Here is a 56,972-nt window from a genome sequence, read left to right on the forward strand (position 1 = left end):
GACTTTTCGGTGGCCGACTTTTCGGCGACGGACTTTTCAGTGGCGGACTTTTCAGTGGCGGACTTTTCAGTGACTTGCGCCTTCTCCGACGCCGCGCGTTCGATCAGCGTGCGCTCGGACATGCCCTTGGCCTTCACACCGGCTTCAGGGAGGCTGCCGACGACGGTCGACTTCTCCGCCGGCTTGGCGGCGGTCTTGGCGTCTGCTTTGGGGTCGGCGGCGGCGGAGATTGCGGCGGTGGCGGACGGATCCGGCTTGGACACGATGTAATGGTTAACGATGTAGGCCCCGATGATGGTCGCCGCCACCGAGGGTAAGATGTCCATCACGAATTTCTTCAAGTAACTCAGCATGGCCCTGCCACTCCCCGCCCCGGATTTCATGCTGGAACTTTGAGGCACATTGAGGGATCAACTGCGACGGATCGGTGGCAAACGCCCGCTCCGCCGTCACCTTTGGTGTCACTTCGGTTTCAGCCGGACGCGGCGCCGCGCACGAAAACGCGTGCACCTCATCCGTTGTCGAAATCATACCTCAGCTCTTAACAGAAGATGAATTTCCACACTCACCCACAATGATTCGTCATTCCGATCTTGCAGTTCCGCCCTGCTCGGTCGCCGCGAGGCCTCACGGCTTGAGCTCGACCTCGAGGAACACGATCTCGCTCGTGGTCTCGTTGAGCACGTCGTGCTGGACGCCGGCCTTCCGGAAATAGGACTTGCCGGCACCAAGCTGCGCCTTCGAGCGCTCGCCGTTCGGCGCCACGATCGTCATTTCGCCCGCCGTGATCGGCACGATGACGTAGTCCATCTCATGGGTGTGGTGGCCGGTGGCGCTGCCCGGCGCCAGCCGCCATTCGGTCACGCGGACCTCCGCCGTATCCACCTGGACGTCCGATTTGGCGCTGAGCATCGACTTCCTCTCCAAAATTCTACGGCACGAACACCATGAACACGAACACCGCGAACACCACCATGTGCACGAGCCCGAACAGGATGTTGGTGCGGCCGGTGCCGAAGGTGAGCATGCTGACCATGAAGGTCAACAGCAGGATCAGCATATGCTGGTTGCTGAGGCCGAGCACGAGCTGCTTGTCGAGCGCATAGGCTGCGATCGCCACCGCGGGAACCGTCAGCCCGATGGTGGCGATCGACGAGCCGAGCGCCAGGTTGATGCTCTTCTGCAGATCGTTCTTGCGTGCCGCCGCGGCGGCCGCGACGCTCTCCGGCAGCAGGATCAGCAGCGCGACCACGACGCCCGCGAAGGCCGGCGGCGCCCCGATCTTGGCGGTGACGACGTCGACCACGATGGAGAACTTCTTGGCCAGCAGCACCACCGCCAGCAGCGCCAGCAGCAGAAGCGCGATGCTGACCGCCAGCTCGCGATTGGACAACACCTCGCCATGCTCGGCCGCTCCGTCGGCGCCGCTCACGAAGTAATCCCGGTGGCGGATCGCCTGGGTGTAGAGGAACACCGCATAGAGCAGCACGGTGACGATGCTCACCACGATGAGCTGGGCCGTCGAGTAGACCGGCCCGGGCGCGCTCAACGTGAAGTTCGGCATCGCCAGCGTGATGGTCGCGAGCACGAACAGGACGCTGAGATAGAGGTTCGCGCCGGTGATCTGGAAGTCCTGCTCGCGGTATCTGAGGCCGCCGATGAAGATGCACAGACCGACCAGGCCGTTGCAGACGATCATCACCACCGCAAACACCGTATCGCGCGCCAGCGTCGGCGCCGGCGTGTCGCCGAGCATGATGGTCGCGATCAGCGCCACCTCGATGATGGTGACCGCGAGCGTCAGCAGCAGCGTGCCGAACGGCTCGCCGATCCGCTCGGCGATCATTTCGGCGTGATGGACCGCCGCGAACACGGTGCCGAACAGGATCACCAGCAGGACGAGCGCGAACAGCCAGCCGCCGGGCGACGGCGCGAAGGCGTAGCCCGAGGCGGTGACCGCCGCAAACAGCGCCATTGCGAGGATCGGATACAGCCAGGCCGACCGCGGCATCGGTCCGTGTGCACTCATGAATCAGTCCCTCGCTTCGATGGATCCGATTATGCGCCAGACCAGCACCGCCGTCAGCCTCTTGGCGCGTCGATGAATTGCCGCGCCGTCTCCATGGCACCGAAATCGTCGAGATTGTCGTGCCCGCCGCCCGGGAAGCGAACCAGCTGCTTGGGCTCGTGCGCGAGGCTGAACAGCCGCTTGCCGAAAACAAGCGGGATCACCGGATCGCTGGTGCCGTGCATGATCAGGAGCGGCGCGGTGACGGCCGCGATGCGGCGGTCGGAGTGGAATGGATCGCGCATCAGGAGGCGGACCGGCGCATAGGGAAACAGCGCGGCGGCGACATCCACCGTCGAGGTATAAGGTGCCTCCAGGATCAGTTTGCCGACCGGATGCGTGGCGGCGATGGCGACCGCAACGCCGGTGCCGAGCGAGAAACCCCAGACCACGATCCGGTCGGCGCTATAGCGCGCGCTGGCGAAGGCATAGGCCGCCGCGGCATCCTGCAGCAGGCCCTGCTCGCTCGGAGATCCGCTCGAGCCGGCATAGCCGCGGTAGGACAGCGCGACCAGCCCGGTGCCGTCGGCCGTGATGCCCTTGAAGCGCGCGACGCGGCCGGCGAGGAAATCGCCGTTGCCGGGAAAGAACAGTACCACGGGCCGGCCCGGTTTCGCCGGGACGTGCCAGACGATGACCTTCTCGCCGTCGGCGGTGGCAAGGACCTGCTCTTCGGCATCTGGCAGCCCTGCGGCGGCAGGCGCGGTCCGCCCGACCGGCGGGACCGGAAACAGCATCTCGCGCTGCTTGACGTACAGCCAGGCCAGGCCGCCGAGATAGGCGACGGCCACGACGATCAGAAGCCATTTCAGGATCGTCAGGGCCAGATGCATGCGTCCTGCCGCGCTATTTTGTGCTGCGCCCCTTGAGCAGCTTCTCGACGTCAGGCCTGATGCCGTCGGGGACCGACCGGCATGCGCACGCTTTCGCATGCGCCACGTGCCATTTGATCCGCTGCTCGCGCGTGGCCCGGGGCGGCATGCGGTTGTCGCGATGCCACTCCCGGTTCAGGGCCATCCGCGCCTCGCCTTACATCGCCTTGACGATGTTCTCAGTGACCTTCTTGGCGTCGCCGAGCAGCATCATGGTGTTGTCGCGGTAGAACAGCGGATTGTCGATGCCGGCATAGCCGGACGCCAGCGAGCGCTTGATGAACATCACGGTGCCGGCCTTCCAGACCTGCAGCACCGGCATGCCGTAGATCGGCGAGGTCTTGTCTTCTTCCGCAGCCGGGTTGGTGACGTCGTTGGCGCCGATCACGAAGGCGATGTCGGCCTGGGCGAACTCCGAGTTGATGTCCTCGAGCTCGAACACCTCGTCATAGGGCACGTTGGCTTCGGCCAGCAACACGTTCATGTGGCCGGGCATGCGGCCCGCCACCGGGTGGATGGCGTATTTCACCTCGACGCCTTCCTTCTTCAGGATGTCGCCCATTTCGCGCAGCGCATGCTGGGCCTGCGCCACCGCCATGCCGTAGCCGGGCACGATGATGACCTTCTGCGCGTTCTTCATGATGAACGCGGCATCGTCGGCCGAGCCGAGCTTGGCCGGCTTCTGCTCGCCCGAGCCGCCGCCGGCGGCCGCGGTCTCGCCGCCGAAGCCGCCGAGGATCACCGAGATGAACGAACGGTTCATCGCGTGGCACATGATGTAGGACAGGATCGCGCCGGAGGAGCCGACCAGCGCGCCGGTGATGATCAGCGCCGAGTTGCCCAGCGTGAAACCGATGCCGGCCGCGGCCCAGCCGGAATAGGAGTTCAGCATCGAGATCACGACCGGCATGTCGGCGCCGCCGATCGGGATGATCATCAGCACGCCGAGCGCCAGCGCGATGATCGTGATCAGCCAGAAGTCGAGCGCGCTGCCCGACATCACCAGGCCGACGATGAACACGACCAGCAGCACGGCGAGCACGATGTTGATGGCGTGGCGGAACGGCAGGATGATCGGCGCGCCGCTCATCCGTGCCGACAGCTTCAGGAACGCGATCACCGAGCCGGTAAACGTCAGCGCGCCGATCGCGACGCCGAGCGACATTTCCACCAGGCTCTGCGGATGGATGTTGCCGGGCGTGCCGATGTCGAAGGCTTCCGGCGCATAGAACGCGCCGGCAGCGACCAGCACCGCGGCCATGCCGACCAGCGAGTGGAACGCGGCGACCAGCTCGGGCATCGAGGTCATCGGCACCCGGCGGGCGATCACCGCGCCGATGCCGCCGCCGATCGCGACCGCCAGGATCACCAGCAGCCAGGCCACGCCGTCGGCCGGCGGATGGGTCGCCAGCGTGGTGCCGACCGCGATCGCCATGCCGATCATGCCGAACATGTTGCCCTGGCGCGATGACGCCGGGCTCGACAGGCCGCGCAGCGCCAGGATGAACAGCACGCCGGCGACCAGATAGAATACTGCAGACAGATTGGCGCTCATCTCAGGTCCCCCAAATTCTCACATCACCCCGAGGTGGCGTTTACTTGGCTTTCTTCTTGTACATCGCCAGCATGCGCTGGGTGACGAGGAAGCCGCCGAAGATGTTCACGCAGGCGAAGATCAGCGCGACGAAGCCGAAGCCGCGCGCCCAGCCCGAGCCGCTCGACACCATGCCGACGCCGACCGCGAGCAGCGCGCCGACCACGATCACCGAAGAGATCGCGTTGGTGACGCTCATCAGCGGCGTATGCAGGGCCGGCGTCACCGACCACACCACGAAATAGCCGACGAACACGGCAAGGACGAAAATCGATAGCCGGAACACGAAGGGATCCACGGCCTGCGCGATATGCTCCATGGCTTGTTTCCTTATTTCGACTGGAAGTTGGGATGGATGACGGCGCCGTCCTTGGTCAGCGCGGTGGCCTTCACCAGTTCGTCGTCCCAATTGACCGCGAGCGCCTTGCTGGCCTTGTCGACCATGGTCTCGATGAACGAGAACAGGTTGCGTGCGTAAAGACTGGACGCCGAGGCGGCGACGCGGCCGGCGACGTTGGTGTAGCCGACGATCTTGATGCCGTCGGTCTCGACGACCTCGCCGGGTTTCGCACCCTCGACATTGCCGCCGCGCTCGACCGCGAGATCGACCAGCACGGAGCCGGGCTTCATCGATTTCACCATCTCGCCCGACACCAGCTTGGGCGCCGGACGGCCGGGAATCAGCGCCGTGGTGATCACGATGTCCTGCTTCTTGATGTGCTCGGCGGTGAGCGCGGCCTGCTTGGCCTGGTACTCCCTGGACATCTCCTTGGCGTAGCCGCCGGCGGTCTGCGCGTTCTTGAACTCCTCGTCCTCGACGGCGAGGAATTTGGCGCCGAGCGATTCGACCTGTTCCTTGGTGGCGGGCCGCACGTCGGTCGCGGTGACGATCGCGCCCAGCCGCCGCGCGGTCGCGATCGCCTGCAGGCCGGCGACGCCGACGCCCATCACGAACACCTTGGCGGCTGGAACGGTGCCGGCCGCGGTCATCATCATCGGGAAGGCGCGGCCGAACGCCTCCGCGCCTTCGATCACGGCACGGTAGCCGGCGAGGTTGGCCTGCGAGGACAGCACGTCCATCACCTGGGCGCGGGTGATGCGCGGCATCAATTCCATCGCGAAGGCGGAAACGCCGGCGTCGGCGATCGTCTTCAGCGCGGCCTCGTTGCCATACGGGTCCATGATCGCGATGACGAGCGCGCCGCGCTTGTAGTGGCCAAGTTCCGAGGCCTCGGGCCGCTTCACCTTGATGATGATGTCGGCGTCCTTGAGCGCGTCGGCGGAGACCGTGGCACCCGCCGCGGTGAATTCCGAATCAGGCAGGCCGGACTTGACGCCGGCGCCCGGCTCGACGGCGACCTCGGCGCCCAGCGCCTTGAACTTCTTGATCGTGTCGGGCGAGGCCGCAACGCGCGGCTCGGACGGATCGATTTCCTTGGCAACGGCAATCTTCATGGGCCCTCCGGCGGCGCTGGCAGCGCACGCGTCTTCAAACTAGCGTTATTTTCGCCAGGTTGGATACCCGGTTTGTGCAGCCGGGCTCGACAGGAATTCGCCACCCCGCCGCGAGACGGCGAGGCCTTGGCCGATCGGGGGATCAGACCAGGAAATAGGCCATCAGGATGAGGATGATGGCGACGGTGGCGGAGCCGAATTTGACGAGCTTGATGAACCCTTCATAGGTCTGCTCGTGCGCAATGTAATCGTTGCCGTCGGCGGTCGTGTAAACCACTTCGCTATGGTCTGCCATCGCTGTCCCCAGTCAGAAAGTCACGTTCGCGAGCCATTACCGCAAACACGGTGGCAGAGCAACGGAGGCTGCCGCAATTCGGCCGTGGAGAGGCCGATTGCCCGGGATCAAGGCAGTTTCCCGGCGATCCGGCCTCGCCGCCGGGGGTGCAAGGCAGGATTCATCTCCGGATCGAGGGTGCCGCAGAAGAATCGTTCCGCCGACCGCGGGATTCGCGAGCGGCGCCCCTTATTGCAAAACCTTCCGGTCTCAGCCCATCGCCTCCAGCTCGTCGATCATCCCTGATATGACCGACAGGCCGCCGTCCCAGAATTTGGGATCCTTGGCGTCGAGCCCGAACGGCCTCAAGAGCTCCGAATAGTGCTTGGTGCCGCCGGCGGCGAGCATGTCGAGATAGCGCTCGGCGAAACCATCCGAGGCGTGCTCGTAGACCGCATAGAGCGAGTTCACCAGGCAGTCGCCGAATGCGTAGGCATAGACGTAGAACGGCGAATGGATGAAGTGCGGGATGTACATCCAGAACGTCTCGTAGCCCGGCTTGATCTCGATCGCGGGCCCGAGGCTTTCGCCCTGCACGCTGAGCCAGATCTGGCCGAGCCGTTCGGCGGTGAGCTCGCCGTTCCTGCGCTCGGTATGCACCGCGCGCTCGAAGGTATAGAACGCGATCTGCCGCACCACGGTGTTGATCATGTCCTCGACCTTGCCGGCGAGCAGCGCCTGGCGCTGCTTGGCGCTCTTGGTCTGCGACAACAGCCGCCTGAAGGTCAGCATCTCGCCGAACACGCTCGCGGTCTCCGCCAAGGTCAGCGGCGTCGGCGCCATCAGCGCGCCGTTCCTGGCCGCCAGCACCTGGTGCACGCCGTGGCCGAGTTCATGGGCGAGCGTCATGACGTCGCGCGGCTTGCCCTGGTAGTTCATCAGCACGTAGGGGTGCGCCGACGGCGTGGTCGGATGCGAGAACGCGCCCGGCGCCTTGCCGGGCCGCACCGGCGCATCGATCCAGCGGTCGACGAAGAAGCGCTCGGCGATATCGGCCATCCGCGGCGAGAAGCCGCGATAGGCCGACAGCACCATGTTGCGCGCCTCGGGCCAGGCGATGGTGCCGGTCGCCGCGAACGGCAGCGGCGCGTTGCGGTCCCAGTGCGGCAGCTTCTTCTTTTTGAACCAGCCCGCCTTCAGCGCGTAGTAACGATGCGACAGCTTCGGATAGGCCGCGCGCACCGAGGCGACCAGCGCATCCACCACCTCGCGCTCGACGCGGTTGTTGAGATGGCGGGCGTCGGCGACGTCCTGGAATCCGCGCCAGCGGTCGGAGATCTCCTTGTCCTTGGCGAGCGTGTTGGTGACCAGCGCAAAGGTGCGCTCATTGTCCTTGAAGGTCTTGGCCAGCGCCTGCGCCGCCGCCTTGCGCTTGTCGCCCGCCTTGTCCTGCAACAGGTTCAGCGTCGGCTCGATCGCGAGCTCCTTGCCGGCGAGCTTGAAGCGCAGGCCGGAGATGGTCTGGTCGAACAGCCGATTCCAGGCCGCATAGCCGCTCTGCGCCTTCTCGTGAAACAGCTGCTCGACGCGATCCTCGAGCTGGTACGGCTTGTCCTTGCGCAGGTCCTCGATCCACGGCCGGTAATGACCGAGCGCGGGCTCGGCCATCGCGCGCTCGATCACATCATCGTCAACGCGATTGAGCTCGAGCGAGAAGAACAGCAGGTGGACCGAGGCCGCGGTCAGCCGCTCGGACACGTCGCCGTAGAATTTCGAGATCGCGGGATCGACGCTGTCGCCGGCATGAACGAGGCCGGCATAGGAGCCGAGCCGGCCGGCGAGGTCGTCGATCGCCTCGTAGCGCCTGATCGCCTCGGCCAGCCATTTGCCGCCGGCTTCGCCGGCGGTATTTTCGGCCAGCTTGCCCTTGTAGTCGGTCTCAAACGCGACGCAATCTGCATCCATCTTCGCCAAGTCGCGCGCGACATCCGGCGCGTCGATGCCGGCGTAGAGATCCGCCAGATTCCATTCGGGCAGCTTGCCCGTCTTGCCGGCCGCGTTGCTCGCCGGCTTTCCGGTGGCCGGTCTGCGTTGCACGGATTGCTTGCGGAGGGCGGGCTTGTTGACAGCGGATTTGGAGCGCGAGGTCATCTTGTTCAGAACCTTACTTCGGTCGGAAAGACTGCGGCGGCGGGGAAATCAAAGCGGAATTGCAACATTTAAGAGTGCGTTAATCGGCTTCGGCGACAGTGCCCCGATTCGAGACAAATAATCGTAGCGTGCGGGGAAAACCATGGCTGCCACCATTTTGATCGCCGATGACGACGCCGTACAGCGCCGATTGGTCGAAAACATGGTGCAGAAATGCGGCTATGAGCCCCTCGTCGTCGATTCCGGCGACGCCGCGGTGTCCGCATTGACCGCACCCGAAGCGCGAACGATCGATGCCGTCGTGCTCGACCTCGTGATGCCCGGCCTCGACGGTCTCGGTGTCCTCGCAAAGATCCGTGAAGCTGGTTTGACCGTCCCGGTCATCGTGCAGACCGCGCATGGCGGCATCGACAATGTGGTCTCGGCAATGCGCGCCGGCGCCCAGGATTTCGTGGTCAAGCCGGTCGGCTTCGAGCGGCTTCAGGTCTCGCTGCGCAACGCCCTCAACGCCTCGGCGCTGAAGGGCGAATTGCAGCGCATCCGGCACAGCCGCGAGGGCCGGCTGACTTTCTCCGACATCATCACCCGCAGCGAGGCCATGACCGGCGTGCTGCGCACCGCGCAGAAGGCGGCGGCCTCGACGATTCCCGTGCTGATCGAGGGTGAATCCGGCGTCGGCAAGGAATTGTTCGCGCGCGCCATCCACGGCAGCAGCGAGCGCAAGGCCAAGCCGTTCGTCGCGGTGAACTGCGGCGCAATCCCCGACAACCTTGTCGAATCGATCCTGTTCGGCCACGAGAAGGGCGCCTTCACCGGTGCCACCGAGCGCCACCAAGGCAAGTTCGTCGAAGCCCATGGCGGCACCCTGTTCCTCGACGAGGTCGGCGAACTGCCGCTCGCCACCCAGGTCAAGCTGCTGCGCGCGCTGCAGGAAGGCACCGTGGAAGCGGTCGGCGGACGCAAACCGGTCAAGGTCGATGTCCGCATCATCTCGGCGACCAACCGCAAGCTGCTCGATCTCGTGAAGGGCGGCCAGTTCCGCGAGGACCTGTTCTACCGCCTGCACGTGCTGCCGCTGACCATTCCGGCGCTGCGGCAGCGGCGCGAGGACATTCCGCACCTGCTGCGGCATTTCCTGGCGCGGTTCTGCGCCGAGGAGAACCGCAACATCACCGGCATCAGCGGCGAGGCGATGGCGCATCTTTCGCAGCTCGACTGGCCCGGCAACATCCGCCAGCTCGAGAACACGGTCTATCGCGCCGTGGTGATGAGCGACGGCGATCAGCTCGCGCTGGCCGATTTCCCGCAGGTCACCGCGCATCCGATTCCGGAAGCGAAGTCGCTGCAAAGCGAGCCGCTGGTGGTGTCGCCCTCCACCGCGCCGGCCATGAACTCCGGTAACGAAATACCCGCGACGTCTCTGCCGATGGCCGGTGGCCTCGCGATGCTCAATGCCTCCGGCGAGGTCCGCCCGCTGGAAGATCTGGAGAACGAGATCATCCGCTTCGCGATTTCGCACTACCGTGGCCAGATGTCGGAGGTCGCGCGCCGGCTGAAGATCGGCCGCTCGACGCTCTACCGCAAGCTCGACGAGGCCGCGGCGGGCGCTCGCACCAGCGAGGCCAGCTAGATCTTGTGGCCAAAAGGCCGCAACGCGGGAACCATTTGAACCGTGTCCTGGCGGTGACAGACAAAGGCCGTACTGCGTGGCAAAAACGCACAGGCTGAATGAAATCAGGTGTTTCGAAGTCAGTTTGTCGTGAGTTGCCCCGCATGGCGCTGGCTGCATGTGAGGGGCGTATGTATCGTCTGCGTTGGTTGCGTGCAGGCGTACGTCTAGATCAAGAAGGCCGGCGCTCTCGCGCAGACTGTGAAACCAAACACTGACTTGAACCGTTCCAGAACACGGTGACGGGTATTTCACCCAGGGGGTGCGACGATGCGTGACTGTTCGAACAACCGTCGGGGCTATGACCGCGTATTGATGACGATCGCGGCAACTTTCCTCGCGGTGTCCGCATCATCGGCCAACGCACAGGACACATCACGCAGCAGCGCTGCCGAACTCGCGATCGACGCCGCGATCCCGCGCCCCGAACCCGCCAACGTGCCGCCGCCCACCGCAAGCGATTTCAAGGCCGACACGACCGCCGCGCTGCCCGCGAAGCCGGCTGATGCCAAGCCGGCCGACGTGCAGGCGACCGAAGCCAAGCCGGTCGATGCCAAGACGACCGATGCCAAGACGACCGATGCCAAGACGATCGAAGCCAAGCCGGCCGAGCCGAGCGCGACGGCCAAGGCCGCCGAGCCGAAGCCCGCCGATGTTGCCACCGCGCCCGCCGACGGCAAACCTGCCGATACGCCGAAGACCGACACTGCGGTCGCGCCGCCTGCGGCTGTGCCCGCCCCGGCGACGGCCGCGGCCCCCGCAGCGGCTCCGGCGCCCGCGACCGCCGCTGCTCCGGCAGCCGAGCCGGTGAAGGCCGCGAGCAGTGTCCCCACCGAGGATCAGCCTGTCGCCGACAAGCTGCGCGATCTGTTCGCCGGCAAGACGCTGCGCAGCTTCGACCGCAAGGTCGAGCGCGCGGCGGCCGAGAAATTCTATTCGGCCCGCGACTACGCGCCGGTGTTCACGCAAGCCGGCAAGCTGACCGACGCCGGCAAGGGCGTGATCGCACGGCTGAAGGATGCCGCCTCCGATGGCCTCGATCCGGCCGAATATCCGGTGCCGGATTTCACCGCGGCGACCTCGCCGGACGCGCTGGCCGATGCCGAGCTCAAGCTCGCCGCCAGCATGCTGGAATATGCGCGCCAGGCGCAGAGCGGCCGCATGCACTGGTCGCAGGTGTCGGCCGACATCCTCTATCCGGAGCATCCGATCGATCCGGCCGAAGTGTTCGCCAATGTCACCACGGCCAAGGACGCATCCGCCGCGCTCGACAGCTACAACCCGCCGCAGAAGCTCTACAAGGAGCTGAAGAAGAAGCTCGCCGAGCTGCGCGGCCAGGGCGACGGCCCGGTCATCACGATCGCCGACGGCCCCGCACTGAAATACGTGCCCGCGCGCGGCAAGAAGCAGGCCGCGGTCGAGATGGACGATCCGCGCGTGCCGGATCTGCGCAACAAGCTCGGCGTCACCGAGGATGCCAGCAGCACCAAATATGACGCGACGGTCGCGCGCGCGGTGGAGAAGTTCCAGAGCAGCGTCGATATGAAGCCATCAGGCGTGCTCGACGAGCGCACGGTCAAGGCGCTGAACAACCCGAAGCGCGACCGGCAGATCGACACCGTGCTCGTCAACATGGAGCGCTGGCGCTGGCTGCCGCGCCAGCTTGGCGCCGGCAATATTGGCAATGCCTATGTCATCCTCAACATCCCCGACTACACGTTGAAGGTGATGCAGAACGGCGCGCAGGTCTGGACCACGCGCGTCGTGACCGGCAAGCCCGGCCAGCATGCCACGCCGCTTTTGACCGAGACGATGAAGTACATCACGGTCAACCCGACCTGGAACGTGCCGCCGTCGATCATCTACAACGAGTATCTGCCGGCGTTGCAGCAGGATCCGACGGTGCTGCAGCGGATGGGGCTGAAGCTCGAGCGCAACCGCGACGGCTCGGTGCACATCTCGCAGCCGCCGGGTGAAGCCAACGCGCTCGGCCGCATCCGCTTCAACTTCCCGAACAAGTTCCTGGTCTATCAGCACGACACGCCGGACAAGTACCTGTTCGCCAAGGAAGAGCGCGCCTACAGCCACGGCTGCATGCGCGTGCAGAACCCGGACCAGTACGCCTCCGTGCTGCTCAACATCACCGAGCCGAACCAGCACTACACGCCGGAGCGGATCCGCAGCATGTACGGCACGAGCGAGGTCGACCTGAAATTCCCGACCCCGATCCCGGTCAACATCACCTATCAGACCGCGTTCGTGGACGATGCCGGCAAGCTGCAATTCCGCAAGGACGTCTACGGCCGCGACGCCACCATGCTGTCGCTGCTCAAGAACACCCACGGCAAGGATCTCGAGGCCGTGGTCGCGCATGCGCAGCCGAGCTACGCGCGTCCGCCGGCCGGCAGCCTGCCCTCCAGCGTCTACGCCAGCGACAGCAGCGGCGGGCCCTCCGGGCCGGGCTTCTTCGAGCGTCTGTTCGGGGGTGGATTCAACCAGCCGGCGCCGCAGCCGACCCGTCGCGGCCAGCCGCAGCCCCGCCGCGTGATCACCCGTTAATTCCGCCGACGGGCGATTTGGGTAAATTTTGAAGTGAAATCAACGATCTCGTCCGACGGACGAGATCGTTTACGTTAACCATTATCCATCACGGCCGCGGCAGCCGGCTCTTTTTTGCCACACTCCACCTTTTAGTTAAGGCTAACTTGGGGGCGGGTCGGTAAACTTCGGTTAACCCTCCCGCTTTAAGAAAGCGTTCACCGTCTTTCGCAGGGGGTCTGCGATGACGCCGACCGAACGCTCGTCGACTTGGGTGGGCTCATAGTGCTGGCTGTCCTCGCACGCCGCTTCAATTCGCTATCGTTGCCGAAGGCCGGATACCAAGTCGGCCTGACGTCGCTATTGCTGCTGGCGCAAGCCGGAACGGTGCACGATGCGAGCGCGCTGAACGAGACCCGCACCCTCTCCTTCCACCACACCCATTCCAACGAAGATCTCACGGTCACCTTCAAGCGCGATGGCCGCTACGACGAAGCCGCGCTGAAGCAGCTCAATCACTATCTGCGCGACTGGCGCAACCAGGATGAGACGGTGATGGACCGTCATTTGTTCGACATCCTCTGGGAAGTCTATCGCGACGTCGGCGGCAAGCAGCCGATCCAGATCATCTCGTCGTACCGTTCCCCCTCCACCAACGCCATGCTGCGTCGCCGCTCCTCGGGCGTGGCGCGCCACAGCCAGCACATGCTGGGGCATGCGATGGACTTCTTCATCCCGGGCGTGCCGCTGGAGCAGATCCGCTTCGCCGGTCTGCGGCTACAGCGCGGCGGCGTCGGCTTCTATCCGACCTCCGGCTCGCCGTTCGTCCATCTCGACACCGGCAGCATCCGGCACTGGCCGCGCATGACGCATGACCAGTTGGCGCGGGTGTTCCCGGATGGCCGCACCGTCCATATCCCGACCGACGGCACGCCGCTGAAGGGCTACCAGCTCGCCAAGGCCGACATCGAACGCCGCGGCAATGGCGACGACGCCGCGACGATCAGCAAGCCAAGCGTGTTCGCCAAGCTGTTTGGCAGCAAGTCCAATGAGGACGACGAGGAAGCCGGCGCCAGCGTGAACGACACGCCCGCGGCCAACCCCGTGGTTGCGGCCGCCATTCCGGCCAAATCCGCCGATCCCGTTCCGATGCCGCGCGCAAAGCCGCAGATCGCAGCTGCGATCCAGCTCGCCGCGGCCGATGCCCAGCTCATCCCGGCTCCGAAGGCCAAGCCGCAGGTCCAGGACGCCGACCGCAGCGCGAAGCCGCAGTCGCCGACCGACATCATCAACGCCCGCGGCTTCTGGGGTGACGATGCGGCTACGCCGAAGCAGGCGTCGGCGGCCCAGGTCGCGGCGCTGAAGGCCCGCGAGGCGGTTGCTGCCGCCGATCCGCAGACCACGGCGACCGCGACGGAAAACTTCAACAAGGCGCTCGCCTACGCGCCGGCGTCATCCTCGCCGGTCGACCGCGCCAATATCGTCGCGGCATCCGCGCCGATCCCGCACAGCGTGCGCCCGACCCGCAATGCTGCCGCTGCCGCCACCGAGATCAACACCGTCGTCGCCAAGGGCGCGCCGGGCCAGGGCGTGATCACCACGTCGGCGCGGATTTCGGCCGCCAAGGGCAACGACGTCTGGATGCGCGTCGTGATGCTGGCGCCGAGCGCGAGCAGCGGCATGCTGACCACGGTGCTCGGCGATACCGACATGAGCCTGATGCGCGCGCATTTCATCAAGCCGCTCGCCGCCGTCGCGATGACCTTCTCGGAAGATCCGATGATGGGCATGACCTGCGACCGCTTCTCGGGCTCGGCCACCGCAACGCTGCAGACCCAGCCGTTCCTCACCGCCTCGCTGCGCTGAGCCGCAAGCGCGATTCGGAGTCCTGCTCTTCCACTCCGTCATCCGGAGAGGACGTGAGGCTATCTCCTCGTCCCCTGCTGTCATCGCCCGGCTCGACCGGGCGACCCAGTATGCCGCGGCTCCTCGGCTCAAGCACTGCTGTCTCTGGAATACCGGGTCACCCGCATGCGCGGGTGACGACACCGACGATCTGCATGATTTCGGAATAATGGAAGAATATTACTGAGTTGCCCGACGTGTCAAGTCGCCCGTGTCGAGCACCGGCAGCCGCCGGGCTCCTTTGCATGGGGTTGTTTTTCGATATTTTGGCAGTCAGTCGTCCCTTCAGAGCATCCCCAGCGCCTGCATGTAGGTTTCCAGGATGGTTTCCTGCTCCTGGCGCTCATTGGCATCCTGCTTGCGCAGGCGCACGATGGTGCGCAGCGCCTTGACGTCGAAGCCGTTGCCTTTGGCCTCCGCGTAGACGTCGCGGATATCGTCCGAGATCGTCTTCTTCTCTTCTTCCAGCCGCTCGATGCGCTCGATGATGGACTTGAGCTGGTCCTTGGCGAAACGGGTTGCGGGCTCTTCCTGGACGGCGGCGGACGTGGCCATCGCGTACTCCTGAACTGGCATTGCTGTGTGACGCGAATACGCGTCATGCGCACCGCTTGCTGCGGGCGACCCTCGATTTTGCGGCGCGTTCCGTCAAGGAAACATCGCGCTCATCCACAGCGCGCCCACAGGAGATGCGGACGGTGTTCATGCGGGCGTCGTGATTCCGGGGCGATGCGCAGCGTCGAACCCGGAATCACCACTGCGCTCAATGTCCGCTCGGCGCCTTCTTCATCGCGGCGAGTTGTTCCGGCGTCGCGCTGCCCTGGTACTTCGCCTTCCACTCCTCATAGGGCATGCCGTAGACCGCCTCGCGGCTCTCGTCCTTGCTGACGGCAATGCCCTTGGTGTCGGCCGCTTCCTTCATCCAGTTGGACAGGCAGTTGCGGCAGAAGCCGGCCAGATTCATCAGGTCGATGTTCTGCACGTCGGTCCTCTCGCGCAAATGGCCGACCAGGCGCCGGAACACCGCGGCCTCGAGTTCTGTTCTGGTTTTGTCGTCAATGGTCATCGCCGTCATCCCGCTGTGTCTTCCTCACCATATTGATATCAGTTGGGAATTGTCACAGTTTTTGCCATATCGCCGCGCAGAACGCCCTCTCGGCTGCAGCCCGCAACGGTCCAGCAGCATGCCAGATGCGCGCCCGCCCGTTGACAGTGACAGCCGGAACACGCGAAATCGCCAATGATCTGATATAGCCTCCCCGCATGAATCCAGCAGATTCCCTCACTTCAAGCTCCCGAATCACTCGCCTGACGATGGCCGGCATCCTGCCGGTGCTGGCGGTTGTCGTGGCATGCCTGTGGACGAGCCCGGCGGCTGCCGATTTCCGGCTCTGCAACAACACATCGAGCCGGGTCGGCATCGCGCTGGGCTACAAGGACGCCGAGGGCTGGACCACCGAGGGCTGGTGGAACGTGTCGTCACGCAGCTGTGAGACATTGCTGCGCGGCAATCTCGTGGCGCGCTACTATTACATCTATGCGCTCGACTATGATCGCGGCGGTGAATGGTCCGGCCAGGCCTTCATGTGCTCGCGCGACAAGGAATTCACCATCAAGGGCACGGAGAATTGCCTCGCGCGCGGTTTCGACCGCACCGGCTTCTTCGAGGTCGACACCGGCGAGCAGCGTGCATGGACCGTCCAATTGACCGAAGCCAACGAACAACAGCCGCAGAAAGTGCCGGGAATGCCGGGCGGCGTCGGCCCGGGAAGCCCGGGAACGATGCCGGGCCTGCCAAACCCGCCGCCGGGCGCAGCGCCTCCGGGCGCGTCTGGTCTGCCACCAGCCGCAACGCCCGGGAACAAACCATGAGACGACTGCGCCGTATCAAGATTCTCGCAACCCTCGGCCCGGCCTCGTCCGACAGCGCGATGATTCGCAAGTTGTTCGAGGCAGGTGCCGACGTGTTCCGCATCAACATGAGCCACACCCCGCATGACAAGATGCGGGAGCTGGTGAAAACCATCCGCAACGTCGAATCGAGCTACGGCCGGCCGATCGGCATCCTGGTCGATCTGCAGGGGCCGAAGCTCCGGCTCGGCGCCTTCGAGGGCGGCTCGACCCAGCTCAACAACGGCCAGACCTTCATTTTGGATTCCGACAAGACGCCCGGCAACAACAGCCGCGTGCTGCTGCCGCATCCCGAGATTCTCGCAGCGCTGCGGCCCGGCCACGCGCTGCTGCTCGACGATGGCAAGGTGCGGCTGATCGCCGAGGAAACCTCGCCGGAGCGCGCGGTGACGCGGGTCGTGATCGGCGGCAAGATGTCGGACCGCAAGGGCGTCAGCCTGCCCGACACCGACCTGCCCGTCTCGGCAATGACGCCGAAGGACCGCGCCGATCTGGAAGCCGCGCTGCCCGAGGGCATCGACTGGGTCGCGCTGTCCTTCGTGCAGCGCGCCGAGGATGTCGTCGAGGCCAAGAAGATGATCCGCGGCCGCGCCGCCGTGATGGCCAAGATCGAAAAGCCGCAGGCGATCGACCGCCTCGGCGACATCATCGATGCGTCGGACGCACTGATGGTGGCGCGCGGCGATCTCGGTGTCGAGCTGCCGCTGGAGCGGGTGCCGAGCCTGCAGAAGCAGATGACGCGGATGGCCCGCCGCGCCGGCAAGCCGGTGGTGGTCGCAACCCAGATGCTGGAATCGATGATCCAGTCGCCGGTGCCGACCCGCGCCGAGGTCTCAGACGTCGCCACCGCCGTCTATGAGGGCGCCGACGCCATCATGCTTTCGGCGGAGTCCGCCGCCGGCAAATTCCCGGTCGAAGCGGTCTCGACCATGAACCGGATCGGCGAGGAAGTGGAGCGCGACCCGACCTATCGCGGCGTGATCAATGCCTCGCGCGTCGATCCTGAAGCGACCGTGGGCGACGCCATTGCAGACGCGGCGCGGCAGATCGCCGAGACGCTCGATCTCTCGGCGATCATCTGCTGGACCTCGTCGGGCTCGACCGCGTTCCGCGTGGCGCGTGAGCGGCCCAAGGTGCCCGTGGTCGCGATCACGCCCAATATCGCCACCGGCCGCAAGCTGTCGGTGGTGTGGGGCGTGCATTGCGTGGTCGCCGAGGACGCCCACGATCTCGACGACATGGTCAATCGCGCCGGCTCGATCGCGTTCAGGGACGGTTTTGCCAAGGCCGGCCAGCGCGTCATCATCGTCGCCGGCGTGCCGCTGCGCGCGCCCGGCACCACCAACATGCTGCGCATCGCCTCGGTCGGCCCGAACGGCGACGCGGAGATCATCTGAGCGCGCCGGACCACGCTCAGCGTGACCCGGAACGCGCAACCACGATCAGCTCTGCAGGTTCGCCTCGAGCGTGATCTTGGTGTTGAGCAGCTTCGATATCGGACAGCCGGCCTTGGCCTTGCCGGCCAGTTCCTGCAACGTCGCATCGGTGGCGCCGGGGATCTTCGCCGCCAGCGTCAGGTGCACCGCGGTGATGGCAAAGCCGTCGCCGACCTTCTCCAGCGTCACGTCGGCCTTGGTCTCCATGTGCTCCGCGGTGAGCTTGGCTTCGCCCAGGATCAATGACAGCGCCATCGTGAAGCAGGCGGCGTGCGCCGCGCCGATCAGCTCTTCGGGGTTCGAACCGGGCTTGCCCTCGAAGCGGCTGGCGAAGCCATAGGGGTAATCGCTGAGCGCGCCGCTCTTGGTCGAGATCGCGCCCTTGCCGTCCTTGATGCCGCCCTGCCATTTGGCCGAGCCATGGGTCGTCGTCATGCGTCACTCCGTGCGGTTGGTTGAACCCCGCCTACAACGCTACAACGCCAACGCGACAGAATCCGTTCGATCTCAGGCGCCGACCAGCGCCTTCGCCGGCGTCGTCGCCTGCACCACGAGGCCGCGGGCGCGGGCATCCATCACGCCGACTGCGCGCAGGCCGAGCAAGGTCACGGTCTGCACCGCATCGCGCGATTTGGCGGGATCGTCGAGATTGGCCGGCGCCAGCGGGCCGACCAGCGCCTCGTGCAGCGCGCCGAGCAAGGCGGTGGCCGCGAGCGCGGTATCCTGCGCCGGCAAATGGCCGGCACGCACCGCGGCGTCGATCCGCGCCGCGAGCTCGCCGGAAATGTCGCGGCGGCTGGCGAGCCGCGAGGCGGTGACGTCGACGTCGACGGGTTCAGCCAAGATGCCCCAGGCGAGCTTGCGTTGCGACAGCACGTGGACCGCGATCGTCGTCACCGCGGCAGCCAGCGCCGATGACGGGCCGGGTGCGGCATCGGCGGCGCGGCGGATAGCGGTCAGTTCGTCGCGCGAAACTTCCGTGATCAGCTCCGAGATCAGCTCGGCCTTGGAAGGGAAATAGCGATAGACGGTGCCGGCCGCGACATTGGCGCGCACCGCGACCGGCGCGATCTGCACCGCGGCCATGCCGCCGTCGGCCGCGGCATCCCGCGCCGCCGTCAGAATGGCGCTGCGCCGCGCGGCGAGCCGTTTCACAACCTGATGCGTGCGCCGATAAACCATGGCGTGACCGTCCCCCACCGGTGCGTCCCGCTGGCGCCCACCAGCGGAGAACACACGCGTCTTCAATGTTTTGTGCGATTGATCCCGCAACCGCTCGAAGAAGTGAACAACTATTCAGACCGATTGACAAGGTGGAATTGTAAGGATTTTGCGACACCCGCGTGGCGGCGCCGATGCTCTCCCCGCCATCCCGCGCGTGGTGAAGGTGAGATGGTGAATCGCAACCTAACGCGATCGCTCGATATCGAGACGTTGGCCCCGGGCGCGCGCATTTACCCGAATTTATCGGAAGCCATGGTCCAGTGGCCGGCACCATCGCGCCCGATGGCGCTTGTGGATATCAGAAAGCGCGAACGCATCCTCATGTCACTCTCGATCACCAGCAGCGTCAGCCATCGGAGCACCGCGCGCGGACTGGTGCCGCTGTGCGCCGGTGTCGGCGCCTATCTGTTCTACCTCGCAGCCGGCGAGATCCTGCTGCGCGATTCCGACACGATGTGGCAGATCAAGGTCGGGCAGTGGATCCTCGCCCATGGCGCGATGCCCACCACCGACGTGTTCTCGTTCACGCGCTTCGGCGAAGCCTGGATCTCGAGCTCGTGGCTCTCGCAGGTGGTGTTTGCCACCGTGTATGGCGGCGACTGGGCCGGGCCGGTGATCCTGTCGTCGATCGCGATCGGCGTCACGGTTGTGATCTTCCTCAATCTGCTGAGCCCCTATTTCGATCCCGCGCGCGCGATCCTGATCACGGCGCTGGCGCTGCTGCTCTCGACCATCCACTTCCTGGCACGGCCGCATGTGCTGGCATTGCCGGTGGAGCTTGCGTTCATCGGCGGCCTGATGGCGGCCGCCGACCGCCGCACCTCACCGTCTTGGTTGCTGCTGCCGCTGATGACGCTGTGGGCCAATCTGCATGGTGGCTTCGTACTGGGCCTCGCGTTGATCGGACCGATCGGGATCGAGGCGCTGTGGGGCACCGAGCCTGCCCGTCGCCGTCAACTCGTGCTGCGCTGGGGATTGTTCGGCCTCGCCGCGCTCGCCGCGAGCTGCGTGACGCCCTATGGCTGGAACAGCCTGCTCGGCGCGACGAAAATCCTCAGCCTCGGCAAGCTGCTCAACTTGATCGGCGAGTGGAAGCCGGTCGATTTCGGCACATTCAACTTCTTCGAGGCCACGCTGCTCGGCCTGATCGGCCTCATCCTCTATCGCCGGCTCACCCTGTCGCTGCCGCGGATCCTGCTGCTGCTCGGCCTGATCTGGATGGCGCTGAGCCATGTCCGCAACATCGAGGTGTTCGCCTTCGTCGCGCCGCTGGTGCTGGCCAAGCCGATCGCCGAGCAATGGGGAACCGCAGGCAGCGCCGCCGCGCGTTTCGAGGAGACCCGCTCGGCGCCGATCGTCACGATGCTGGCGGCGATCGCCATTCTGATCGGTGCAACGGTGACCACGACGATGTTTGTCGCCCAGCATAGCTTCAAATTCCTGCCGAGCTTCGAGCCCACCGCCGCCGTCGACATGCTGCAGCAGCGCCACGCCGAGCGCGTGTTCTCGACCGCGCCGTTCGGCGGCTACATGGTGAGCCGCGACATGAAGGTGTTCATCGACGGCCGCGCCGAGCTCTACGGCGAGAAATTCGTACTCGACTATTACGACGCGCTCGACGCCCGCGACGTCGGCCAGCTGCTCGCGCTGCTCGACAAATACCGGATCGACGCCACGCTGCTGAGCTCGGACTCTCCCGCCGGAAATGCGCTAGATCACCTCAAGGGCTGGAAGCGGATCTACAGGGACGACATTGCGGTAATCCACGTCCGCTCGGACGATGCGAAAGCGGATCCGACACACGCGAACTAGCCGGTCCCGTCGTCCTGAGGTCGACTAGGAAGCCTCGGGCTAGAGCATTTTCGGTTCTGATTGAATCAGAACCGAAGCTCTAGCTTTTTGTTTTGACGCGTTTTCTTCACGCGAACCGGTATCCACTTCGCTCGAAAACGCTCTAATCCCTCAATTCCCAGTCTGCAGCTCGCCGAAGCGGTCCCAGCTCTTGCCGTTGAAGCGCATGAACTGCATCTGGTCGACCGGGATGTGATCGGTCGGCGAGGTGTTGAGCCGGATGCCCGGCAGCAGCATCGGCAGCTCCAGGTTCTTGATCGCGAACGCCTGCTTCAGGATGTTCTCGCTGGAGAGATCGTCGCCACAGGCCTTCAGCACCGCCTCCATCGCCATCGCGCTGTTGTAGGCGTTGACATAGTTGGTGTCGCGCTGGTCGCCGTCGGGCACGTATTTGGTCATGAACGCGTGCCAGTCCTTCATGCCGGGATCGTCCTTCCACGCCGGATCGTCGGGATCCTTCACATAGGCCGTGGAGATGATGCCGGTGCCGGCCTCCACGCCCGCAGGCTCCATCACGGTCGAGATCCAGACCGCGGTGTTGGACAGGAAGGTCAGCGGACGCCAGCCGATCTCGAAGGCCTTGCGGATCGACTGCGCCGCGAATTTCGGCGTCGCAGCGATCACGAAGACGTCGGCGCCGGAGGCCTTCAGCTTGACGATCTGCGAGTCGATGGTCGGGTCCGTGATCTCATAGGTCGCGACGGTGACGACGGCATCGTATTTCTCGCCGAGCGCATCCTTGAGGCCCGCCAGGTAGTCGCGTCCGTAATCGTCGTTCTGCGCGATCACGGCGAATCGCGCATTCGGGTTCTTCGCCAGCGCGTAGCGCGCATAGAGCCGCGCCTCGTAGCGGAACGGGGCCTGCACGCCCATCGCCACCTGCGGAAACTGCGTGACGTCGCCGAATTTCGAGGCACCCGAGCCGAGGAACAGCTGCGGGATGTTCTTGCCTTGCAGGTATTTTGCGATCGCGGTGTTGTGCGCGGTGCCGATCGAGGAGAAGATCACCGCCACCTCGTCGCTCTCGACCAGGCGGCGCGTCTGCTCCACCGTCTTCGGCGGCGCATAGGAATCATCGAGCGAGATGAAGTTCACCTTGCGCCCGTTGATGCCGCCGCGCTCGTTCAGCATCCTGAAATAGCCGACCTCGCCCCGGCCCAGCGCGCCGAACGCCGACACCGGGCCGCTGTACGGCATGGTCTGGCCGATCCTGATCTCGGTCGCGGTGACGCCGCGCATCTCGGCTGAACCCGATGCCGCCGGCCAAGCCAAAACCGCAAGCGCGCAAAGAGCGCCAACGCCCCCGACGAAACGCATCGACACGACCTCCCCCTTTTTCGGCACCTTCGAACTGTGGCCGTTTGGAGCGTCGATTAACCCGCTCCGGGATGAGCAAACCATGCCATGCTTGCACAAGGGACGCCATTCCCAATTGCCTCGCGTCGCAACAACCGCAACGCAGTCTCGCCGAGCGCATAGAGATCCCCGCGCCTAGCTGTAGTAGTCAAATTCGCTTAGCTCGGTGTCCAATGCGGCGGCGCACGTATAGAGAAAATCTTCGGTCACCCTCGGCGTGGCTTCGATCAGTTGGCCCTTCAAATCGGGCACGTAGAGTGGCATCTCCCTGCCAAAGCCGATGATGATCCCGAAGCGATTGCACAACCCGCCAGCCTGCGGGCTCGTGTTACCGCTTGCTCCATCCACGATCTCTGCGATCCGGTCCCGCGGGCAAAATGTGCGTCCGCAAGCCGGACAAGTCCGGCGAATTTTCGATGTTGCAAGCCAACCTCTTCCATCATCATACCCGAGGTCGTTCCCGCAGCTGCACTCCGTGCCTATCTGTCGCGCGACGCCATAATTGTCGGTGCGTGGATTGATGAAGTCATCGGATATCTCCAGAAGGAGACTGTGGCGAAACTGACGGTTACCCTCGTATACCGACTCGGAGAGCGTCTGCATCGGATACGTTGCGCGCTGATCCCCTTCCCATCGAATCAGCGTGTAGGGATTTGCAAGCGCAGACAGAGCCTCTCCAGTTGGAGGAATCGAAAATGGCATCCATGGCGTTCGACGCGAAGCGGCCTGAGCTTGGCCCGGAGCCTTTCGAGCTCCAGCCAATAATCGTCCCCAAAATCCCGGGCGCGGCTCGGGCGCCCGCCGCTGCTCGACGGAGTGCTCTCCATATGCTGACTTTGTCAGAAAGCTTGCGGCCGATTGCGATACTCGATCGGTTGCCTTCTGCACCGAAGCGGCTTCTGGACAAACAATATATCCCTTCTCGCACCACACTTCGATCAAAGCGACGATCCGCTCTGGCTCAGGACGGACGGTGTTGTCTCGGGGAATCAAATAGTGTGAATAATTCACGCCCATGGGCCGCTCCGGCTCTGCCTTTGGGTCGGCACGATCCGTACCTGCGCAACAGCACTCGAAGCTTGTCATGCCCCCGCAAGGTGCGCCACTCACAACGGTGATGCGTACAACAGGCGGCTACTTCGATCCGCTGCCCCGCTCCTTCGCCGGAATCACGAACTTCAATCCCGACCAGACCGCATCGACCGCGCAGACCTTGATATCGACGAGGCCGGCTGCGAGCCCGATCTCACGCACCGCCGTGTCGCTGAGATCGGTCGCAACACCCGAGCTCTTCTTCGGCCACGACACCCAGATCATGCCGTCCGGTGCGATCGCCTGCCGATAGCTGCGCAGTTTGCCGGCAAGCCCGTCCGACTCGGCCGCGAACAGATGCACGGCGTCGAGCGGGCCCTTCGCGGTCTTCGCCATCCGCAGGTCAGCCGGCAGCTCACCGACGATCTCGCGATAGGGCACCGACAACCCGTCCACAAAAATACAAAAGCCCGGCTTGAGGCCGAGCTTTTGCACAACTGGTTTGCCGGAAGCCTCGGCCATGGCGATCTTGGCTTACGCCTGCGGCTGCGGCTCCAGGCCGGTGTCCGGATCGGGCCGCGGGCGCGGCTTGCCGGCCGGCGGCACCGCGGATGCGCGCGGCGTCGAGGGCTCCAGCACCGACTCGCGGTTGGGCTTCTTGCCCTTCAGCAGGTCGGTGATCTCGTCGCCGGTCAGCGTCTCGAACTCGAGCAGGCCCTTGGCCAGCGCCTCGAGATCGTCGCGCTTCTCGGTGAGGATCTTGGTCGCCTCGTTGTAGCCTTCCTCGACCAGGCGCCTGATCTCAGAGTCGATCTTCTGGACCGTCGCCTCGGACGCATTTTGCGTGCGCGAGACCGACATGCCGAGGAACACCTCGTCCTGGTTCTCGCCATAGGAGACCGTGCCGAGTTCTTCCGACAGGCCCCAGCGCGTCACCATCATGCGCGCCAGGCGCGTCGCCTGCTCGATGTCGGAGGCGGCGCCCGAGGTCACCTTCTCGCGGCCGAAGATCAGCTCCTCGGCGACACGGCCGCCCATCATGATGGCGAGACGCGAGGTCATCTGCTCCAGCGACATCGAGAGCTTGTCGCGCTCCGGCAGCTGCATCACCATGCCCAGCGCACGACCGCGCGGGATGATGGTCGCCTTGTGGATCGGATCGGTTGCGACGACGTTGAGGCCGACGATGGCGTGGCCGCCCTCGTGATAGGCCGTCAAGAGCTTCTCTTCCTCGGTCATGACGAGCGATTTGCGCTCGGCGCCCATCATCACCTTGTCCTTGGCCTCTTCGAACTCGGCCTGCGTCACCATCCGCTTGTTGCGGCGGGCGGCGGTCAGCGCGGCCTCGTTGACCAGGTTCATCAGGTCGGCGCCGGAGAAGCCCGGCGTGCCGCGCGCGATGGTCTTGAGGTTGATATCCGGCGCCAGCGGCACCTTGCGGACGTGGACCTTGAGGATCTGCTCGCGGCCGACGACATCCGGGTTCGGCACCACGACCTGGCGGTCGAAGCGGCCGGGACGCAGCAGCGCGGGATCGAGCACGTCGGGACGGTTGGTCGCCGCGATCAGGATCACGCCCTCATTGGCTTCGAAGCCGTCCATCTCGACCAGCAGCTGGTTCAGCGTCTGCTCGCGCTCGTCATTGCCGCCGCCGAGGCCGGCGCCGCGATGACGACCGACCGCATCGATTTCGTCGATGAAGATGATGCAGGGCGCATTTTTCTTGGCCTGCTCGAACATGTCGCGCACGCGCGAAGCACCGACGCCGACGAACATCTCGACGAAGTCAGAACCGGAGATGGTGAAGAACGGCACGTTGGCTTCGCCGGCCACGGCGCGCGCGATCAGCGTCTTGCCGGTGCCCGGAGGACCGACCAGCAGCACGCCGCGCGGAATGCGGCCGCCGAGTCGCTGGAATTTGCCGGGGTCGCGCAGGAATTCGACGATCTCCTGCAGGTCCTGCTTGGCCTCGTCGACACCGGCGACATCCTCGAACGTCACGCGGCCATGCGCTTCCGTCAGCATCTTGGCGCGCGACTTGCCGAAGCCCATCGCCTTGCCGGCGCCGCCCTGCATCTGTCGCGACAGGAAAATCCAGACGCCGATCAGCGCGATGAACGGCAACCAGGAGACGAGCAGCGAGACGAACCACGGCACGTTGTCGCCCGGCGGCTTCGCGGTGATCTGCACCTTGGCGTCGTACAGGCGCTTCACCAGGTTCGGGTCGCTCGGCGAATAGGTCTGGAAGCTCGAGCCATTGGTGAAGGTGCCGTGAATCTCCGGCCCCTGGATCACGACGTCACGGACGTGGCCCTGGTCGACTTCGGTCAGAAGCTGCGAGAACGAGATGTCCTGCGAGGAGGTGCGCTGGCCAGGATTCTGGAAAAGCGTGAACAACGCCAGCAGCAGCAAAACGATGATGACCCAGAGGGCGAAATTCCGCAGATTGGCGTTCATGGTCTTCCTTCGGTGGTCGCGCGGATCGCGGCCTCTCTCATCCTTTGGGCAGGCTCTGTGGGAATCCCCAGGGAATCCATCCCGTCGATGGCATACAATCTAGGTGCCACTGGGGTCGATGCCAAGGGAACCACACATGACTATTTACCGCATCCTAGCGCGATTCCCGGTCAAATAATGACGCAAAATCCGGTGTTTTTCGGGGGTGGTTAAGCCTCCCTGCGGGAATATTACAATCATTGAAACAATCGAACCGCGCTCAGCTGGAACGCGTGCGGCGCGGTGGCGCCGGTTCGACCCTGATGCGGCCGCCGGAAAGGCCGATGACGGCCCCGGCAAGGGTCTGTTTCAGCTTGCCTTCGCGTTCCCCGAGGGCCCGGTCCAGCGCAACGAGCAGGGTTTCGACCTTGCCGAGTTCAGCGGGCCCTTCATGTCCGCTGCGGTCGATCGCGCGCTTGAGCAGGCGGAGCCGGATCTCCTCGGGCATCGCGGCAAACAGCGCGGCGTCGAAGCCGGCGCGCCCGACGTCGGCGTCCTTCAACGCGAGGTAGTTCTCGGCGCCGTCGACCAGCACCTCCACCGCAGCATTGGCGCGCGCAAGCCGGGTGGCGAGCCGCGCCAGGCTCCTCGCATCGCCGCCCTCCTCCGCGAGAGCAGGCATCAGCGCGCGCAGCCGCGGACGGGTGAACGCCAGATCGCGATTGGTTGGATCGTCGGCAAAATCGATCCGCGCCTTGTTCAGCGTCGCGACCAGCCGCGCCTTGGGCATCTCGAGCAGCGGCCGCACCAGCAAGATCTCGTCGCGCGCGCTTTCGCGCGCCATCGCCGACAGGCCCGCGATGCCGCTGCCGCGCAGCATCCGCATCAGAAGCGTCTCGGCCTGGTCGTCGCGGGTATGCGCGGTCAGGATGTGGCTGGCGCCATGCTTGCGCGCGGCCTGCGTCAGCAAGCGATAGCGCGCCTCGCGCGCAGCCGCCGGCAATCCGGCCTTCGGCTTGGGCCCGCGCCAGCGCAAGGTGTGATGCGGCAGATCGAGGCTCTGTGCCAGCCGCTTGACATCGCGGGCTTCGCGGGCCGCTTCCGGGCGCAGGCCGTGGTCGATGGTGACGGCAATCAGCCGCGGCCCGCGCGCGATGGCGCGGCGCCAGCGCGCGGCGAGCCACAACAGCGCGACTGAATCGGGACCGCCGGAGACCGCAAGCACGATCGCCGGCGCGGACGCCAGGCCCGCGAACAGGCGTTTGGCGTCCCTTGCAGGGATGGCGGATCGGTCGTCGGGCATTGCTCGAACCAGCGTGTCGCGGAAGGCCGGAGGCGACCTTCCATCGGCTGGTTTAGCATTTCACCCGCTTTTGCTCACGGTCGACGGCGGACTTCACGCCGCCGGATGCGCGCGGGTACTTGCGCGTCACCTCGCCGAAGGCGGCGCAGGCGGCTTCCTTTTCCTTCAGTGCCGCCAGCGACTGGCCGAGCCGCAGCAGCGCGTCCGGCGCCTTGGACGACTTGTCGAACTTGGTGGTGACGCCGAGGAAGGTTTCTGCCGCATCGCGATATTGCTGGCGCTGGAAATAGCTTTCGCCGAGCCAGTATTGCGCATCCGCGACCAGCGGATCGCTTGGATATTTCGTGGCAAAATTCTTCATCGTCTCTTCGGCAAGCGCGTAGTCCTTGCGCTGCATGTAGCCGATACCGAGATCGAACTCGTCCTTTGGCGTCGCCGACGGCGGCAAGGTGGTCAGGGCTGCGTTGGCACCGGGACCGGGGCCACGCTGCGGGCTGGTGTTGCCGAGGTCGAGCGGCTCGCCCGCCCCGCGGCCACCGGGCGCGCCGACCGCGGCATCGCTCTGCATCGGCATCTGGCCGCCGCCGAGCGCCCGCGGCGCGCCGGGGGCGTTCGGGTTCTGGTTGGGATCGAAGGCATCGTTGCGGCCGCGGCGGCCGGGCGCGGCTTGCGGCGCCGGCTCCTGCACGATCGGCGCGGGAGCCGCGATCTGCTGTTGCTGGTCATAGCCGCCCGGCTGCCGTCCATAGCCCTGCTGCGGCTGCTGATAGCCGCCCTGTGCTTGCGGATAGGCCGGTTGCGGATAGGCCTGGGGCTGCGCCGGCGGCGTCGCCGCAACGTTGGGCGGGGCGGGCTGCCCGGGCGCGCCGGGCGGCTGCCCGCCAAGCTGGCGCAGCCGCTCCTCGAGCTGACGGTTACGGTACTGCAGCTCCTCGTTCTGCCCGGTCAGCTGCCGCAGCTGGTTCTCGAGCCGCTCGATCCGCATCTCGGCGTCGGAATCGTCGGATTGTGCAAAGGCCGGAACGGAAACGACGAACATCGCCGCGATCACAGCGGCGGAGGAAAGGAGATTGAGCCTGGATGACATTTTGCCCTGACGACGAGATCGACGTGAAAAGCTGCTGACATTGGCGGATGGAGTACGCCAGAATTGTGACTGGCGCTTCAAATCCGCAACAATACCGGACGACTACGTGCCGGCGTCGAAACAAGCAAGTGCCGTTGGGTGGACGCTTCGTTCATCAAGCTGACGGAGCGATGACGGCAAAACAAAACCGGCGCCCAAAGGGCGCCGGTTGAAACGTTCCAGCTTCAAGAAGCGCTCAGGAGCTTGCGTTCAGCACCGTGACGGCGCGACGGTTCTGCGACCAGCAGGAGATGTCGTTGCAGACCGCCACCGGGCGCTCCTTGCCGTAGGAGATGGTGCGCATGCGGCTCGGGTCGATGCCGCGCGAGGCGAGATAGGCGCGCACCGACTGGGCGCGGCGGGCGCCGAGCGCGATGTTGTATTCGCGGGTGCCGCGCTCGTCGGCATGGCCTTCGATGGTGAAGGAGTAGCGGTTATAGGTCTGCAGCCACTGCGCCTGCTTGTCCAGCGTCGCGGTCGCCTGCGGGCTGAGATCGGTCTGATCGCTCTCGAAGAACACGCGGTCGCCGACATTGACCACGAAATCCTGCTGGCTGCCCGGGGTCGCGGCATTCGCCATCGCGTCGGAGCCCAGCCCATTCTTGTTGGCGCACGCGCCCATCGACAGCGCCACGGCCAGAACCGCGACCAACTTCATACCCTGGAGATATTTCATTCCCGGAGCCTCCACGCTCGCGCTCTTCGTACTACCCAATCGGTCTACAGGGCGATGGTTAAGCGAACGTTCCGTCAACCTTGACGGGACCTTGCCGGACCCCATCAAATGCCAGCCAATGGCGAAAAGCGCCCCCGATGGTTAATGGGTTGTAAATGTGGCGTGACGGTGAAGGCAAGCGCCGATCGGCGGGAAAACTGAGCCGTAACTCAGCCGGATCCAGCCGATTCAGGCCCTCAAGTCAACGGTCCCGCCCTACGCCTCAGCTGCTGGGCACGATCGAGGGGCGTTCGACTGATGTCACGACCTCGGCAGGATAGATTCGGTGCCCGTCCGAGCGTTCGAACAGCATCCGTCGTTCGAACGCACTCGAGCGCATGATCGGGAACCGGTTCAAGACCTGCTCGCGCAGGGTCCGGAACCCGGACGCCATCAGGGCGACCTTCTTCAGCACGTTCGGGAATGCACGCGGCTCGGCGATCGTCTCGTGCAGGAACACCCGCCGATAGAACGCCTGATGCTCGGCACGAACCACCGCAAGCCCGGTGTCAGCATTGAAATGCTCGCAGGCCAGATAGGCGAGCCGCAACGACAGATAGGGCAACTCGGGATAGCGCTGCGCCTTGTCGGGGTCGGCGACGAAGCGCGCCGGATCGATGAAGACCTCGCCCTCGTCGAGACGGGGATGCAGCACATCGCCGAACAGCTCGGTCGCATAGGACATCCGCAATTCCGGCGTCAGCACATGCAGACGCAGCGAGCTGCAGAGCTCTCCGTCGACGTAGATTCCGAACACCCAGGCGTTGGGCGCGTCATCGTAGCGATCGCTGACGCGCCGCGAATCCGACGGCAGGATCAATCCGCCGTGCAGGTAGGCGCGATAGCGCATCTGGTAGAGTTGATCTTTGTCTTCGGGAGTTTCGATAAGACGGTAGTCGATACGATCAAACAGCCCGGCGCCGCGGATCACCGGCGGATTGCGCTCGGCCTTTGCCATTATTTTCTACCCTACACTACCCGAGCAACTACAACGAGCGTGAACATTAACGAGTCCTTAACGAAATTGCAAAGCCTTCGAATTGTTAGGGTTAACCCTCCTGACCTTCCGAAACCGAAGCGGCAGGCCGGCCCTTGATGACTATCTAGAAGCGATCACGGCGAGGTGGTCGTCCGACCGGCGATGGCCGTGCGACGCGTTCAGCAATTGGCGAATTCTGCTGGCAGGAACGGGCCTGCTGAACAGATAGCCCTGCGCTTCGGTGACCGCGCCGTCGGCACTGATCAGCTCGAGTTGCTCGTTGGTTTCGATGCCCTCGACCACCACGGACATGCCGAGATCGGCCGACAGCCGGGCCACGCCGCGCAGCAGCGTCAGCGGGCGGTCGCTGTCGATCCCCTCGAGGAACGACCGGTCGATTTTGACCTTCTGCAACGGGAAGTTGTGGAGATAGCTGAGCGACGAATATCCCGTGCCGAAATCGTCGAGCGAGATCCGCACCCCGAGCGTTCGCAGCTGCGACAGTACGTCGTGGGTCAGCTGGGTGTCGTGCAGCAGCGAGGACTCGGTGATCTCGATCTCGAGCCGGTGCGCCGGCAGGCCCGACACTTCGAGCGCGTAGCGCACCTCGCTCAGCACGTCGCGCTGATGGAACTGCTGCGGCGAGAAGTTGACGGCGACGCTGACCGCCTCCGGCCACTTCATGCATTCCATGCAGGCCTTGCGCAGGATCCAGCGGCCGAGATCGACGATCAGGCCCATGTCCTCGGCGACCGGAATGATGTCGACCGGCGAGACCGTGCCGCGCGCCGGATGGTTCCAGCGCAGCAGCGCCTCGCAGGTCGAGACCTTGCCGGACTTCAGGTTGATCAGCGGCTGATAGAACAGCTCGAACTCCTCGTTGGCCAGCGCCTTGCGCAGGTCGAGCTCGAGGATGCGGCGCGCCTCGACGGTCTGCGCCATCTCGTCGCGGAAGAAGCAGAAGGTGCCGCGGCCGTCGGCCTTGGCACGGTAGAGCGCCATGTCGGCGTTCTTGAGAAGGGTGTCGGCGCTGACGCCCGGCGCGGTCACCGCTATGCCGACGCTGGCGCCGATCTCGACCAGGTGATTGTCGATCTTGTAGCGCTCGCTGAGGCGCGCGACGATGCGGCGGGCCAGGCCTGCGGCGTCCTCGTGCGACTGGATGTTCTGCTGGAACACGACGAACTCGTCGCCGCCGAACCGCGCGACGAAATCCTCGGGCCGCAGCATTTCCCGCAACCGCCCGGCGACGGCGCACAACAGCTGGTCGCCGCAGGGATGACCGAGCGTGTCGTTGACCTGCTTGAACTGGTCGAGGTCGACGAACAGCAGCGCGGACAATTGATCGCGGCCATGCGCCAGCAGCAGCCCGATCTCGTCGCGGAAATTGACCCGGTTGGGCAGCTGGGTCAGCTCGTCGTAGCGCGCGAGATGGCTGATCTTGGCCTCGGCGGAGCGCCGCTCGGTGATGTCCTCGAGCAGCACCACGGCACCGCCGTCGGCCATCGGCTGGAAGGTCCAGGACAGGAACCGGTTCCGGGTCGGATCGGGATCGGAGGTGACGATGTCGCGCGCCCGCGGATCCTCGATCTCGTCGAGGATCACCCTGCCGCTGGCCAGCGAGATCGATCCGGACGTGACGCAGGCGGCGATGACGTCCGAGGCACTGCCGCCGCTGGTTGCGATGCCCTGCGGCAGCGCCATCATCTCGCTGAAGCGGTGGTTCATCACCGCAAGCCGCGCGTCCTGGCCGAACATGCACAGCCCGTGCGGCATGTTGTTGAGCGCGGTGTCGAACTGGCCGGCGAGCGCGGCCTCGCGTTCGCGCGCCACGATCGCGCGCATGAAGATCCGGTGCAGGTTCGCCGAAATGCCGATCAATGCCAGTAGGAAGGCTGCGCTGATCACCGACATCGCGAGATAATAGGGCGTGCCGATCCACGCCAGCGCGAGCACGGTCGGGCCGAACACCAGCGTGATCTGGAGCTGGAAGATCCATTGCCGGCCATAGGCCCTGCCCGCGCCGCCTGCGGCAATGCCGGTCGTGACCGACAGGCAGATCATGTGGGCGACGGCGTCGTTGGAGGCGAGCAGCGTGGTCGAGCACCAGGCGCCGATCGCCGCCGCCTGGACCATGGCGCCGATCTGGTAGCGCGTCTGCCACCGCGCGGCCTCGCCGGCCGCCATCTGCGCCTTCTTGATCCGCGCCTGGTAGCGATGCAGGTCGAAGCCACGCACGGCGCCGGTCAGGATCAGGGAGCCGACGCACCACCAGATCACGTCCTGACCGGTCCGCAGCGCGGTCAGCGCCGCGGAGAGCGCGACGAAGATGATTCCCGCCATCAGCGGACCGGGCGCCTCGAACAGCGAATCGATCAACGCCGCGGAGATCGTCGGCGACGTCGACTGGTCCGGTTCTCCCGTCTGGCTGGCAAACTGCATCGTGAGGGCGCGCGTCCTTTTCAGGTCGCACTCTTACCGATCGCAGATGAAGTCTTTCTGAGGGAATATCGTTAGCGAGTCCTTGCCGCGGCCCCGCAACACCGAGAATTCAGCATAGGAATCAGTACGCTAGGCAAGAGTTGCCCGACAGCCCCGGGTTTCCCCGGAGCTGATGGGTCCATCACGACAGAAGCGGCGACCAAGCGGGGTCCGAAGCGAAGCCCGGCGTCGGCACCTTGAGCTCGTTGCGGCCGGAGACGTCGATGGTGAACAGCGACGGTCCGCCGCTGCCGCCGGGGTCGCGGAAGAACATCACGACGCGGCCGTTCGGCGCAAAAGTCGGGCCTTCATTGTGGAAGCCCGAGGTCAGGATGCGCTCGCCGGAGCCGTCCGGCTTCATGATGCCGATCGCGAACTGCCCGCCGCCCTGCTTGGTGAAGGCGATGTAGTCGCCGCGCGGCGACCACACCGGCGTCGAATAGGTGCCGTCGCCGAACGAGATGCGCTGCGCTCCGCCGCCGCCCGCCGGCATCACGTAGATCTGCGGCTTGCCGCCGCGATCGGATTCGAAACACAGCCGCGAGCCATCCGGGGCGTAGGACGGCGAGGTGTCGATCGCCGGCGTGTCGGTCAGCCGCGTCATCGACTTGGAGCGCAAATCCATCACGAACAGGTTGGAGTTGCCGCCCTGCTGCAGGCTCATGATGACGCGCTGGCCGTCCGGCGAGAAGCGCGGCGAGAACGACATGCCCGGGAAATTGCCTACGATCTCGCGCTGGCCGGTCTCGATGTTGAGCAGATAGACCCGCGGGTCGCCCTGCCCGAACTCCATGTAGGTGATCTCCTGGGTCGACGGCGAGAAGCGCGGCGTCAGCACGAGGTCCGCGCCGCGGGTCAGATAGCGCACATTGGCGCCGTCCTGATCCATCAGCGCCAGCCGCTTGACGCGACGTTCGGCCGCACCGCTCTCGTCGACGAACACGATGCGGGTGTCGAAATAGCCCTTCTCGCCGGTCATCCGCTCATAGATCTGGTCGGAGATGATGTGGGCGATGCGGCGCCAGTAGTCGGCCGACGTGTCGTAGGACTGGCCGGCAAGCTGCTGGCCGGTGTTGACGTCCCAGAGCCGGAATTCCGCCTTCACCCGCCCACTGCCCTGGCGCGTCATACGGCCGACCACCAGCGCCTGCGCGTTGATGCTCTTCCAGTTGTTCAGGTTCGGCGGCGCGTCGATGTTGATCGACTTTTCGAGATAGGCTGCCTGGTCGATCGGCGCGAACAATCCACTGCGCTTGAGGTTGTTGGTGATCACCTGCGTCACGCCGGCGCCGACCTCGGTGTCGCCAGGCGTGCCGGCGGCGAAATTCGGGATCGCGATCGGGATCGGCGCGAAGTCGCCCTCTGGAATTGGAATCCGCTTGGGGCCCTGCGCTAGCGCCATGCGCATCGGCGCCGCGGCAACGGCGCCAAGCCCGGCCATTCCGGCGATCATCTGTCGGCGGTCGAGGCGAAATGTCATTGCAGGCAAATCACTCTTGTCGGTCATTGTCGGTCGACTTCATTTGCTATTGGCCAAGCGCCCCGGTCGTCCTCAGGTCTTTCGCTCTGTGAACACCGGCGCAAAATACTTCCATTCCTCGAAGAAGGCCGCCGGCAGCTTGTACGGCTGGCATTCGATGATCGCCCGCAGCGCGCTCTCCTGGTAAACCCGCAGATAAGGCGTCGCCGGCGTACCTTCCGGCACCGGCGCGGCTTCGAGCGTCCCGTCGCGCTTCAGCTTGATCTCGAAGACAGCCTCGGTCTGCTGCGCCTCGATACCGCCATAGGGTTTCTTCCAGCAGCGTTCGACCTGCTGCTTGAACATCGCGCCCCAGGTCGCGGAATTGTCAGCCTGCTTGCCCTTCGAGGTGCCGAGCGCGGCGTTGGCGTTCAGCGTGTCGCCGGTGATCGAGGCACGGGTCGGATCGCGCTTGTCGAGCAGGGCTGCGATCTTGCTCTGGTCGAAGGTGCGCTCCTTAGGCTTCTGCTCGGGCGGCGGCTTGGCGGCCTGCTGTACCGGCTTCGGCGGGGGCTTCTTCTCTTCCTTCTTGAGCGCCTCGTTGATCGGATCGGGCTTCACCGGATCGGGCTTCTTCTCGACCGGCTTCGGCTCTTCCTTTGGCTTGTTCTCGACCTTCTTCGGCGGATCCGGCTTCTTGTCTTCGGGCTTCTCGACTTTCGGGCTCGGGGCCGGCGCCGTGTCGGTCACGACCGGCGGCTTCTTGTCATCGATCTTGCCCACGGCGTCGTCGACCGGCTTGGCCTCGGCGACCTTCTCGACCAGCGGCTTGGGATTGTCTTTCTTGCCGTCCTTCTGGCCGGCCATGACGTGAGATAGCTGATCGGCAGAGATCACGTCGACGGCGACCGTCTCCTCCTCCGGCATCACGAAGGCCTTGGTCGAAAACGTCACGAGCCCCCATCCGAGCACGAGCACGTGCAGGGCAATCGACGCCGCCAGAGTCTTGTCGACCTTGACCTTCAACTCAGATGTCCCCGTGCCGCTTGCCGCACATGGTGGTGCTATCCACTTTCCGGAATGATGACGATGTTCGCCTTGTACCCAGCAGCCCGGATCTCCCCGAGCAATTTCATCATGTCAGTGTAACAAACGTCCTTATCTCCGCGCAGATAGACCACGCGTTCAGCTTCCGAACGGGTCTCCCCGATTGCCTTGATCTTGGGCAAAAGGTCCGCGGCCGCGATCGGCGCATCGGCGAGATAGAGCTCGACATTCGAATTGCAGCTGCCGCCGGTGCGCTTGACCGACAGCGTCAAGGGCGGCTGGTTCGACGAGATCGACTTGCCGCCTGAGGCAACCGGCAGGTCGATGTCGATCGTCGACGTCATCAGCGGCGCCGCCACCATGAAGATGATGAGCAGCACCAGCATCACGTCGACCATCGGCGTGACGTTGATCTCGGCCATCACCGGCTTGCGGCCGCCGCGGCCGCGCCGACCGCCACCGCCGGACCCGGCCATGCTCATCGCCATGATCGTGCGCTCACGAAGCTGACCATCACACTCACTTTTTTGAGCATGATCTTTTCGGAAAACCGGTGCCCACTTTTCCGGATCATGCTCCTCAACCCCGCTCGTCGATCTGACGCGACAGGATGGCGGAGAACTCGTCGGCGAAACCTTCCAGGCGCTGGGCCTGCCGGTTCACCTCCGAGGTGAACTTATTGTAGAAAATTGTCGCCGGAATTGCGGCGATCAGGCCGATCGCGGTGGCAAACAGCGCTTCCGCGATACCCGGCGCCACCACCGCCAGGGAGGTGTTTTTCGAGGCCGCAATCGACTGGAAGCTCGACATGATGCCCCAGACGGTGCCGAACAGGCCGACAAAGGGGCCGGCCGAGCCGACGGTCGCCAGCACCAGGAGCCGCCGTTCCAGCCGCTCCACCTCGCGGGCGATCGAGACGTTCATGACCTTGTCGATCCGGGCCTGCAGGCCGGCAAAGGAGCGTGACTGGCTCTCGAAGGAGCGTTTCCACTCCCGCATCGCGGCGACGAAACAGGCCGCCATCGACTGGGTCGGCTTCGCCGACAACGCCCGATACAGCTCCTCGATCGACTGTCCCGACCAGAACGCCTGCTCGAAGCGGTCCATGGCGCGCTTGGTGCGGGCGTACAGCAGGACCTTGTCGATCGCGATCGCCCAGACCCAGACCGAGCAGGACAAAAGTCCCAGCATGACGCATTTGACGACCCAATGGGCCTGCAAAAACAGCGCGATCAGCGACACATCGCTCGATGCCAGCGGCAGCGTCGACTGAGCCACGTCGGCGGGATTCATCGGCAATATCCTCTCAACGCAAGTGTCCCATCAGGCGGGCCGCAATCCGGCCCCGGTTCCACGGCCGCGCACGAGGCGCGGCAAAAACTGCGCGAGAGCCTGTCACATCTGTCGCATGGGGGGCCCGTCCAAAGCCGAGCCTTGCTTCCCCTGCCAACATGTCAAAACGAGGGCTTTTCGCGCGGCATTCCGACCCTAACCAAACGCTAATCATGGTTAAGACGAGGTTACCACAGGGAAATTCCGGGGCTTGAATTGCCGGACGGTGAACGGGTTGCAGGGTTCCCCGGGGGCGGCCAGGTCTCCGACGGCGCCCGCTGAAGGCATGAGCGGTGCCGCGCTCTCCGCCGTCATCCCGGCGAAAGCCGGGATCCATAACCACAGGGTTGGATTGTTGAAGTCGGCTGCGGCCCAAGCGTCCCGCAACAATTGCCATTTGGGGTTATGGGTCCCGGCCTTCGCCGGGACGACACCGAATATGTGGCACCGCCGGTGAGTCATACGATCGGGTGAGGCGGGGACATTAAACAACTGGAGTTGGGGTCGACGTCAAGAGCTATTTCCGATAATGCGAATCAACTTTGTCGGGCAGGCAAAGGAGCGCAGCGACGTGCCCAGCATCTACGCCGTGCTCGCGATGGTGGGCACGCTGCGCTTTGCCCACCCTGCGCAGCTTCGGCTCAGCTCAGACTCCGCACGATCGCAAGTCCCGAGAACAGGCCCGCGACCGACAGCGCCACCGAGCCCAGCACGTAGAGCACCGCCAAGCCGAGCTCGCCGCGCTCGTAGAGCAGCGCGGTGTCGAGCGAGAAGGCGGAGAAGGTGGTGTAGCCGCCGAGGATGCCGGTCATCAGGAACAGCCGCCAGGGCTGCGAGGCCTCGCCCTTGAAGGCGAGGTAGCCGGCGATCAGGCCCATCACGGTCGAGCCCGTGATGTTGATGATGAAGGTGCCCCAGGGAAACGCGGTGCCAAACGCCCGCGCGCAGATGTTGTTGATCAGCAGGCGCAGGCTCGCGCCGAGACCGCCGCCGACGAAGACGAGGAGATAGCTTGTGAGTTGCCCCATTGGGGCTTTGTGCCGCATGGCCGCGGCGCTCGCAAGGAAACAAAAAGGGCAGCAGACGGAGCTGCTGCCCTTATGAATCTTTTTGCCGGAGTGCGATCAGCCGGCCTTGCCGAACAGCTCGTCGACATAATCCCAGTTGACCAGGCTGTCGACGAACGCCTTGAGATAATCCGGACGACGGTTGCGGTAGTCGATGTAGTAGGAGTGCTCCCAAACGTCGACGCCGAGGATCGGCACCGCGCCGTGCACCAGCGGGTTCTCGCCGTTCGGGGTCTTGGCGATCTCGAGCTTGCCGCCCTTGATCTGGAGCCAGGCCCAGCCGGAGCCGAACTGGCCGACGCCGGCGGCGGCGAAGTCGGTCTTGAACTTCTCGAAGCCGCCGAGATCCTCGTTGATCTTCTTTTCCAGACGGCCGGGCAGCTTGCTGCCGCCGCCATTCGGCTTCATCCACTTCCAGAAGTGGAGGTGGTTGTAATGCTGGCCGGCATTGTTGAAGACGGCGGCGTTCTTGCCGAACGAGCCTTTCACGATCTCCTCGAGGGACTTGCCTTCGAATTCGGTCCCCTTGATCGCGTTGTTGCCGTTGGTGACGTAGGCCTGGTGATGCTTGTCGTGGTGAAACTCCAGCGTTTCCTTAGACATGTAGGGCGCAAGGGCGTCATGGGCGTAGGGCAGATCGGGTAGCGTGAAGGTCATGGGGTAATGTCCAACAGAGGGTGGGAGACTACACTTAACGGGTCCCCCTTATAGAAGGTTCCACGGCGGAGAAACACCGCATTTTCGGATCGCGTATGACAGACCGGCAGGACTGAGGACGGACAGAATGAGCATCGAAATCGACATCCTCAACGGCGATGCGTCATGGCAGCAGGCCGAGCCGCTGCATCGGGCGGTATGGCCCCGCGATGTCACCGCAAGGCAGCCGTGGGCGCACATCGAATGGGCCAATGCCGATCTGCGCGTACTGATCGACGCGCCCGATGGCAGCGGACTGGCGTGCCATGTCGGTATCTACTTCCGGACCGTCATCTGGAACGGCCACAAGGTGCATATCGGCGGCATCGGCGGGGTCTCGACCCGCACGGATTGCCGCAAGCGCGGCTATGCCAGCCTGGCGATCGACGCGGCCATCCACACCATGCGCGCCAACGAAGCAGTGAAATTTGCTCTGCTGGTCTGCGAGCCGCATAATTTCGCCTTCTACGAGGCGCGCGGCTGGCATGCTTTCACCGGCGAGATGTTTTGCGCGCAACCCTCCGGGCAGATCCGCTTCGAGGCGATGGCGCCCTTCGTCTACGACATCGTCCGCGCGCCGCGCCAGGGCAAGATCGACCTATGCGGCCTGCCGTGGTGATCATGCACCGGCGGGGGTGGCTTGCGGTGGGCTGGCACCGTAACATGTTGGGCATCATTTATTGATTGCGGGCTTGATCCATTGACGTCGAATTGCAGCCGCATCAGCAGTGCGCTCCCTCTCCCGCTTGCGGGGGAGGCGAAGCAAGAGTTCGCACCACATGACCATTGAAGCTGCGATCGACGATGTCCGTCCCGCCGCGACCGCGCCGACCGCGCAGGTCGATGCGCTGCTGACGGCGCCGATCCTGCCGACGCTGCTCAAGCTGGCGCTGCCCAACACCATCGCAATGTTCGGCTCGACATTGGTCGCGGTCGCCGAGACCTCCTATATCGGCCGGCTCGGCACCGAGCCGCTGGCCGGCATCGCGCTGGTGTTTCCGTTCGCGATGCTGACCCAGATGATGTCGGCCGGCGCGATGGGCGGCGGCGTGTCGTCAGCAATCAGCCGTGCGCTCGGCGCCGGCGACCGCGACCGCGCCGCCGATCTGGCGCTGCATGCGGCGATCATCGGCGCCTGCGCCGGATTGTTCTTCACCGTCATGATGCTCGGCTTCGGGCACGTCTTTTATGCACTGCTCGGCGGACGCGGCGGCGTGCTCGAGCAATCCCTGCATTATTCGCAGGTGCTGTTCTCCGGCGCGGTCTCGATCTGGCTGGTCAACACGCTCGCCTCCGTGGTGCGCGGCACCGGCGACATGCGAATCCCCTCGCTGACGCTGATCACGGTCTCGATCGTCCAGGTCGCGGTCGGCGGCGCGCTCGGCCTCGGCCTGTTCGGCGCACCGCAGCTCGGCATGCGCGGCGTCGCCTCCGGCCAGCTCACCGCCTATACGCTGGGCGCGATTTTCCTCGCCTGGTATCTCGCCAGCGGCCGCAGCCGCCTGACGCTGGATTTCTCCGCCTTCCGTTTCCAGCGCGCGATGTTGCTCGACATCCTCAAAGTGGGCGCGATCTCCTGCCTGTCGCCGCTGCAGAGCGTGCTGACGATCCTGATCTTCACAAAAATCCTCGCTGGCTTCGGCACCGAGACGCTGGCCGGCTACGGCATGGGCTCGCGGCTGGAATTTCTGCTGATCCCGATCGCCTTCGCGGTCGGCGTCGCCTCGGTGCCGATGGTCGGCATGGCCGTTGGCGCCGGTCTCGTGGCGCGGGCGCGCAAGGTGGCGTGGACTGCCGGCACCGTCGCCGGGCTCGCGGTCGGGCTGGTCGGGCTCGTGGTCGCGCTGAAGCCTGTGCTGTGGATCGCGCTGTTCACCCGCGATCCCGGCGTGACCGCGGCGGCCTCGTCCTATTTCGCATTGGCCGGCCCCGCCTTCGGCTTCTTCGGCGTCGGCGTCTGCCTTTACTTCTCGTCGCAAGGCGCGGCCAAGGTCGGCGGCCCGGTGCTGGCCGGCACCATCCGCCTTGCGGTGGTCGGCATCGGCGGCTTATGGCTCGCCGCCGCGGGCGCGCCAGCCTGGACGCTGTTCGCGCTGGTCGGCGGTGCCATGGTGGCGTTCGGTCTCGCCACGATCATCTCGGTTCGGCTGACCCGTTGGGGCTAGCATGATCCGGAAAAGTGCGAAGCGGTTTTCCGAAAATGATCATGCTTAAACAACCGAGGCGCGACAAGGCGTCGCGCACCGGATCGTTGCCGGGACGTGACCTGTCCGGTTACTTGCAGCAAAATTTTCGAATCGCGCGCGCCTGATCGCGAGAATATGACATTGCGGACGCCGTTCGGCTTGATATGCAGGCCGACCTCCTGGGGAAGACATCATGGCCTGCAGATCTGGATTTCTGATCGCAATCATTGCTGCGTTACTCGCTATGCCTCACGTGCACGCGCAAGGCGCGCCTGAGCCGACCGGCGTCTGGCAGACCCAGACCGGCGATGCGCGCGTCAGGATCACGAAATGCGGCGGCGGCATCTGCGGCGTGATCGTGTCGTTGCGCGAGCCGATCGACCCTGCGACCGGCAAACCGCAGGTCGACAACAAGAACCCCAATCCGGCGCTGGCCAACCGGCCGATGATCGGGCTGCCGCTGTTTTCAGGCATGCATCCGGCCGCCGCCGGCAAATGGTCGGGCCAGATCTACAACGCCGATGACGGCGGCACCTACGCCAGCAGCATCACGCTCACCGGCGACAGCTCGCTGCGCGTCGAAGGCTGCGTCGGCGCGCTGTGCGGTGGCGAGACCTGGACGCGGGTGGGACGGTAAGACCTTTCTATCCTCCCCGCTGCGGGCGCGCGGAGAACCCCCTCACCCGGAACGCATCTGCGATGCGTTCCGACCTCTCCCCGCAAGCGGGGCGAGGTGAAGAAAGCAACTACACCGCCCGCGTCTTCAACACCGTCGCCGCCGAGGCGTAACCACCCCGCGCGCCGTCGATGAAATGGACGTGATCGGCGCGCATCACCGAGGGCGTGAAGCAGGTCATCATCGCCGCATCCTGCTCGTGCAGGCCGTAACGCACGATGCCCTGCGCCGCAGCGGCCGCCAGCCGCTGCTCGAGTTCGGCGGCGAGCTCGCTCGTGCAATCCAGGATCATGCGCAGGCCGTCGTCGAACTTGCGGAAGTCCGAGTTCTCGACGAGCTGCCGCACATAGGTCTTTGGCACGAATTTGCCGATCGGGATGTTGAACCGCATCAAGGTGTAGGCCCACAGCGTGAATCCGAGCACCGCGGCGCGCCGCAGCGCCAGCGAACCGCCGCGCCGCGCGCGTGCCTCGAACTCCATGCCCTGCGGCGGCCAGCGCAATGGCGGGCCGTCTGCGGGGACCGGGCGCCCGGCCTCCGGGCTTTTCTCGACCAGCGCGACGACGTCCTCGATCGCCTTGCGGAAGGCTTGCGGGTCGGCGCCCGCGGCCGGCATCACCAGCACCGAGAGGATGACGCCGCGCGCGGACGGCATCACCTCGAAACGGCAGGACAGGCCGGACAAATCGGGCTGCGTGCCCTCGGGCGCGGGATCGACGGCAAATTCGCCGCGCTTCATCGCGGCGTCGGCATAAGCGAGCCCGCCGCCGGAGAACATCGCATAGGACAAATTGGCCGACGGCCCGAAGCGCGCGACGCGCACGTCGGCGCCGGCGTCGCGGATCGCCTTGACCGGCAGCAGCGCCACCCGCATCTCGAGGTCGAGGTCGGCGCGCACCCAGCGCGCAGTCGCCGCCAGCGCTTCGCGCGTTCTGTCCAGGTCGGCGGGCGCGAGCGCAAAGCTCGCGCCGTCGCCGCCGAACACGAAGGGGAATTCGCGTCCATCGAGCGCATTGGTGACCGCGGCGACGACCGCGGCGCCGGCCATGTTGACCGCCTTGTAGCGCTGCGCCGCGATCGCCTTGGTCGATTCCACGATGTCGGCGACGCCGACGCTCCAGTCATCGGGCAGCGGCGCATAGAGCGCGGGGTCCATCAGGCGCGCAAAGCTGCGAAACACCGGGATGCCGCCGTAGAAGATCTCGCTGCCGCCAGCCATCGCACCGCCGCGCCGTTTCCGCCTCGGGAAATCCTGTAGCAGATACGGGGCGAATTGGGACCGGGTTTTGCGATGCAGCCCGGATGGAGCCGACAAACCCGCATCGAATGTGGGCCATTTCACGCGCCCGTCTCATCCCAGGTTGTACACTTTCCGGAATGCCCGCTTGAACCGGAAAGGACCGCGCCGTGACCCTCGCCTATGGATACGTCAAGACCAAGGTGACCTCCGAACCCAGACTGAAGCCGTCGCGCCACGGGCACGAGACGCAGTATCATCTGCACTGCAATCTCGACGTCGACGGCGAGCAGTGGGACGTCGCGGTCAACGTCGGCACCAATGATGCGGACGACCTCTTGAAATACAAGCTGGTGTTCGACTTCCGCCATCCGATCATCCAGACCCTTGCGGCGGCGAGCGCCGGCTCGCAGGACCTGACCGGGCAGAAGAGGTTGCCGGCGCTGGATTTCCTGCGCAGCAACCTGCTCGACAACACCGGCAAATGGCGCGACAGCGACGTGATGGACGGCTCCGACGACACCGAGCCTGCCGCCTCGCTGAAGCGGCTGTTGTCGCGCGCGCATCAGGAGAAGCGCGACGTCTACATCTTCGGCCGCTTCTACGCGCAGGGCGACGGCCTGCACGACGTCCACCTCAACCAGGGCTCGACCAAGGGTTTCATCCATCGCCCCGGCGACGATTCCAACGACCACAACGATATCTGGCAGGACGGCGCCGTGCTGGTCGATCTCGGCGAGCCTGAATGGGCAGCCTACGTCTCGGCCTTCACCCAGCAGCTGGTGCCGACCGACGATCTCGGCAATCCGACCGCGGACGCGACGACGATCGGGTGAGCGCGGCGTAGGCCGCCACCAGCTATCCGTCATCCTGAGGAGCCGCGAAGCGGCGTCTCGAAGGATGCACGGCCCGGCTGGTGGCCGTCGATCCTTCGAGACGCGCGCAAGGGCGCGCTCCTCAGGATGACGGAGATGGAATGGGTGCCGGGCGACAGCTACCCCTTCACCACGCCGCGCAGCACGAGTTGGTTGATGCGGCCGGCGAAGGCGGCCGGATCGTCCGGCATTTCGCCGTCGAGGATCTGCGCCTGCTCGAACAGCAAGAGCGAGATGTCCTTGGCTTCATCCTTGCTCTCGGCCAGCGCTGCGACCAGGGGGTGGCGCAGATTGATCTCCAGCACCGGCTTGGTGAGTTCGCCGCGGTTCTGCTGTGCCAGCATCCGCTCCAGCGCGCGGTCGCGCGCATCGCCGCCGGCAACGAGGCAGGACGCGCTCGCGGTCAGCCGCTGCGAGACGCGGACGTCCGAGACGCGCGTGCCGAGCGCATCCTTGATGACGGCGATGGTGGTCGCGGCGTCCGCGGCAGGCTCGTCCTTCTGCTCGGCCTTGTCGTCGGTGAGCGGGATCAGGCTGAAATCGATGTCGCCCTGGCTCAGCGACTTCAGCGGCTTGCCGCCGAAGTCGAGCGGCACTGATGCCCAGAACGCGTCGACGGGATCGGTGAGCAGCAGCACCTCGATGCCGCGGGCGCGCGCCGATTCCAGCTTCGGGTTCGACTTCAGCCGCTCGATGGTCTCGCCGACCAGGTAGTAGATATCGGTCTGGTTCGGCTTGAGATCGTCGACATATTGCTTCAGCGTGCGGTTCTCGCCCGCGGTGGTGCTGAAGCGCGCCAGCGCCAAGAGCTTCTCGCGGCGCTCGAAATCCTCGTACAGGCCTTCCTTGATCACCGGGCCGAACGCGGCCCAGATCTTGGCAAAGGCGTCCGGCTCCTTCTCGCCGAGCGCCTCCAGCTCGCCGATGACGCGGGTGGTGACGGCCTTGCGGATCTGCGCGAGCTGCGGGTTGTTCTGCAGCATCTCGCGCGAGATGTTGAGCGGCAGATCCTCGCTGTCGATCACGCCGCGGATGAAGCGCAGATAGGCCGGCAGCAGCTCGGCGTCGTCGGCGATGAAGACGCGGCGGACGTAGAGCTTGACCTTGCCCTTGCGCTCGACCTGGAACAGGTCGAACGGCTTCTCCGACGGCGCGAACAGCAGCACGGCGTAGGACTGCCGGCCCTCGGCGCGGTAATGCAACGTCATCGCCGGCTCGTCGAAGGCGCCGGCGATCTGCTTGTAGGCCTGCTTGTAGTCGTCGGCCGTCAGCTCGGATTTCGAGCGCTGCCACAGCGCACTCGCCGAATTGATCTGGCGCGGCTCGCCCTCTTCCGGCACCAGCAGGATCGGAAACTGGATGTTGTCGGAATATTCGCGGACGATGCGCTCGATTTCGTAGGCCTCGAGATATTTCGCCGCATCCGGCTTCAGATGCAGCACGATTTCGGTGCCGCGCACGACGCACTTGGCCGCTTCCTCGTCCGCCGGCGCGATCTCGAAGCCGCTGCCGCCGGCCGAGGTCCACACCCAGACCTCGTCGGAGCCGGCGCGGCGGCTAGTAACGACAATCTTTTCTGCCACCATGAAGGCGGCATAGAAGCCAACGCCGAACTGGCCGATCAGATTGGCGCCGTCCTTGGCCTCGGTCAGCTTCGACAGGAACGATTTGGTGCCGGAACGCGCGATGGTGCCGAGATTATCGATCAGCTCCTGGCGGTCCATGCCGATGCCGGTGTCGGTCACGGCCAGCGTGTTGGCCTTCTTGTCGGGCGCGATCCTGATCTCGGGCGGGGCGCCGTCGCCGATCAGCGCGGGATGGGCGATCGCCTCGTAGCGCAGCTTGTCGCAGGCATCGGAGGCATTCGAGATCAGTTCGCGCAGGAAGATATCCGTCTCGGAATAGACCGAGTGCACCATCAGGTGCAGCAATTCGGCGACCTCGGCCTGGAACGGCTGGGACATGGCAGCAGTGGTGGTCATGCGGGAAACTCGGGCAATCCAGGGTGGCGGGAAAGGCCTGATATAGCGCGGTCACGCGCCATGGCAAGATTTCGGAGCGGCCCGGGGAGTGAAACCCGCTCAACCGTCCGAAATCGCCGCGAGATAGCGCCGCACCGAGCGATCGAACGCCTCCTTGGCGTCGGAGGCGATGTTCTTGCCCCACCAGGCGCCGTAGATCCGATCGAAGGCGAGCGGCGCGACCATGCGCGCGATGCCGCGCACGGCCGCGGCATCGAGCGGAATGTAGTTCGGATAGGAGTACATGAAGCTCACCGAGCGGCGGTCCATCGCCACCATCGCGATATCGCCGGTCAGCAGCGCACCGCGGCCCTCGGCGCCGCCGCGCCAATGCAGCACCGTGCCGCCGGCAAAATGGCCGCCGGTGCGCAACAGCAGGATGTCGTCGGAAATCGGACAGCTGTCGCCCTGCCACGGCACGATCGCGGAATGCGGCCGCGTCACCCATTGCGCGTCGTCACCGTGCAGATAGACCGGCGCGTTGTCGAACGCCGCGCTCCAGTCGGCGACCGCGCCATAATAATGCGGATGCGAGATCGCGATCGCCCTCAGGCCGCCGAGCGACCTTACATGCGCGATCGCCTCGGCCGTCGCCAGCGGCACGCAGTCCCACATCACGCAGCCGCCGCGATCGGGCACCAGCAGCGCCCGCTGACCGATCGCGAACGACGGCTCCAGCCCAATTCCCGTCAGGCCGAGATCGTCGCGCCAGACGACCTTGTGTCGCGCTGCCAGTTGCTCGCGCGTCAACCACGCCTGCCCGTTCCAGTTCACATACTGCCGCTCGTCCTCGCAGATCGGGCAAGCCGCCGGCGACGCCGCGCTGTCAGGAAATTGCGCGCCGCATTGTTCGCAGGTCCACAGGGGCATCGTGACCCTCCACGACCAAGAGATAGCGCGAAACCAGCCGCCCGCCAGATCGCAACGCGGCTTCAATCGGCAGAAGGCGTCGAGGTCCGCAGTCCCGCGATCAGGATGTCGACCATGCGCCTGGCGGCCTGCATGCCCTCCGGCCCGGCGCCCAGACTGGCCACGCCGGCCAGCGCGCGCAGCAGGTCGAAGGGGTCGAGATCGAGACGGATGTCGCCGCTCGCCACCGCGCGGTCGAGCAGATCACCCATCGCCCGCTTCATCTGCTCCGACGACGCCGAGTACAGTTCGGAGGTGCCGCCGACCAGCGAATTGAGCGCTTCCTGCATTCCGCGCTTGGCGGCCATGTAGTCCACGAACACCAGCAACCATTCACGCAAGGCCTCGACCGGCGAGAGCGTCCCGGCCAATCGCGTGGCGGCCTCGACCAACTGCTCGGTCTCATTGCGGTAGACCGCCTCGATCAGGGCGTCGCGGGTCGGAAAGTGGCGATAGAGGGTTCCAGCCCCGACGCCTGCGGTGCGCGCGATCTCGTCGAGGCTGGCGCCCGACCCCTTCTCGGCAAAGGCCGCCTTCGCGGTTTCGAGCAGGCGGACGCGATTGCGCTGGGCGTCGACGCGCGGCTTGCGAGCGGGAACGGCCTTCTTGTCGATCACGCCAAAGAACCCCCTTGATAAACGGAGAGTGTCTCCGTATCTAAAACGGAGACAGTCTCCTCTTAAACCAAAAGCGGTTGGCAAACAATGGTTTGCCAGCACGGGAGAGCTGTGCTCGCACATCAAGGAGAATACCATGGCCAATCATTTCGGGGCGACGTCCACCACCGACGAGGTGCTGGCGGGGATCGATCTCAGCGGAAAACGTGTGCTGGTCACCGGCGTCTCGGCCGGGCTCGGCGTCGAAACGGCGCGGGCGCTGGTGGCGCATGGCGCCCAGGTGGTCGGCGCGGCGCGCGATCTCGGCAAGGCCGAACGTGCGACCAGCGAGGTGCGCGCCGAGGCCACGAAGGGCGGTGGCCTCACACTGGTCGAGCTCGACCTCGCCTCGCTCAAAAGCGTGCGCGCCTGCGCGGATGCGCTGGTGGCGGACGGACGGCGCTTCGATGCCGTGATCGCCAATGCCGGCGTGATGCGATCGCCGTTCGGGCACACCGCCGACGGCTTCGAGACGCAGTTCGGTACCAATCATCTCGGCCATTTCGTCTTCGTGAACCGCATCGCAGATCTGATCGCGCCGGGTGGACGTCTCGTAAACGTCGCCTCGTCCGGCCACCGCTATTCGGATGTCGACCTCGACGATCCCAATTTCGCGCGCACCCCTTATGAGCCGATGATCGCCTATGGTCGTTCCAAGACCGCGAACATCCTGTTTGCGGTGGAGTTCGACCGCCGCCACAAGGCGCGCGGCGTGCGGGCGACGGCGCTGCACCCGGGCGGGATCAGGACCGAACTGGGCCGCCACATGCAGCCCGATGAACTCGATCGGCTCGTCGCGCAGATCAACGCGCAACAGGCAGCCGCAGGCCAGCCGCCCTTTCAATGGAAGACGGTCCCGCAGGGCGCCGCGACATCGGTCTGGGCGGCGTTCGTCGCACCGGTTGCGGACGTGGCCGGCCGCTATTGCGAGAACTGCCAGGTGTCCGACGTCACCGATGCACTAATCAGCCCGGTCAGCCCCGGCGTCAGACCCTATGCGCTCGATCCGGCGCACGCCAAGGCGTTGTGGGCCAAGAGCGAAGAGATGGTCGGCGAACGCTTCTGATCGCAGGCCACGGCCGGTGAGGATTTTTCATCGGCCGTGGCTGCGGCAAAAGCCGTTCGGTGCGTGCGTCGCAGCCCCGTCTGCATCTCCGCGGGTGCGATGCCGAATTTCCTTCGGAACGAGCGGTGGAAATACGACAGGTCGTTGAAGCCGACCGTAAAGGCGATGTCGCTGACCTTGCGCGCCGCGCCAGTCTCGTGAAGCAGCAGCCTTCGTGCCAGCAACAGGCGCTGTTCCAGAACGAACTCCGAGAATGTCGTCCCTGACGACGCAAACAGCCGCTGCGCCTGACGGGCGCTGAGCGCATTCGCCCGTGCAACGGCTTCGATCGTCAGCTTGCCATTGTCGAGATTCTTCAGGACGTCGGCCTTCATCAGATCGAGCCTTGCCTTCGCCAGCCCGTCTCGTTCCTGCTTTTCGGCGCGGCCGCCCAGCGCAAGACCGACCAGATCGGCCAGATGATGCGCCGCAGCCTGCTGACCCCGTGCATCCAGCTCGCCGGCCATGTCGGTGCACAGCGCGGAATAGCGCTCGATCATCGCGTTCAAGGCACGATCGAGCCCGAGCGGCCGCGCCAGCTGATCCTCCGCCAAAGGTGCGACCTGGAGCAGCAGACGCCGCGGAAACCGCGTCGTGGTAAATCCTCCGGAGCGCGTGAGATCCGCCGCGCCGACGATGTTCATTTCGGTGAGACAGATCTGCCCGCGCGCCAACTCGATTGCCGTGCCTGCCTGCGTCACCTGGACCTTGCCGCGGGTCGCGAAGATCAGCACCAAGTCGTCGCAGCCGTCGTCCAGCAGCGCGCGGGTGCGCGCGAACCGCGCCGAGCCGCCCTGCGGCGTCGCGATGACCACGGAATGCAGCTGGGTGAACTCGTTATGGCAATCGATGCGGTCGTCGCCGGCCGGCCCGACGTCGAGCCGGCAGAAGCCGCGGCAAATGCCCTCGCGCCACGCTTCATAGGCGGCCCCCCTGGCGAGCCCGTGATGGAAGATCGAGAAGCGGTTGGGCGCCTGTGTCTCGGACATGATCCGTGCTCCGAAAGCCCGATCGATCAGACGATGACCGATCGCTTTCCCTCCGGGGCGCGCATGTCGTTGCTGTCCCTACACTTGGCGCAACGGTCCACGACCCCGGCGGGGAGCCTGATACCACTCGCCCCATTGCTGGTAAAGCTATTCACGAGATGCAACCCAATGATGCGTGACGATAAAGCCGGGAATAAAACGGCGCAGGCATTTCGAGACGCGGCTCTGCCATACCTCGATGACGCCTATACCTTCGCGCGCGTGTTGATCCGCAACGAGGCGGATGCCGAACATGCCGTGCAGGAATGCTACGTGCGCGCGCGGCAACAGTTCGAGGGGTTTCGCGGCGGCGCCCTCAAATCATGGCTGCTCGCGATCCTCAGAACGGTGTGCCACGAAAAACTCGGCTGGCACGAGGGCGGAACTGCCCTGCTGAGAGGGCCCTGCACGGCGTCCGAGCGGATCACATCCGAGCGGCGCATGCCGACGATCCGGGACCTGATCGACGATCTGCCGGCACCGCTGGGCGAAACCATTGCGCTGCGCGAATTCATCGGCCTGTCCTATCGCGAGATCGCCGAAGTCACCGGCGTGCCGGCTTCGACGGTGCTGTCGCGGATCGCGCAGGCGCGCGCGGTGCTGCTCACAGTGCGGAAGGCAGCAAGCAACGCCGGCGCGATCCGGCAGTCCGCCACGCCGTCGCCTGCGACGGCGCGGCAGCCCGCCGGCGAGCGGTCCTATTGCGAACGGTCCGATGTCCAGCCCTTGTAGTCGCCGATATTGTCGCGCGTCACGAGCTTCGACGGCAACAGCTCGACGGTCGATGCAGGTTTCTGGCCGCTGAGCAGGCCGACGCCGATCTGCACCGCGCGGCGCGCCATGAAGAACGGATCCTGCGAGGCGGAAGCCTGAATCTGCGGCGAGGCGGGATCCTTGAGCGCGGCCTCGATGTCGGGCGCGCCGTCGACCGCGGTGATGACGATGCCGGTGCGGCCCTGCTGGCGTGCCGCGAGGTCGGTGCCGATCGCCTGCGGATCGTTGATGGCGAAGATGGCGTCGATCTTGGCGAAGCGGGTCAGATAGCCCTGCGCCACGGTGAGGCCGCCTTCGCGCGAACCCTTGCCGTCCTGGTCGCTGGACAGCACCTTGATGCCGGGGGCCTTGCCGAACGTGTTCTTGCAGCCGACCACGCGGTCGATCACCGCGGAAACCTGCGGCCCGTTCTCGATGATCACGTCGCCCTTGCCGCCCAGCTTGTCGACGATGTACTGGCAGGAGATCTCGCCGGCCTGGACGTTGTTGGTGGTGACCGTGGCATCGGCGCCCTCGGCCGCGGTGTCGACGGCAACGACGATGATGCCGGCGGTCTGCGCCTTCTTGATCGCCGGCCCGATCGCCTTGGGATCGCCGGGGTTGAGCAGGATCAGATCGACGCCGGCGGCGATGAAATTGTCGATCTGGGTGACCTGCTTGCCGAGGTCGTATTCGAACCCCACCGTCGTGATCTTGACGTTGGGATTGGTTTTCTTCGCCTCGAACTCGGCGCCCTTCGACAGTGCGACGAAGAACGGGTTTCCCAGCGAGCCCAGCGAGATGCCGATCGACTTGAGTTCCTTGGCGAAGCATGGGGCGGAGCTCAGGACCAGCGCCATGGCCGCGCTGGCAAACGAGATCGTCTTCAACATTGGCGTCCTCCCTGGTCTGTTCAAAGCTCCGGCACGGCGACCAGTGACCGCGCAAGATTTGTTTTCAGGTGCGGGCCGAGCCCTGTAGCCGGTAGCGGTCGAGCGCCACCGCGCCGATGATCACCAAGCCCTTGATCACGTATTGCCAGACGTCGGACACGCCGGTGAGGATCAGGCCGTTCGACAGCACGGCGATGATCAGCGCGCCGACCAACGTGCCCCAGATCGAGCCGATGCCGCCGACAAAGGATGTGCCGCCGAGGATCACGGCGGTGATCGCGTCGAGCTCGTAGGACTGGCCGAGTTGCAGGCCGTTGGCGGCGTAGAGCCGCGCCGCCTGCATCGCGCCACCGAGGCCCGCGAGCAGGCCCGACACGCCATAGACGAAGATCAAGACCGCCCAGACCTTGATGCCGGCGAGCCGCGCTGCGCTCTCATTGCCGCCGACCGCATAGATGTGCACGCCGAGCACGGTACGGCGCAGCACCAGCCAGGAGACGAGGATCACCAGCAACGCGATCACCCAGAGCCAGGGGATCGTCAGCAAGCCGGGAATGAGCGTCAGCGAGCCGTTGCCGATGAAGGCATAGGGGATCGACGCATTGAACACCGTGGTGTCGGCGCCGAGCAGCCGCGCCACGCCGCGCACCGCGGTGAGCGAGCCGAGCGTGACGATGAAGGGCGGCAGGCGCAACAGCGCGATCAGGCCGCCATTGACGATGCCGAAGGCCGCGCCCGTCAGCACCGAGGCCGGTAACCACAACGCGCCGAGATCGGGCAGCTTGGAGATGATCAGTCCGGCCATGGCCGAGGCCGCCAGGATCGAGCCGACCGAGAGGTCGATGCCGCCGGTGAGGATCACGAAGGTCATGCCGGCCGCCAGCACGGTGTTGACGGCGGCCTGCTGCACCACGATGCCGAGATTCTGCGCGGTGAAGAAACGGCCGTCCGAGAAATAGTGAAAGCCGCCGCACAGCAGCAGCAGCACCGGCAGCATGCCGGCGGCGCGGATCGCCAGCCTGATGCGCTGACGCCTGGTCTCCTGCATCGCGGCCAATCCGCTTGCGGTGGCGGTGTTCACCTGCGTGGATCCTTGATCAGGCATCGATCTGCTCCGTCCCGGTGGCGAGTGCCATGATGTCTTCCTGGTTCAGCGGCGACGTCTCGGTCCGCCTCATCGCGCCGGCAATGTGCCCCGCGCGCATCACGATGACGCGGTCGCAGATGCCGATGATCTCGGGCAGGTCGGAGGAGATCACCAGCACCGCGGTGCCCGACTTCGCGAGGTTGTCGATGATCGAATAGATCTCGGACTTGGCGCCGACATCGACGCCGCGCGTCGGCTCGTCGAGGATCAGGATCTTTGGCGCAATCGCAAGCAGCCGCGACAGCAGCACCTTTTGCTGGTTGCCGCCGGAGAGGCCGCCGACCGTGACGCCGATATCCGCGGCGCGGATGCCCAGCGCCGCGAACGCTTTCTTCGCCCGGTCTCGCGCCTTGTCCCGGTCGAGGATGCCGCCCGGCCTGGCATCGCGGCCCAGCACCGCGAGATTGATGTTGTCGAGGCAGGACATGTCGAGGAACAGGCCGAGCGCCTTGCGGTCCTCGGTCAGATAGGCGATGCCCGCCGCGAGCGCCTCGCCGGGGTTACGGATCTCGACGTTACATCCTTCGAGCTCGACATGGCCGGCAGTCTTCGGCGCGGCGCCGATGATCAGATGCGCCAACTCGGTGCGGCCGGCACCAACCAGCCCGGCGAGACCGACCACCTCGCCCGCATGCACGGTCAGCGAGCAACCCTTGACACGCTGGCCGTCGGCAATGTCGACGGCGGCGAGCACGGGCGCGCCGTGCACGGCCCGCGGATCATGCTCCTTCTTGTAAAACGACGAGACGTCGCGCCCGACCATCATGCGGACGATGATGTCGGCGCGGATCTCGCCCTTGTCGAGCGAGCCGACCATGGTGCCGTCGCGCAGCACCGTGACGCGGTCGCCGAGCGCATAGACCTCGTCCATGCGGTGCGAGATGTAGATGATCGCAAGGCCCTCGGCGCGGAGCTGCCGAATCAGGCCGAACAACCGCTCGCTCTCACCGGCCGACAGCGCGGTGGTCGGCTCGTCCATGATCAGGATTTTCGAGCGGGCGTGCAGCGCGCGGGCGATCTCGACCAGCTGGCGTTGCCCCATCGATAAATTCGCGACCAGTGTCGACGCGGTGAAATCGGCGCCGAGCCGCTCCAGGATCGGGCCGACACCGGCCTCCATCGCCTCGCGCGCCAGCAGCCCGAGGCGCGAGACTTCGCGGCCGAGATAGATGTTCTGCGCGACGCTGAGATTCGGGGCCAGCGATAGCTCCTGATAGATGATCGAGATGCCGGCCGCGCGGCCGCCGAGCGGGCCGTTGATCGCGACCTGCTTGCCCTCGATGCGGATCTCGCCGCCCGGATCGGGCCGGTAGGCGCCCGACAGGATCTTCATCAGCGTCGATTTGCCGGCGCCGTTCTCGCCCATCAAGGCGTGGATCTCACCTGGGTAGACGGTGAGGTCGACGTCGCGCAGCGCCTTGATCGTGAAGAACGACTTGGAGACCCGGCGCATCTCGAGGATCGGCTCGGTCATCTTGCCTCCCTCGCACGATGCGTTTCCGATCCGCGGCGCGGCCGGTACAGCTCGCGCCATGCAGGAAGCCTCGCGGCATAGGCGTCGGCGAGACCACGCTTGGGCTCGAAGGTCTCGACGCGCGGCGGTGCCGTGCAGACGGCTGCGATCGGCTCGCCGGTGACGGCAAGACGCCCCAATCTCGCCGCGCCGAACGCCGCGCCGACGTCGCTGTCGGCAACGCGGTTGATCGGCATGTCGAGAACGTTCGCCAGCACCGAGAGCCAGAAGCCCGATCGCGCGCCACCGCCGATCGCATCGGCCTCGGTCACGACAAGGCCGGCGCTCGCGAGCGCATCGCGGCAATCGGCAAGCGCGAAGGCGACGCCTTCGAGCACGGCCTGCACGACCGCGGCGCGATCCGTGCCATGGCTCAGGCCATCGAGCATGCCGCGCACATCGGGGTCGTCATGCGGCGTGCGCTCGCCGGCAAGATACGGCAGGAAGCTGACAGGCGACGGCGCCTGCGGATGCGCGCCAAGGGGCGCCAGCAACTCGGCTTCCGGGGCGCCGAGCAGCCGCGCGATCCAGCCGAGGCAGGATGCCGCCGAGAGGATTGCGCCGCCCTGCAGCCACATCGCCGGGATTGCGTGCGCGAAGATATGCACGGCGCGCTCGGGATTGGCCGCAATCCTCTCGGTCGGCGCAAACAGCGCGCCCGACGTGCCAAGCGAGATGAACGCGGTTCCCGGCCGGATCGCGCCGATGCCGATGGCGCCGGCCGGATTGTCGCCCGCGCCACCCGCAATCATCGGCTGTTTGGCCATGCCCCAGCGCTGCGCGAGCTCGCGGGTCAGCCGCGCCGCGGGCGCAAAGCCCTCGACCAGACGCGGCATCTGCCTGCGCGAGAGGCCGGTTGCGGCAAGGCCGTCATCCGACCAGTCGCGCCTGAGGACATCGAGCCATAGCGATCCCGAGGCATCGGAGACGTCCTCGATCGCCTCGCCCGACATGACGAGGCGCAGATAGGCCTTCGGCAGCAGCACGAGCCGCGTCGCCGCAAAGTTCTCCGGCTCGTGCGTTGCGACCCAGAGCAGCTTCGGCGCGGTGAAACCGGGCATCGCCTTGTTGCCCGTCGTCGCACGCAAGGCGGGCCAGCGCGCTTCGAGCTCGCGGCACTCGGCGGCGGAGCGGCCGTCGTTCCAGAGAATGCAGGGCCGCAGCGGACGGAGGTCGGCGTCGAGCAGCGTCGCGCCGTGCATCTGACCGGAGAGGCCGATGCCCACAACCTCGGCCAATTCACGGGGGTGATCCGCCTTCAGCGCGTCCAATGTCGCGAACGTCGCCTCGACCCACAGCCGCGGATCCTGCTCGGAGAAGCCCGGGCGCGGCGAGGCCGTCGACAGCGCGTGACTTCTGCTGGCGATGACGCGCTGTGCGCCATCAACCAGGATGGTCTTGACCGCCGAGGTGCCGAGATCGATGCCGAGAAACATGATGCTCCTTGCCGGTCGTCGATGTCGGCGCGCTGCTGCCGAGGCCGTTGGTGGCCAACAGGACCGGATCGTTTCCCCTAGCCTGCCCTTATCCTTTGGCAGACATTTATTTTTTTAATTTACTATATTATAGTCGGGTCGCAACGAGAAAATGGCTCGCACGAGGATGACGCCAAATGGCATACCGAGTTCCAGCGCGATCGGAACCCGATCGCGGCGGAAGCCAGAAGTGGCAGCGATGGCTTGATTGGAGATGACGGCTTGTCAGGAAAGGGCAGCAATTCGGTCAAGCTTCGCCACTACAATGAGCGCTTCGTGCTCGATGCCGTCCGCCGCCTCAAGGAAGCGTCCAAATCCGATCTTGCGCGCGCCGCACACCTCACGCCGGCTGCCGTGGCCGGCATCGTCGATGGACTGGAACAGGCAGGATTCGTAAAGCAGGTCGGGAAGAGGTTCGGGCAGCGCGGATCGCCGTCCGTGCTCTACCGGCTGATGCCGGAGCGCATCTATAGTGTCGGCATCAAGATCGGCCGTCGCGCGCTGGAGGCGGTGCTGGTCGACTTTGCCGGCGAGTTGCGCGCCCGCGAGTCGCACGAATACCGCTATCCGGACCCCGAATTGGTCCGCAAGGCGGGCAACGCCGCGCTCGCCAATTTCGACGCGCTGGTGAACGCTCTCGACGACGCCTCCATCGTCGGCGTCGGCATCGCTTCGCCCTACTTCCTGGGCGGCTGGCATGAGGAGCTCGGCTTTCCGGCCGACCTTGGCGACCGCTGGGACGCGATCGAGCTGATGACGCATTTCGCGACGCCGGCGAAGACGCCGGTGTTCATCGAGAACGACGCCACGTCTGCCGCGCTGGCCGAGTTGGTCCACGGTGCCGGCGCGCGCTTCCGCGATTTCATGCACATCTCGATCGACACCTTCGTCGGCGGCGGCCTGGTGCAAGACGGCAAGGTGCAGACCGGCCCGCACGGAAACAGCGCCGCGCTCGGCCCGTTGCCGGTCTCGCCGTCGCGCCTCGATTCGGCAATCGTCAAACCGGGGCGCTACCCGAGCTTGATTCACCGAGCCTCGATCTACGTGCTGGTCAATCATCTGAAGTCGCGCGGCATCGAGATCACGCGGGTGCGGGAGCTGGACCCCATGCCTTCAGGCGCGCGCGAGCCGCTCGACGAATGGATCGAGGATTGCGCCAACGCGCTGGCCGAGGCGATCATCGCCATCGCCTCGGTGATCGACATCGAAGCGATCGTGCTCGACAGCATTTTGCCGCGGCCGATTCATCTGGAGTTGCTGGCGAAGGTGCAAAGCCTGTTCAGCCGCGTGCGCGCCACCGGCATCGTCGCGCCGGAGATCGTGCCGGGCCAGTTCGGCCCTGAGGCCTCGCCGCTCGGCGCCGCGATGCTGCCGTTCACGGCGCTGCTTGCCCCGGACAGCAGTGTGCTGATGATCGGCAAGGACCGGACGAAGCTGCTGGGCAAGCTCTCAGCGCTGGCCGGCCAGGGCTGAGCAGATATCCACTGGCTCGCTAGCACCTTTCCGCGCAGCCCACGTCAGGGGCGCACCGGCAGACGGACCCCGCTACTGCGCATATGCCTGCTGCACCGCCTTGGGATCGGTGATGCCGTTGGCGATCAGGAGTTCGAGCAGCACGCGGGCCTTTTGCGGGTTGAGGTCGAGCGCGACCGCAAAGCCGAGCTTGTCGTCCTCGACCTCGACGTTGCGATTGACATAACCCGATCCGACGCGGCTCGAACGCACCACCACGACGCCCTGCTTCGCCGCCGCCGCGAGCGCATCGATCGCGCCCTTGGAGGAATTGCCGTCGCCGACGCCGGCCAGCACGATGCCCTTGGCGCCGCGCTTCACCGCATCCTCGACCTCGGCGGCGTCCATGTTGGCGTGCGAATAGACGATGTCGACCCGCGGCAGCGGCGGCGCATCCGGCAGCTTGTACTTCGCTCCCTTGGCCGGGGCCCCCGCCAGGAAGCGCAGCGAGCCGGTGTCGACATAGCCGACCGGGCCGGCATCGGGCGAGCGGAAGGTCTGCACGCTGGTGGTGTTGGTCTTCTGCACCCAGCGCGCGCCGTGGATGGTGTCGTTGAGCACGACCAGCACGCCGCGGCCGCGCGATTCCGGCGCGGAGGCGACCCGCATCGCATCGTACAGATTGGCCGGTCCGTCGGCGCCGATCGCGGTCGACGGCCGCATCGAGCCGACCAGCACGATCGGAATCTCGGTGTCGAGCACGTTTTGCAGGAAGAACGCGGTCTCCTCCATCGTGTCGGTGCCGTGCGTGATCACGACGCCATCGACCTCCTTGTTCTCGATCGCAGCGCGGATGCGCTTGACGAGGTCGAACCAGACCTTGTCGTTCATGTCCTGCGAGCCGATCGAGGAGATCTGCTCCGCCGAGATGGTGGCGAGCTTGTCGATGCCCGGGATCGCCGCGATCAGGTTCGCCGCGCTGATCTTGCCGGAATCGTAGGCGTTGCCGGCCCGTGCGTTGGCCTGCCCCGCAATGGTGCCGCCGGTGCCGAGCACCAGCACCCGGGCC

52 protein-coding genes (2 of these 52 running past the window's edge) are annotated in these 56,972 nt (G+C 65.5%); 13 read left to right on the plus strand and 39 right to left on the minus strand.

Annotated features, from left to right (window positions below; genetic code table 11):
- From IC762_RS31050 to IC762_RS31095, 10 genes are all read right to left on the minus strand, one after another.
- Window positions 1–353, minus strand: partial view of a hypothetical protein gene (locus IC762_RS31050; protein ID WP_195785901.1) — the start only. 583 nt of this gene lie to the left of the window's left edge; 353 of the gene's 936 nt are visible here — the first part of the coding sequence; the start codon lies at window positions 351–353; its stop codon lies beyond the left edge, outside the window.
- A gap of 274 nt (window positions 354–627) precedes the next feature.
- On the minus strand, window positions 628–912 hold the full coding sequence (locus IC762_RS31055) for a cupin domain-containing protein (protein WP_195785902.1): 285 nt from the start codon (window positions 910–912) through the stop codon (window positions 628–630).
- 19 nt (window positions 913–931) lie between these two features.
- A complete protein-coding gene (locus tag IC762_RS31060; RefSeq protein WP_195785903.1) occupies window positions 932–2,029 on the minus strand; it encodes a calcium:proton antiporter in 1,098 nt (365 codons plus the stop codon).
- 53 nt (window positions 2,030–2,082) lie between these two features.
- A complete protein-coding gene (locus IC762_RS31065) occupies window positions 2,083–2,901 on the minus strand; it encodes an alpha/beta hydrolase (protein WP_195785904.1) in 819 nt (272 codons plus the stop codon).
- Window positions 2,902–2,914: 13 nt separating this feature from the next.
- Complete coding sequence (locus tag IC762_RS31070; RefSeq protein WP_195785905.1) at window positions 2,915–3,085, minus strand: hypothetical protein; 171 nt, start codon at window positions 3,083–3,085, stop codon at window positions 2,915–2,917.
- Between the two features lie 12 nt (window positions 3,086–3,097).
- Window positions 3,098–4,495: an NAD(P)(+) transhydrogenase (Re/Si-specific) subunit beta gene (locus IC762_RS31075; RefSeq protein WP_195785906.1), complete on the minus strand. Its 1,398-nt coding sequence runs from the start codon at window positions 4,493–4,495 to the stop codon at window positions 3,098–3,100.
- 40 nt (window positions 4,496–4,535) lie between these two features.
- Entirely contained in the window at window positions 4,536–4,853 is a 318-nt protein-coding gene (locus IC762_RS31080) for a proton-translocating transhydrogenase family protein (RefSeq protein ID WP_195785907.1), read from the minus strand.
- Between the two features lie 11 nt (window positions 4,854–4,864).
- The gene (locus IC762_RS31085) at window positions 4,865–5,989 is read right to left on the minus strand and encodes a Re/Si-specific NAD(P)(+) transhydrogenase subunit alpha (RefSeq protein WP_195785908.1); all 1,125 of its coding nucleotides are present in this window, start codon (window positions 5,987–5,989) and stop codon (window positions 4,865–4,867) included.
- 142 nt (window positions 5,990–6,131) lie between these two features.
- Window positions 6,132–6,284, minus strand: coding sequence for an aa3-type cytochrome c oxidase subunit IV (locus IC762_RS31090; protein WP_195785909.1), 153 nt, complete (start codon window positions 6,282–6,284; stop codon window positions 6,132–6,134).
- Between the two features lie 249 nt (window positions 6,285–6,533).
- A complete protein-coding gene (locus IC762_RS31095) occupies window positions 6,534–8,414 on the minus strand; it encodes a M3 family oligoendopeptidase (protein ID WP_195785910.1) in 1,881 nt (626 codons plus the stop codon).
- 142 nt (window positions 8,415–8,556) lie between these two features.
- Between IC762_RS31095 and IC762_RS31100 the strand changes: the two genes are divergently transcribed.
- From IC762_RS31100 to IC762_RS31110, 3 genes are all read left to right on the plus strand, one after another.
- Window positions 8,557–10,044 (plus strand): sigma-54-dependent transcriptional regulator, encoded by a 1,488-nt coding sequence (locus IC762_RS31100; RefSeq protein WP_195785911.1) that lies wholly within the window; start codon window positions 8,557–8,559, stop codon window positions 10,042–10,044.
- Window positions 10,045–10,353: 309 nt separating this feature from the next.
- Complete coding sequence (locus tag IC762_RS31105; RefSeq protein WP_195785912.1) at window positions 10,354–12,642, plus strand: L,D-transpeptidase family protein; 2,289 nt, start codon at window positions 10,354–10,356, stop codon at window positions 12,640–12,642.
- Between the two features lie 264 nt (window positions 12,643–12,906).
- On the plus strand, window positions 12,907–14,487 hold the full coding sequence (locus IC762_RS31110; RefSeq protein ID WP_195785913.1) for a DUF882 domain-containing protein: 1,581 nt from the start codon (window positions 12,907–12,909) through the stop codon (window positions 14,485–14,487).
- Window positions 14,488–14,811: 324 nt separating this feature from the next.
- Here the strand turns inward: IC762_RS31110 and IC762_RS31115 are convergent, their stop codons facing one another.
- Both IC762_RS31115 and IC762_RS31120 read right to left on the minus strand, forming a co-directional pair.
- Window positions 14,812–15,081: a DUF2312 domain-containing protein gene (locus IC762_RS31115; protein WP_195785914.1), complete on the minus strand. Its 270-nt coding sequence runs from the start codon at window positions 15,079–15,081 to the stop codon at window positions 14,812–14,814.
- 208 nt (window positions 15,082–15,289) lie between these two features.
- Window positions 15,290–15,592 carry a DUF1244 domain-containing protein gene (locus IC762_RS31120; protein WP_195785915.1) on the minus strand — a complete coding sequence of 101 codons (303 nt, stop codon included), beginning with the start codon at window positions 15,590–15,592 and terminating at the stop codon, window positions 15,290–15,292.
- 248 nt (window positions 15,593–15,840) lie between these two features.
- Between IC762_RS31120 and IC762_RS31125 the strand changes: the two genes are divergently transcribed.
- On the plus strand, window positions 15,841–16,398 hold the full coding sequence (locus IC762_RS31125; protein WP_195785916.1) for a DUF1036 domain-containing protein: 558 nt from the start codon (window positions 15,841–15,843) through the stop codon (window positions 16,396–16,398).
- Window positions 16,395–17,834, plus strand: a complete 1,440-nt coding sequence (pyk, locus tag IC762_RS31130) for a pyruvate kinase (RefSeq protein ID WP_195785917.1) — start codon at window positions 16,395–16,397, stop codon at window positions 17,832–17,834. The genes IC762_RS31125 and pyk overlap by 4 nt, the downstream gene beginning before the upstream one ends.
- A 45-nt stretch (window positions 17,835–17,879) precedes the next feature.
- Here pyk and IC762_RS31135 read toward each other — a convergent pair whose 3' ends face one another.
- Complete coding sequence (locus tag IC762_RS31135) at window positions 17,880–18,308, minus strand: OsmC family protein (RefSeq protein WP_195785918.1); 429 nt, start codon at window positions 18,306–18,308, stop codon at window positions 17,880–17,882.
- Window positions 18,309–18,380: 72 nt separating this feature from the next.
- The gene (locus tag IC762_RS31140) at window positions 18,381–19,055 is read right to left on the minus strand and encodes a TetR/AcrR family transcriptional regulator (protein WP_195785919.1); all 675 of its coding nucleotides are present in this window, start codon (window positions 19,053–19,055) and stop codon (window positions 18,381–18,383) included.
- Window positions 19,056–19,418: 363 nt separating this feature from the next.
- On the opposite strand from IC762_RS31140, the gene IC762_RS31145 reads away from it, so the two are divergent.
- Window positions 19,419–20,909, plus strand: coding sequence for a hypothetical protein (locus tag IC762_RS31145; protein ID WP_195785920.1), 1,491 nt, complete (start codon window positions 19,419–19,421; stop codon window positions 20,907–20,909).
- 150 nt (window positions 20,910–21,059) lie between these two features.
- On the opposite strand, the gene IC762_RS31150 is transcribed toward IC762_RS31145, so the two are convergent.
- The 15 genes from IC762_RS31150 to IC762_RS31220 all read right to left on the minus strand — a co-directional run bounded on the left by IC762_RS31150 (window position 21,060) and on the right by IC762_RS31220 (window position 37,938).
- On the minus strand, window positions 21,060–22,265 hold the full coding sequence (locus IC762_RS31150) for an ABC transporter substrate-binding protein (RefSeq protein WP_195785921.1): 1,206 nt from the start codon (window positions 22,263–22,265) through the stop codon (window positions 21,060–21,062).
- A 174-nt stretch (window positions 22,266–22,439) separates the two neighbouring features.
- Window positions 22,440–23,321, minus strand: a complete 882-nt coding sequence (locus tag IC762_RS31155) for a hypothetical protein (protein WP_195785922.1) — start codon at window positions 23,319–23,321, stop codon at window positions 22,440–22,442.
- Window positions 23,322–23,438: 117 nt separating this feature from the next.
- Complete coding sequence (locus IC762_RS31160) at window positions 23,439–23,858, minus strand: DUF3052 family protein (protein ID WP_195785923.1); 420 nt, start codon at window positions 23,856–23,858, stop codon at window positions 23,439–23,441.
- A 12-nt stretch (window positions 23,859–23,870) separates the two neighbouring features.
- Window positions 23,871–25,793, minus strand: a complete 1,923-nt coding sequence (ftsH, locus tag IC762_RS31165) for an ATP-dependent zinc metalloprotease FtsH (protein WP_195785924.1) — start codon at window positions 25,791–25,793, stop codon at window positions 23,871–23,873.
- 259 nt (window positions 25,794–26,052) lie between these two features.
- Window positions 26,053–27,075: a tRNA lysidine(34) synthetase TilS gene (gene tilS, locus IC762_RS31170; protein ID WP_195785925.1), complete on the minus strand. Its 1,023-nt coding sequence runs from the start codon at window positions 27,073–27,075 to the stop codon at window positions 26,053–26,055.
- Between the two features lie 52 nt (window positions 27,076–27,127).
- Window positions 27,128–28,162: a tol-pal system protein YbgF gene (gene ybgF / locus IC762_RS31175; protein WP_195785926.1), complete on the minus strand. Its 1,035-nt coding sequence runs from the start codon at window positions 28,160–28,162 to the stop codon at window positions 27,128–27,130.
- Between the two features lie 235 nt (window positions 28,163–28,397).
- Window positions 28,398–28,877 carry a peptidoglycan-associated lipoprotein Pal gene (gene pal / locus IC762_RS31180; RefSeq protein ID WP_195785927.1) on the minus strand — a complete coding sequence of 160 codons (480 nt, stop codon included), beginning with the start codon at window positions 28,875–28,877 and terminating at the stop codon, window positions 28,398–28,400.
- Between the two features lie 262 nt (window positions 28,878–29,139).
- Window positions 29,140–29,874, minus strand: a complete 735-nt coding sequence (locus IC762_RS31185) for an N-acyl amino acid synthase FeeM domain-containing protein (RefSeq protein ID WP_246801338.1) — start codon at window positions 29,872–29,874, stop codon at window positions 29,140–29,142.
- A gap of 141 nt (window positions 29,875–30,015) precedes the next feature.
- Window positions 30,016–32,337: a putative bifunctional diguanylate cyclase/phosphodiesterase gene (locus IC762_RS31190; RefSeq protein ID WP_195785928.1), complete on the minus strand. Its 2,322-nt coding sequence runs from the start codon at window positions 32,335–32,337 to the stop codon at window positions 30,016–30,018.
- 181 nt (window positions 32,338–32,518) lie between these two features.
- A complete protein-coding gene (gene tolB, locus IC762_RS31195; protein WP_195790371.1) occupies window positions 32,519–33,856 on the minus strand; it encodes a Tol-Pal system beta propeller repeat protein TolB in 1,338 nt (445 codons plus the stop codon).
- A 72-nt stretch (window positions 33,857–33,928) separates the two neighbouring features.
- The gene (locus IC762_RS31200) at window positions 33,929–34,861 is read right to left on the minus strand and encodes a protein TolA (RefSeq protein WP_195785929.1); all 933 of its coding nucleotides are present in this window, start codon (window positions 34,859–34,861) and stop codon (window positions 33,929–33,931) included.
- A 38-nt stretch (window positions 34,862–34,899) separates the two neighbouring features.
- Complete coding sequence (locus IC762_RS31205) at window positions 34,900–35,370, minus strand: biopolymer transporter ExbD (RefSeq protein ID WP_195785930.1); 471 nt, start codon at window positions 35,368–35,370, stop codon at window positions 34,900–34,902.
- Window positions 35,371–35,461: 91 nt separating this feature from the next.
- Complete coding sequence (tolQ, locus tag IC762_RS31210) at window positions 35,462–36,175, minus strand: protein TolQ (RefSeq protein ID WP_195785931.1); 714 nt, start codon at window positions 36,173–36,175, stop codon at window positions 35,462–35,464.
- Between the two features lie 680 nt (window positions 36,176–36,855).
- Complete coding sequence (gene crcB / locus IC762_RS31215; protein WP_195785932.1) at window positions 36,856–37,242, minus strand: fluoride efflux transporter CrcB; 387 nt, start codon at window positions 37,240–37,242, stop codon at window positions 36,856–36,858.
- A 96-nt stretch (window positions 37,243–37,338) separates the two neighbouring features.
- Window positions 37,339–37,938 carry a superoxide dismutase gene (locus IC762_RS31220; RefSeq protein WP_195785933.1) on the minus strand — a complete coding sequence of 200 codons (600 nt, stop codon included), beginning with the start codon at window positions 37,936–37,938 and terminating at the stop codon, window positions 37,339–37,341.
- 127 nt (window positions 37,939–38,065) lie between these two features.
- Between IC762_RS31220 and IC762_RS31225 the strand changes: the two genes are divergently transcribed.
- The 3 genes from IC762_RS31225 (at window position 38,066) to IC762_RS31235 (ending at window position 40,800) form a co-directional block, all read left to right on the plus strand.
- The gene (locus IC762_RS31225; RefSeq protein WP_195785934.1) at window positions 38,066–38,596 is read left to right on the plus strand and encodes a GNAT family N-acetyltransferase; all 531 of its coding nucleotides are present in this window, start codon (window positions 38,066–38,068) and stop codon (window positions 38,594–38,596) included.
- Window positions 38,597–38,756: 160 nt separating this feature from the next.
- Window positions 38,757–40,142, plus strand: a complete 1,386-nt coding sequence (locus IC762_RS31230) for an MATE family efflux transporter (RefSeq protein ID WP_195785935.1) — start codon at window positions 38,757–38,759, stop codon at window positions 40,140–40,142.
- Window positions 40,143–40,356: 214 nt separating this feature from the next.
- Window positions 40,357–40,800 carry a DUF2147 domain-containing protein gene (locus IC762_RS31235; RefSeq protein WP_195785936.1) on the plus strand — a complete coding sequence of 148 codons (444 nt, stop codon included), beginning with the start codon at window positions 40,357–40,359 and terminating at the stop codon, window positions 40,798–40,800.
- Between the two features lie 109 nt (window positions 40,801–40,909).
- Here the strand turns inward: IC762_RS31235 and IC762_RS31240 are convergent, their stop codons facing one another.
- On the minus strand, window positions 40,910–42,058 hold the full coding sequence (locus tag IC762_RS31240) for a DUF3095 domain-containing protein (RefSeq protein WP_195785937.1): 1,149 nt from the start codon (window positions 42,056–42,058) through the stop codon (window positions 40,910–40,912).
- A 188-nt stretch (window positions 42,059–42,246) separates the two neighbouring features.
- Between IC762_RS31240 and IC762_RS31245 the strand changes: the two genes are divergently transcribed.
- Window positions 42,247–42,912, plus strand: coding sequence for a DUF2278 family protein (locus IC762_RS31245; protein WP_195785938.1), 666 nt, complete (start codon window positions 42,247–42,249; stop codon window positions 42,910–42,912).
- 158 nt (window positions 42,913–43,070) lie between these two features.
- On the opposite strand, the gene htpG is transcribed toward IC762_RS31245, so the two are convergent.
- From htpG to IC762_RS31260, 3 genes are all read right to left on the minus strand, one after another.
- Entirely contained in the window at window positions 43,071–44,933 is a 1,863-nt protein-coding gene (gene htpG, locus IC762_RS31250) for a molecular chaperone HtpG (RefSeq protein ID WP_195785939.1), read from the minus strand.
- A 99-nt stretch (window positions 44,934–45,032) separates the two neighbouring features.
- Entirely contained in the window at window positions 45,033–45,842 is an 810-nt protein-coding gene (locus IC762_RS31255; RefSeq protein ID WP_195785940.1) for an MBL fold metallo-hydrolase, read from the minus strand.
- Window positions 45,843–45,904: 62 nt separating this feature from the next.
- Window positions 45,905–46,498, minus strand: a complete 594-nt coding sequence (locus IC762_RS31260; RefSeq protein WP_433995863.1) for a TetR/AcrR family transcriptional regulator — start codon at window positions 46,496–46,498, stop codon at window positions 45,905–45,907.
- A 136-nt stretch (window positions 46,499–46,634) separates the two neighbouring features.
- Here IC762_RS31260 and IC762_RS31265 point away from each other — a divergent pair, with 136 nt between their 5' ends.
- Window positions 46,635–47,603 (plus strand): SDR family NAD(P)-dependent oxidoreductase, encoded by a 969-nt coding sequence (locus IC762_RS31265; RefSeq protein WP_195785941.1) that lies wholly within the window; start codon window positions 46,635–46,637, stop codon window positions 47,601–47,603.
- Here IC762_RS31265 and IC762_RS31270 read toward each other — a convergent pair.
- Window positions 47,531–48,631 (minus strand): AraC family transcriptional regulator, encoded by a 1,101-nt coding sequence (locus IC762_RS31270; protein ID WP_195785942.1) that lies wholly within the window; start codon window positions 48,629–48,631, stop codon window positions 47,531–47,533. The genes IC762_RS31265 and IC762_RS31270 overlap by 73 nt on opposite strands.
- A 168-nt stretch (window positions 48,632–48,799) precedes the next feature.
- On the opposite strand from IC762_RS31270, the gene IC762_RS31275 reads away from it, so the two are divergent.
- The gene (locus IC762_RS31275) at window positions 48,800–49,402 is read left to right on the plus strand and encodes a sigma-70 family RNA polymerase sigma factor (protein ID WP_195785943.1); all 603 of its coding nucleotides are present in this window, start codon (window positions 48,800–48,802) and stop codon (window positions 49,400–49,402) included.
- On the opposite strand, the gene IC762_RS31280 is transcribed toward IC762_RS31275, so the two are convergent.
- The 4 genes from IC762_RS31280 to xylB form a co-directional block, all read right to left on the minus strand.
- Window positions 49,369–50,316 carry an ABC transporter substrate-binding protein gene (locus tag IC762_RS31280; RefSeq protein ID WP_195785944.1) on the minus strand — a complete coding sequence of 316 codons (948 nt, stop codon included), beginning with the start codon at window positions 50,314–50,316 and terminating at the stop codon, window positions 49,369–49,371. The two genes, IC762_RS31275 and IC762_RS31280, sit on opposite strands and share 34 nt — an antisense overlap.
- 64 nt (window positions 50,317–50,380) lie before the next feature.
- A complete protein-coding gene (locus tag IC762_RS31285; RefSeq protein ID WP_195785945.1) occupies window positions 50,381–51,421 on the minus strand; it encodes an ABC transporter permease subunit in 1,041 nt (346 codons plus the stop codon).
- Window positions 51,414–52,937, minus strand: coding sequence for a sugar ABC transporter ATP-binding protein (locus tag IC762_RS31290; protein WP_195785946.1), 1,524 nt, complete (start codon window positions 52,935–52,937; stop codon window positions 51,414–51,416). Before IC762_RS31290 ends, IC762_RS31285 begins: the two co-directional genes overlap by 8 nt.
- Window positions 52,934–54,412: a xylulokinase gene (gene xylB / locus IC762_RS31295; RefSeq protein WP_195785947.1), complete on the minus strand. Its 1,479-nt coding sequence runs from the start codon at window positions 54,410–54,412 to the stop codon at window positions 52,934–52,936. Before xylB ends, IC762_RS31290 begins: the two co-directional genes overlap by 4 nt.
- 261 nt (window positions 54,413–54,673) lie before the next feature.
- Between xylB and IC762_RS31300 the strand changes: the two genes are divergently transcribed.
- Window positions 54,674–55,924, plus strand: a complete 1,251-nt coding sequence (locus IC762_RS31300) for an ROK family transcriptional regulator (protein ID WP_195785948.1) — start codon at window positions 54,674–54,676, stop codon at window positions 55,922–55,924.
- Window positions 55,925–55,996: 72 nt separating this feature from the next.
- On the opposite strand, the gene IC762_RS31305 is transcribed toward IC762_RS31300, so the two are convergent.
- Window positions 55,997–56,972, minus strand: partial view of an asparaginase gene (locus IC762_RS31305; RefSeq protein WP_195785949.1) — the 3' portion only. The gene runs 122 nt beyond the window's last position; the window shows 976 of its 1,098 coding nt (coding positions 123–1,098); its start codon lies off the right edge, out of view; it ends in the stop codon at window positions 55,997–55,999.

This window comes from Bradyrhizobium genosp. L (assembly GCF_015624485.1).
In the GTDB taxonomy this organism is placed as follows: Bacteria; Pseudomonadota; Alphaproteobacteria; order Rhizobiales; family Xanthobacteraceae; genus Bradyrhizobium.

Bases quoted from the DNA above. Each gene is read 5' to 3' on its own strand.
- htpG (WP_195785939.1), bottom strand. From the start codon at position 44,933: ATGACCACCACTGCTGCCATGTCCCAGCCGTTCCAGGCCGAGGTCGCC.
- pyk (WP_195785917.1), top strand. From the start codon at position 16,395: ATGAGACGACTGCGCCGTATCAAGATTCTCGCAACCCTCGGCCCGGCC.
- ybgF (WP_195785926.1), bottom strand. From the start codon at position 28,162: ATGTCATCCAGGCTCAATCTCCTTTCCTCCGCCGCTGTGATCGCGGCG.
- IC762_RS31270 (WP_195785942.1), bottom strand. From the start codon at position 48,631: ATGTCCGAGACACAGGCGCCCAACCGCTTCTCGATCTTCCATCACGGG.
- IC762_RS31100 (WP_195785911.1), top strand. From the start codon at position 8,557: ATGGCTGCCACCATTTTGATCGCCGATGACGACGCCGTACAGCGCCGA.
- IC762_RS31090 (WP_195785909.1), bottom strand. From the start codon at position 6,284: ATGGCAGACCATAGCGAAGTGGTTTACACGACCGCCGACGGCAACGAT.
- IC762_RS31220 (WP_195785933.1), bottom strand. From the start codon at position 37,938: ATGACCTTCACGCTACCCGATCTGCCCTACGCCCATGACGCCCTTGCG.
- IC762_RS31095 (WP_195785910.1), bottom strand. From the start codon at position 8,414: ATGACCTCGCGCTCCAAATCCGCTGTCAACAAGCCCGCCCTCCGCAAG.
- IC762_RS31280 (WP_195785944.1), bottom strand. From the start codon at position 50,316: ATGTTGAAGACGATCTCGTTTGCCAGCGCGGCCATGGCGCTGGTCCTG.
- IC762_RS31290 (WP_195785946.1), bottom strand. From the start codon at position 52,937: ATGACCGAGCCGATCCTCGAGATGCGCCGGGTCTCCAAGTCGTTCTTC.
- IC762_RS31285 (WP_195785945.1), bottom strand. From the start codon at position 51,421: ATGCCTGATCAAGGATCCACGCAGGTGAACACCGCCACCGCAAGCGGA.
- IC762_RS31070 (WP_195785905.1), bottom strand. From the start codon at position 3,085: ATGGCCCTGAACCGGGAGTGGCATCGCGACAACCGCATGCCGCCCCGG.
- tilS (WP_195785925.1), bottom strand. From the start codon at position 27,075: ATGCCCGACGACCGATCCGCCATCCCTGCAAGGGACGCCAAACGCCTG.
- IC762_RS31160 (WP_195785923.1), bottom strand. From the start codon at position 23,858: ATGGCCGAGGCTTCCGGCAAACCAGTTGTGCAAAAGCTCGGCCTCAAG.
- IC762_RS31240 (WP_195785937.1), bottom strand. From the start codon at position 42,058: ATGGCTGGCGGCAGCGAGATCTTCTACGGCGGCATCCCGGTGTTTCGC.
- crcB (WP_195785932.1), bottom strand. From the start codon at position 37,242: ATGGGGCAACTCACAAGCTATCTCCTCGTCTTCGTCGGCGGCGGTCTC.
- IC762_RS31115 (WP_195785914.1), bottom strand. From the start codon at position 15,081: ATGGCCACGTCCGCCGCCGTCCAGGAAGAGCCCGCAACCCGTTTCGCC.
- tolQ (WP_195785931.1), bottom strand. From the start codon at position 36,175: ATGAATCCCGCCGACGTGGCTCAGTCGACGCTGCCGCTGGCATCGAGC.
- IC762_RS31080 (WP_195785907.1), bottom strand. From the start codon at position 4,853: ATGGAGCATATCGCGCAGGCCGTGGATCCCTTCGTGTTCCGGCTATCG.
- IC762_RS31105 (WP_195785912.1), top strand. From the start codon at position 10,354: ATGCGTGACTGTTCGAACAACCGTCGGGGCTATGACCGCGTATTGATG.
- xylB (WP_195785947.1), bottom strand. From the start codon at position 54,412: ATGTTTCTCGGCATCGATCTCGGCACCTCGGCGGTCAAGACCATCCTG.
- IC762_RS31225 (WP_195785934.1), top strand. From the start codon at position 38,066: ATGAGCATCGAAATCGACATCCTCAACGGCGATGCGTCATGGCAGCAG.
- IC762_RS31275 (WP_195785943.1), top strand. From the start codon at position 48,800: ATGATGCGTGACGATAAAGCCGGGAATAAAACGGCGCAGGCATTTCGA.
- IC762_RS31085 (WP_195785908.1), bottom strand. From the start codon at position 5,989: ATGAAGATTGCCGTTGCCAAGGAAATCGATCCGTCCGAGCCGCGCGTT.
- IC762_RS31140 (WP_195785919.1), bottom strand. From the start codon at position 19,055: ATGGTTTATCGGCGCACGCATCAGGTTGTGAAACGGCTCGCCGCGCGG.
- pal (WP_195785927.1), bottom strand. From the start codon at position 28,877: ATGAAATATCTCCAGGGTATGAAGTTGGTCGCGGTTCTGGCCGTGGCG.
- IC762_RS31150 (WP_195785921.1), bottom strand. From the start codon at position 22,265: ATGCGTTTCGTCGGGGGCGTTGGCGCTCTTTGCGCGCTTGCGGTTTTG.
- IC762_RS31235 (WP_195785936.1), top strand. From the start codon at position 40,357: ATGGCCTGCAGATCTGGATTTCTGATCGCAATCATTGCTGCGTTACTC.
- IC762_RS31230 (WP_195785935.1), top strand. From the start codon at position 38,757: ATGACCATTGAAGCTGCGATCGACGATGTCCGTCCCGCCGCGACCGCG.
- IC762_RS31265 (WP_195785941.1), top strand. From the start codon at position 46,635: ATGGCCAATCATTTCGGGGCGACGTCCACCACCGACGAGGTGCTGGCG.
- IC762_RS31060 (WP_195785903.1), bottom strand. From the start codon at position 2,029: ATGAGTGCACACGGACCGATGCCGCGGTCGGCCTGGCTGTATCCGATC.
- IC762_RS31145 (WP_195785920.1), top strand. From the start codon at position 19,419: ATGTCACTCTCGATCACCAGCAGCGTCAGCCATCGGAGCACCGCGCGC.
- IC762_RS31135 (WP_195785918.1), bottom strand. From the start codon at position 18,308: ATGACGACGACCCATGGCTCGGCCAAATGGCAGGGCGGCATCAAGGAC.
- IC762_RS31055 (WP_195785902.1), bottom strand. From the start codon at position 912: ATGCTCAGCGCCAAATCGGACGTCCAGGTGGATACGGCGGAGGTCCGC.
- IC762_RS31125 (WP_195785916.1), top strand. From the start codon at position 15,841: ATGGCCGGCATCCTGCCGGTGCTGGCGGTTGTCGTGGCATGCCTGTGG.
- IC762_RS31155 (WP_195785922.1), bottom strand. From the start codon at position 23,321: ATGGGCGTGAATTATTCACACTATTTGATTCCCCGAGACAACACCGTC.
- IC762_RS31120 (WP_195785915.1), bottom strand. From the start codon at position 15,592: ATGACCATTGACGACAAAACCAGAACAGAACTCGAGGCCGCGGTGTTC.
- tolB (WP_195790371.1), bottom strand. From the start codon at position 33,856: ATGACATTTCGCCTCGACCGCCGACAGATGATCGCCGGAATGGCCGGG.
- IC762_RS31075 (WP_195785906.1), bottom strand. From the start codon at position 4,495: ATGAGCGCCAATCTGTCTGCAGTATTCTATCTGGTCGCCGGCGTGCTG.
- IC762_RS31190 (WP_195785928.1), bottom strand. From the start codon at position 32,337: ATGCAGTTTGCCAGCCAGACGGGAGAACCGGACCAGTCGACGTCGCCG.
- IC762_RS31185 (WP_246801338.1), bottom strand. From the start codon at position 29,874: ATGGCAAAGGCCGAGCGCAATCCGCCGGTGATCCGCGGCGCCGGGCTG.
- IC762_RS31065 (WP_195785904.1), bottom strand. From the start codon at position 2,901: ATGCATCTGGCCCTGACGATCCTGAAATGGCTTCTGATCGTCGTGGCC.
- IC762_RS31205 (WP_195785930.1), bottom strand. From the start codon at position 35,370: ATGGCGATGAGCATGGCCGGGTCCGGCGGTGGCGGTCGGCGCGGCCGC.
- ftsH (WP_195785924.1), bottom strand. From the start codon at position 25,793: ATGAACGCCAATCTGCGGAATTTCGCCCTCTGGGTCATCATCGTTTTG.
- IC762_RS31255 (WP_195785940.1), bottom strand. From the start codon at position 45,842: ATGCCCCTGTGGACCTGCGAACAATGCGGCGCGCAATTTCCTGACAGC.